The 57,384-nt window shown below is 53.8% G+C and carries 54 protein-coding genes (1 of these 54 running past the window's edge); 28 read left to right on the forward strand and 26 right to left on the reverse strand.

Annotated elements, in window-relative coordinates; genetic code table 11:
- Window positions 1-15: 15 nt before the first annotated feature.
- A complete protein-coding gene (locus ACLJZ5_RS05565; RefSeq protein WP_024798358.1) occupies window positions 16-804 on the reverse strand; it encodes a deaminated glutathione amidase in 789 nt (262 codons plus the stop codon).
- A 90-nt stretch (window positions 805-894) separates the two neighbouring features.
- Here ACLJZ5_RS05565 and crcB point away from each other — a divergent pair, with 90 nt between their 5' ends.
- Window positions 895-1,278, forward strand: coding sequence for a fluoride efflux transporter CrcB (gene crcB / locus ACLJZ5_RS05570; RefSeq protein WP_000939753.1), 384 nt, complete (start codon window positions 895-897; stop codon window positions 1,276-1,278).
- 57 nt (window positions 1,279-1,335) lie between these two features.
- Here crcB and cspE read toward each other — a convergent pair whose 3' ends face one another.
- Together cspE and pagP are read right to left on the reverse strand one after the other, a co-directional pair.
- Window positions 1,336-1,545, reverse strand: a complete 210-nt coding sequence (gene cspE / locus ACLJZ5_RS05575; protein WP_000034826.1) for a transcription antiterminator/RNA stability regulator CspE — start codon at window positions 1,543-1,545, stop codon at window positions 1,336-1,338.
- 187 nt (window positions 1,546-1,732) lie between these two features.
- Window positions 1,733-2,305 carry a lipid IV(A) palmitoyltransferase PagP gene (gene pagP, locus ACLJZ5_RS05580; protein WP_001623090.1) on the reverse strand — a complete coding sequence of 191 codons (573 nt, stop codon included), beginning with the start codon at window positions 2,303-2,305 and terminating at the stop codon, window positions 1,733-1,735.
- 378 nt (window positions 2,306-2,683) lie between these two features.
- On the opposite strand from pagP, the gene dcuC reads away from it, so the two are divergent.
- Window positions 2,684-4,069, forward strand: a complete 1,386-nt coding sequence (gene dcuC / locus ACLJZ5_RS05585) for an anaerobic C4-dicarboxylate transporter DcuC (RefSeq protein WP_024798359.1) — start codon at window positions 2,684-2,686, stop codon at window positions 4,067-4,069.
- Window positions 4,070-4,122: 53 nt separating this feature from the next.
- Here the strand turns inward: dcuC and dpiA are convergent, their stop codons facing one another.
- Together dpiA and dpiB are read right to left on the reverse strand one after the other, a co-directional pair.
- Complete coding sequence (gene dpiA / locus ACLJZ5_RS05590) at window positions 4,123-4,803, reverse strand: two-component response regulator DpiA (protein WP_000138784.1); 681 nt, start codon at window positions 4,801-4,803, stop codon at window positions 4,123-4,125.
- Window positions 4,772-6,433 (reverse strand): sensor histidine kinase DpiB, encoded by a 1,662-nt coding sequence (dpiB, locus tag ACLJZ5_RS05595; RefSeq protein ID WP_024798505.1) that lies wholly within the window; start codon window positions 6,431-6,433, stop codon window positions 4,772-4,774. The genes dpiA and dpiB overlap by 32 nt, the downstream gene beginning before the upstream one ends.
- 385 nt (window positions 6,434-6,818) lie before the next feature.
- On the opposite strand from dpiB, the gene citC reads away from it, so the two are divergent.
- From citC to rnk, 9 genes are all read left to right on the forward strand, one after another.
- Window positions 6,819-7,895 carry a [citrate (pro-3S)-lyase] ligase gene (citC, locus tag ACLJZ5_RS05600; RefSeq protein ID WP_024798462.1) on the forward strand — a complete coding sequence of 359 codons (1,077 nt, stop codon included), beginning with the start codon at window positions 6,819-6,821 and terminating at the stop codon, window positions 7,893-7,895.
- Complete coding sequence (gene citD / locus ACLJZ5_RS05605; protein ID WP_000700679.1) at window positions 7,892-8,188, forward strand: citrate lyase acyl carrier protein; 297 nt, start codon at window positions 7,892-7,894, stop codon at window positions 8,186-8,188. Before citC ends, citD begins: the two co-directional genes overlap by 4 nt.
- Complete coding sequence (locus ACLJZ5_RS05610) at window positions 8,185-9,093, forward strand: aldolase/citrate lyase family protein (RefSeq protein WP_024798506.1); 909 nt, start codon at window positions 8,185-8,187, stop codon at window positions 9,091-9,093. Before citD ends, ACLJZ5_RS05610 begins: the two co-directional genes overlap by 4 nt.
- Before the next feature lie 9 nt (window positions 9,094-9,102).
- Window positions 9,103-10,632: a citrate lyase subunit alpha gene (gene citF, locus ACLJZ5_RS05615; RefSeq protein ID WP_000192323.1), complete on the forward strand. Its 1,530-nt coding sequence runs from the start codon at window positions 9,103-9,105 to the stop codon at window positions 10,630-10,632.
- Between the two features lie 3 nt (window positions 10,633-10,635).
- Window positions 10,636-11,187: a citrate lyase holo-[acyl-carrier protein] synthase gene (gene citX / locus ACLJZ5_RS05620; RefSeq protein ID WP_001236063.1), complete on the forward strand. Its 552-nt coding sequence runs from the start codon at window positions 10,636-10,638 to the stop codon at window positions 11,185-11,187.
- Window positions 11,159-12,055 (forward strand): triphosphoribosyl-dephospho-CoA synthase CitG, encoded by an 897-nt coding sequence (gene citG / locus ACLJZ5_RS05625; protein ID WP_024797981.1) that lies wholly within the window; start codon window positions 11,159-11,161, stop codon window positions 12,053-12,055. Before citX ends, citG begins: the two co-directional genes overlap by 29 nt.
- Before the next feature lie 37 nt (window positions 12,056-12,092).
- The gene (citT, locus tag ACLJZ5_RS05630; protein ID WP_000059039.1) at window positions 12,093-13,556 is read left to right on the forward strand and encodes a citrate/succinate antiporter CitT; all 1,464 of its coding nucleotides are present in this window, start codon (window positions 12,093-12,095) and stop codon (window positions 13,554-13,556) included.
- Window positions 13,557-13,665: 109 nt separating this feature from the next.
- A complete protein-coding gene (gene rna / locus ACLJZ5_RS05635; RefSeq protein WP_001092569.1) occupies window positions 13,666-14,472 on the forward strand; it encodes a ribonuclease I in 807 nt (268 codons plus the stop codon).
- Window positions 14,473-14,706: 234 nt separating this feature from the next.
- Complete coding sequence (gene rnk, locus ACLJZ5_RS05640) at window positions 14,707-15,117, forward strand: nucleoside diphosphate kinase regulator (protein WP_000089748.1); 411 nt, start codon at window positions 14,707-14,709, stop codon at window positions 15,115-15,117.
- Between the two features lie 84 nt (window positions 15,118-15,201).
- On the opposite strand, the gene ACLJZ5_RS05645 is transcribed toward rnk, so the two are convergent.
- Window positions 15,202-16,440: a zinc-dependent alcohol dehydrogenase gene (locus ACLJZ5_RS05645; protein ID WP_410958887.1), complete on the reverse strand. Its 1,239-nt coding sequence runs from the start codon at window positions 16,438-16,440 to the stop codon at window positions 15,202-15,204.
- Between the two features lie 222 nt (window positions 16,441-16,662).
- Here ACLJZ5_RS05645 and uspG point away from each other — a divergent pair, with 222 nt between their 5' ends.
- Window positions 16,663-17,091, forward strand: coding sequence for a universal stress protein UspG (gene uspG / locus ACLJZ5_RS05650; RefSeq protein ID WP_000278499.1), 429 nt, complete (start codon window positions 16,663-16,665; stop codon window positions 17,089-17,091).
- 67 nt (window positions 17,092-17,158) lie between these two features.
- Here uspG and ACLJZ5_RS05655 read toward each other — a convergent pair whose 3' ends face one another.
- From ACLJZ5_RS05655 to ahpC, 6 genes are all read right to left on the reverse strand, one after another.
- Window positions 17,159-17,926, reverse strand: coding sequence for a dimethyl sulfoxide reductase anchor subunit family protein (locus ACLJZ5_RS05655; protein ID WP_024797982.1), 768 nt, complete (start codon window positions 17,924-17,926; stop codon window positions 17,159-17,161).
- The gene (locus ACLJZ5_RS05660; RefSeq protein ID WP_024797983.1) at window positions 17,926-18,483 is read right to left on the reverse strand and encodes a 4Fe-4S dicluster domain-containing protein; all 558 of its coding nucleotides are present in this window, start codon (window positions 18,481-18,483) and stop codon (window positions 17,926-17,928) included. Before ACLJZ5_RS05660 ends, ACLJZ5_RS05655 begins: the two co-directional genes overlap by 1 nt.
- Complete coding sequence (locus ACLJZ5_RS05665; protein ID WP_410958888.1) at window positions 18,480-20,759, reverse strand: molybdopterin-dependent oxidoreductase; 2,280 nt, start codon at window positions 20,757-20,759, stop codon at window positions 18,480-18,482. The genes ACLJZ5_RS05660 and ACLJZ5_RS05665 overlap by 4 nt, the downstream gene beginning before the upstream one ends.
- On the reverse strand, window positions 20,752-21,312 hold the full coding sequence (locus ACLJZ5_RS05670) for a molecular chaperone (RefSeq protein ID WP_024797984.1): 561 nt from the start codon (window positions 21,310-21,312) through the stop codon (window positions 20,752-20,754). Before ACLJZ5_RS05670 ends, ACLJZ5_RS05665 begins: the two co-directional genes overlap by 8 nt.
- A 332-nt stretch (window positions 21,313-21,644) precedes the next feature.
- Window positions 21,645-23,210, reverse strand: a complete 1,566-nt coding sequence (gene ahpF / locus ACLJZ5_RS05675) for an alkyl hydroperoxide reductase subunit F (RefSeq protein WP_023220093.1) — start codon at window positions 23,208-23,210, stop codon at window positions 21,645-21,647.
- A gap of 241 nt (window positions 23,211-23,451) precedes the next feature.
- Window positions 23,452-24,015 (reverse strand): alkyl hydroperoxide reductase subunit C, encoded by a 564-nt coding sequence (gene ahpC, locus ACLJZ5_RS05680; protein WP_000052802.1) that lies wholly within the window; start codon window positions 24,013-24,015, stop codon window positions 23,452-23,454.
- A 440-nt stretch (window positions 24,016-24,455) separates the two neighbouring features.
- On the opposite strand from ahpC, the gene dsbG reads away from it, so the two are divergent.
- From dsbG to ACLJZ5_RS05700, 4 genes are all read left to right on the forward strand, one after another.
- A complete protein-coding gene (gene dsbG / locus ACLJZ5_RS05685; RefSeq protein ID WP_000597129.1) occupies window positions 24,456-25,202 on the forward strand; it encodes a thiol:disulfide interchange protein DsbG in 747 nt (248 codons plus the stop codon).
- 316 nt (window positions 25,203-25,518) lie between these two features.
- Window positions 25,519-26,421: a DNA-binding transcriptional repressor CitR gene (citR, locus tag ACLJZ5_RS05690; protein WP_024797985.1), complete on the forward strand. Its 903-nt coding sequence runs from the start codon at window positions 25,519-25,521 to the stop codon at window positions 26,419-26,421.
- Between the two features lie 165 nt (window positions 26,422-26,586).
- A complete protein-coding gene (locus tag ACLJZ5_RS05695) occupies window positions 26,587-27,822 on the forward strand; it encodes a phosphoadenosine phosphosulfate reductase (protein ID WP_000118134.1) in 1,236 nt (411 codons plus the stop codon).
- Entirely contained in the window at window positions 27,795-28,412 is a 618-nt protein-coding gene (locus ACLJZ5_RS05700; protein ID WP_031618510.1) for an IbrB-like domain-containing protein, read from the forward strand. Before ACLJZ5_RS05695 ends, ACLJZ5_RS05700 begins: the two co-directional genes overlap by 28 nt.
- On the opposite strand, the gene ACLJZ5_RS05705 is transcribed toward ACLJZ5_RS05700, so the two are convergent.
- Entirely contained in the window at window positions 28,413-29,573 is a 1,161-nt protein-coding gene (locus ACLJZ5_RS05705; RefSeq protein ID WP_024797988.1) for a pyridoxal phosphate-dependent aminotransferase, read from the reverse strand.
- Window positions 29,574-29,699: 126 nt separating this feature from the next.
- Between ACLJZ5_RS05705 and ACLJZ5_RS05710 the strand changes: the two genes are divergently transcribed.
- The gene (locus ACLJZ5_RS05710; protein ID WP_024797989.1) at window positions 29,700-30,788 is read left to right on the forward strand and encodes an oxidoreductase; all 1,089 of its coding nucleotides are present in this window, start codon (window positions 29,700-29,702) and stop codon (window positions 30,786-30,788) included.
- A gap of 35 nt (window positions 30,789-30,823) precedes the next feature.
- On the opposite strand, the gene ACLJZ5_RS05715 is transcribed toward ACLJZ5_RS05710, so the two are convergent.
- From ACLJZ5_RS05715 to entC, 7 genes are all read right to left on the reverse strand, one after another.
- Window positions 30,824-31,021 (reverse strand): YbdD/YjiX family protein, encoded by a 198-nt coding sequence (locus tag ACLJZ5_RS05715; RefSeq protein ID WP_023206868.1) that lies wholly within the window; start codon window positions 31,019-31,021, stop codon window positions 30,824-30,826.
- A gap of 63 nt (window positions 31,022-31,084) precedes the next feature.
- On the reverse strand, window positions 31,085-33,190 hold the full coding sequence (cstA, locus tag ACLJZ5_RS05720) for a pyruvate/proton symporter CstA (protein WP_001043108.1): 2,106 nt from the start codon (window positions 33,188-33,190) through the stop codon (window positions 31,085-31,087).
- Between the two features lie 181 nt (window positions 33,191-33,371).
- On the reverse strand, window positions 33,372-33,785 hold the full coding sequence (gene entH, locus ACLJZ5_RS05725) for a proofreading thioesterase EntH (RefSeq protein ID WP_024797990.1): 414 nt from the start codon (window positions 33,783-33,785) through the stop codon (window positions 33,372-33,374).
- A gap of 2 nt (window positions 33,786-33,787) precedes the next feature.
- On the reverse strand, window positions 33,788-34,543 hold the full coding sequence (gene entA / locus ACLJZ5_RS05730) for a 2,3-dihydro-2,3-dihydroxybenzoate dehydrogenase EntA (protein WP_023227381.1): 756 nt from the start codon (window positions 34,541-34,543) through the stop codon (window positions 33,788-33,790).
- Complete coding sequence (locus ACLJZ5_RS05735) at window positions 34,543-35,400, reverse strand: isochorismatase (protein ID WP_001577997.1); 858 nt, start codon at window positions 35,398-35,400, stop codon at window positions 34,543-34,545. Before ACLJZ5_RS05735 ends, entA begins: the two co-directional genes overlap by 1 nt.
- A gap of 13 nt (window positions 35,401-35,413) precedes the next feature.
- Window positions 35,414-37,024, reverse strand: a complete 1,611-nt coding sequence (entE, locus tag ACLJZ5_RS05740) for a (2,3-dihydroxybenzoyl)adenylate synthase EntE (RefSeq protein WP_024797991.1) — start codon at window positions 37,022-37,024, stop codon at window positions 35,414-35,416.
- Window positions 37,025-37,033: 9 nt separating this feature from the next.
- Window positions 37,034-38,209, reverse strand: a complete 1,176-nt coding sequence (gene entC / locus ACLJZ5_RS05745; RefSeq protein WP_024797992.1) for an isochorismate synthase EntC — start codon at window positions 38,207-38,209, stop codon at window positions 37,034-37,036.
- Window positions 38,210-38,517: 308 nt separating this feature from the next.
- Between entC and fepB the strand changes: the two genes are divergently transcribed.
- Window positions 38,518-39,474: a Fe2+-enterobactin ABC transporter substrate-binding protein gene (fepB, locus tag ACLJZ5_RS05750; RefSeq protein WP_001238994.1), complete on the forward strand. Its 957-nt coding sequence runs from the start codon at window positions 38,518-38,520 to the stop codon at window positions 39,472-39,474.
- Window positions 39,475-39,536: 62 nt separating this feature from the next.
- Here fepB and entS read toward each other — a convergent pair whose 3' ends face one another.
- On the reverse strand, window positions 39,537-40,781 hold the full coding sequence (gene entS / locus ACLJZ5_RS05755; protein WP_001081668.1) for an enterobactin transporter EntS: 1,245 nt from the start codon (window positions 40,779-40,781) through the stop codon (window positions 39,537-39,539).
- 110 nt (window positions 40,782-40,891) lie between these two features.
- Between entS and fepD the strand changes: the two genes are divergently transcribed.
- Genes fepD through fepC form a run of 3 tightly spaced genes read left to right on the forward strand, consistent with a single transcriptional unit; the run spans window position 40,892 to window position 43,679 of the window.
- Entirely contained in the window at window positions 40,892-41,899 is a 1,008-nt protein-coding gene (gene fepD, locus ACLJZ5_RS05760; protein ID WP_024797993.1) for a Fe(3+)-siderophore ABC transporter permease, read from the forward strand.
- A complete protein-coding gene (gene fepG / locus ACLJZ5_RS05765) occupies window positions 41,899-42,888 on the forward strand; it encodes an iron-enterobactin ABC transporter permease (RefSeq protein WP_000480053.1) in 990 nt (329 codons plus the stop codon). The genes fepD and fepG overlap by 1 nt, the downstream gene beginning before the upstream one ends.
- Complete coding sequence (gene fepC, locus ACLJZ5_RS05770) at window positions 42,885-43,679, forward strand: iron-enterobactin ABC transporter ATP-binding protein (protein ID WP_000140623.1); 795 nt, start codon at window positions 42,885-42,887, stop codon at window positions 43,677-43,679. The genes fepG and fepC overlap by 4 nt, the downstream gene beginning before the upstream one ends.
- 53 nt (window positions 43,680-43,732) lie before the next feature.
- On the opposite strand, the gene wzz(fepE) is transcribed toward fepC, so the two are convergent.
- The 4 genes from wzz(fepE) to fes form a co-directional block, all read right to left on the reverse strand.
- Complete coding sequence (gene wzz(fepE) / locus ACLJZ5_RS05775) at window positions 43,733-44,869, reverse strand: LPS O-antigen length regulator Wzz(fepE) (protein ID WP_001529067.1); 1,137 nt, start codon at window positions 44,867-44,869, stop codon at window positions 43,733-43,735.
- A gap of 249 nt (window positions 44,870-45,118) precedes the next feature.
- On the reverse strand, window positions 45,119-49,003 hold the full coding sequence (entF, locus tag ACLJZ5_RS05780; RefSeq protein ID WP_024797994.1) for an enterobactin non-ribosomal peptide synthetase EntF: 3,885 nt from the start codon (window positions 49,001-49,003) through the stop codon (window positions 45,119-45,121).
- Window positions 49,000-49,218 (reverse strand): MbtH family protein, encoded by a 219-nt coding sequence (locus ACLJZ5_RS05785; RefSeq protein ID WP_001529054.1) that lies wholly within the window; start codon window positions 49,216-49,218, stop codon window positions 49,000-49,002. Before ACLJZ5_RS05785 ends, entF begins: the two co-directional genes overlap by 4 nt.
- A gap of 30 nt (window positions 49,219-49,248) precedes the next feature.
- Window positions 49,249-50,463: an enterochelin esterase gene (gene fes, locus ACLJZ5_RS05790; protein WP_024797995.1), complete on the reverse strand. Its 1,215-nt coding sequence runs from the start codon at window positions 50,461-50,463 to the stop codon at window positions 49,249-49,251.
- Between the two features lie 188 nt (window positions 50,464-50,651).
- Here fes and ACLJZ5_RS05795 point away from each other — a divergent pair, with 188 nt between their 5' ends.
- The 4 genes from ACLJZ5_RS05795 (at window position 50,652) to ACLJZ5_RS05810 (ending at window position 55,104) form a co-directional block, all read left to right on the forward strand.
- Entirely contained in the window at window positions 50,652-52,907 is a 2,256-nt protein-coding gene (locus tag ACLJZ5_RS05795; RefSeq protein WP_023206874.1) for a TonB-dependent siderophore receptor, read from the forward strand.
- Between the two features lie 47 nt (window positions 52,908-52,954).
- A complete protein-coding gene (entD, locus tag ACLJZ5_RS05800; protein ID WP_024797996.1) occupies window positions 52,955-53,659 on the forward strand; it encodes an enterobactin synthase subunit EntD in 705 nt (234 codons plus the stop codon).
- A gap of 11 nt (window positions 53,660-53,670) precedes the next feature.
- Window positions 53,671-54,789, forward strand: a complete 1,119-nt coding sequence (locus tag ACLJZ5_RS05805) for a YbdK family carboxylate-amine ligase (protein WP_024797997.1) — start codon at window positions 53,671-53,673, stop codon at window positions 54,787-54,789.
- A 66-nt stretch (window positions 54,790-54,855) separates the two neighbouring features.
- Entirely contained in the window at window positions 54,856-55,104 is a 249-nt protein-coding gene (locus ACLJZ5_RS05810; protein ID WP_000682497.1) for a DUF1158 family protein, read from the forward strand.
- Between the two features lie 5 nt (window positions 55,105-55,109).
- On the opposite strand, the gene ACLJZ5_RS05815 is transcribed toward ACLJZ5_RS05810, so the two are convergent.
- Window positions 55,110-55,451, reverse strand: coding sequence for a RamA family antibiotic efflux transcriptional regulator (locus ACLJZ5_RS05815; RefSeq protein WP_000155633.1), 342 nt, complete (start codon window positions 55,449-55,451; stop codon window positions 55,110-55,112).
- A 288-nt stretch (window positions 55,452-55,739) separates the two neighbouring features.
- Between ACLJZ5_RS05815 and ACLJZ5_RS05820 the strand changes: the two genes are divergently transcribed.
- The 3 genes from ACLJZ5_RS05820 to nfsB form a co-directional block, all read left to right on the forward strand.
- Complete coding sequence (locus tag ACLJZ5_RS05820; protein WP_000113609.1) at window positions 55,740-56,321, forward strand: TetR/AcrR family transcriptional regulator; 582 nt, start codon at window positions 55,740-55,742, stop codon at window positions 56,319-56,321.
- On the forward strand, window positions 56,321-56,689 hold the full coding sequence (locus tag ACLJZ5_RS05825; RefSeq protein ID WP_024797998.1) for an MmcQ/YjbR family DNA-binding protein: 369 nt from the start codon (window positions 56,321-56,323) through the stop codon (window positions 56,687-56,689). The genes ACLJZ5_RS05820 and ACLJZ5_RS05825 overlap by 1 nt, the downstream gene beginning before the upstream one ends.
- A 96-nt stretch (window positions 56,690-56,785) precedes the next feature.
- Window positions 56,786-57,384, forward strand: partial view of an oxygen-insensitive NAD(P)H nitroreductase gene (gene nfsB / locus ACLJZ5_RS05830; protein ID WP_024797999.1) — the 5' portion only. 55 nt of this gene lie beyond the right edge of the window; the window shows 599 of its 654 coding nt (coding positions 1-599); it begins with the start codon at window positions 56,786-56,788; its stop codon lies off the right edge, out of view.

A 57,384-nucleotide genomic window follows, 5' to 3' on the forward strand; every position in this document is an offset into this window, starting at 1 on the left:
TTGCGTAAAAAAACATCATAATAATTGCGGTGGCGCAAATCGTCGTTGCTGCAAAAGAGGAAGTTGCTCCCGCACCTGGTCTATTCGTTCTCTGAATATTTCCGCGACGATCAGCGCCGGACGATCGGCTGCCGCAGCTATCGTTACCCCCAACGGATCGATAATACGACTTTGACCAATATTACGATTACCACACTCCCCGGCCGCAATCATATAGCAGGTGGTATCCAGCGCTCTCGCCGCCAGCAGCGTCGACCACTGCTGCTCTTTCAGCGGGCCGCGAACCCAGCCCGTCGGCAGCGCCAATACGTCAGCCCCCTGTAAAGCCAGCGCTAGCGCCATGTCAGGAAAGCGCAGGTCATAACAGGTCATAAGCCCCACCTTAACCCCCTCCACGACCAGCACAGGCGCGATAACAGTTCCGGCATCAATACTTTGGGATTCTTGCATCGAAAACGCATCATAGAGATGCAGCTTCGCGTAACGCGCGACAATGTGACCTGCCCGTAGCGCCACCAGCATATTAACTGCCCGTCCAGGCGTTGACGGGACAAGGATAGTGAATATCGTCGTCATATTATTATGAGCGCTTTCTTCCTGAAGCCGCGTCATAAACGCGCCATCCAGCGGCTGCGCGGCGCGAATCGACAGGTCAAGGTCGATGTCATCTCGCGCTAATATCCCCTCAGGCAGCACCAGAAGCGATACGCCGCGTCCCGCCGCCTGAGCCATTAACGAAACGCAAACTTGCGCATTCTTTTCCCATACAGAACTCACCACAAACTGCCCGGCTGCAACGAACATATCCCCTCCCACACCTCTGTCAGGACTCGCCAATTATGCTTGTTCGGCGTTACACTCCTCCTGTATAGCAATTAAATAAAGGATTCGGCAGTGTTACAGCTTCTTTTAGCAGTTTTTATTGGCGGTGGAACGGGGAGCGTAGCCCGGTGGATGCTAAGTATGCGTTTTAATCCGCTTCATCAGGCGATTCCCATCGGTACGCTAACAGCAAATTTGCTTGGCGCGTTTATTATCGGCATGGGGTTCGCCTGGTTTAACCGCATGACACATATCGATCCGATGTGGAAAGTGCTCATCACAACCGGCTTTTGCGGCGGCCTGACGACCTTTTCTACTTTTTCTGCTGAAGTGGTATTCTTGCTGCAAGAGGGGCGCTTTGGCTGGGCGCTGCTGAATGTGCTGATTAACCTGTTGGGTTCGTTTGCCATGACGGCGCTGGCATTCTGGCTATTTTCCGCCGCAGCGGCGCGTTAAGCGCAAAAAAAACCCGCCGAAAGGGCGGGTTTTGAAATCTTGCTGTCGGACGTATGCTTACAGAGCAGTTACGTTTGCAGCGGAAGGGCCTTTGGCACCGTTAGTGATTTCGAACTCTACGCGCTGACCTTCAGCCAGAGTTTTAAAACCATTGGTCTGGATTGCAGAGAAGTGTACGAACACGTCTTTGCTGCCATCTTCCGGAGTAATGAAACCGAATCCTTTGGATTCATTAAACCACTTAACGTTACCTTTAATCTTAGACATCAAAATTACCTTTACATGAAAAATAGACACAAATGCTGTGTCGGATACCAGTACAACAATTGTGATGCATTTTGTCCAGTCGAACTTTGCGAAAAAGTGATAAATATCGCGTTAATTTTTAGCTAACTCTAGCTACTTATTGTTTTTTAAGACTTTTTAATTCACAACTGAAGCATGCCCTTCCCCATCAAAACTGGAAACGCATCCAGGCGAAATAGACGTTTCCGTTGTTATACGAACCCGGAATGTAGGTCATCTGAAAGGTAGCGGGACCATAGCCTATCGACGCTAAAGGCAACAGCACAGGGATGGGAATATAATTCCAGTTGTCGCGCGCGGTAACGCCTGCGGTAAAGCCCAGTCCAAGGCGAAAATTATCGTCTTCCAGCGGTCGCCAGGTTTTTTCCCAGCCATAACCGCCTATGGGTTCCCATTTGTTAAATGAATCTTTAAAGGCCATCATATAAAGGCCATGCCAGTTGCCTTTGTCGTCCCAGCGGGACTGACCAAAACCAACGCCCCACGGCCGCTCGTTATAGCGATCCGTTTTCTCTTTATCGTAGGCAAAGCGCGCATGCCAGGTAATGGCGGGGACATACAAATCATAATGCTCAGGCTGTCGCCACGTTTCTGCGACGTTATCGGTAAACGTGTTAAACCACCCTTTATCCGCCGCAGAGACTGAAGGAATAGCCAGCCATGGCATAACAAGGAGAGCAATAATAAGAAAATACTTTCTGATAATCATCACAACAGCCATACCGTTCAAAAATTCGACTGTGATAATAACAACATTAACCTGAATAAAATCTTAACAAACTATAAACAGAGAATAATCTGAGAGAGTATCGGGTTAACGGCGTTTGATTTAGCACTCAGAACCGTCGCGCGCTCCTTAATAAGTTTTCACAAAAAACATAAAACAAAGCACAACAAATAAAACAATAAAATAACAATAAATTAATACTTATAGCGCTACAGAAAATTCGTATAAGCATATTTCATCTTTAGTGATGACATGAAAAAATAACCGCGCCGTGATTTTAATCAGTAAGGCGCCATCCTTTATTCGGTACATTTTTATACCACTTTTGTGGCTCTTATTTTTACTCTGGGTGTCGATAAGACAGGGGAAACAATGCTAACAGTTATAGAGCTCCTTATCGGAGTCATCGTTATTGTGGGTGTAGCGCGCTACATCATTAAGGGATATTCCGCCACTGGCGTTTTATTTGTCGGCGGTCTGGTTCTGCTTATTATCAGCGCGCTGATGGGGCATAAGGTATTACCTGCCAGCGAAACCAGTACCGGCTATACCGCAACAGATATTGTTGAATACATCAAAATTTTGCTTATGAGTCGCGGCGGCGATCTTGGCATGATGATCATGATGCTGTGCGGCTTTGCCGCCTATATGACGCATATCGGCGCGAATGATATGGTCGTGAAGCTGGCGTCGAAACCTTTACAGTACATAAACTCGCCCTACCTGTTGATGATTGCCGCCTATTTTGTCGCCTGCCTGATGTCGCTGGCCGTCTCTTCCGCGACGGGGCTTGGCGTACTGCTCATGGCTACTCTCTTCCCGGTGATGGTCAACGTCGGCATTAGCCGCGGCGCGGCGGCGGCTATTTGCGCCTCTCCGGCCGCCATCATCCTCTCGCCAACGTCTGGCGATGTGGTTTTAGCCGCAAAGGCGGCGGAGATGCCGTTAATCGATTTCGCGTTCAAAACCACGCTGCCGATTTCCATCGCCGCCATTATCGGTATGGCGATTGCACACTTTTTCTGGCAACGCTATCTGGATAAAAAAGAGAACATTTCACATGAGATGCTGGACGTGGCGGAGATTACCACCACGGCCCCGGCGTTTTATGCCCTTTTGCCGTTCACGCCCATTATCGGCGTACTGATTTTTGACGGTAAATGGGGGCCGCAGTTGCACATTATTACCATTCTGGTGATCTGTATGCTGCTGGCCGCCGTGCTGGAATTCGTGCGCGGCTTCAACACGCAAAATGTGTTTTCCGGCCTGGAAGTGGCTTATCGCGGCATGGCGGATGCGTTTGCCGGCGTTGTGATGCTGCTGGTCGCGGCGGGCGTTTTCGCCCAGGGGCTGAGCACCATTGGCTTTATCCAAAGTCTGATCTCGATTGCCACTTCTTTTGGCTCCGCCAGCATTATTCTGATGCTGGTCTTAGTGATTTTAACCATGCTGGCCGCGATGACCACCGGTTCAGGCAATGCGCCTTTTTACGCCTTTGTTGAGATGATCCCTAAACTGGCGCACTCCTCCGGCATCAACCCAGCCTATTTATCCATCCCAATGCTGCAAGCCTCAAACCTGGGGCGCACGATTTCGCCGGTCTCCGGCGTCGTGGTCGCTGTCGCCGGGATGGCTAAAATATCACCGTTTGAAGTGGTGAAGCGCACGTCCGTTCCGGTCATCGTCGGTCTGTTGATCGTCATTATCGCCACGGAAATTATGGTGCCAGGCGCCTCTTCCGCCGTTACCGGCGGCTGATAGCCGGTAAGCCGGGGCGAGGGAAAACATCGTCCCGGCATCTTAAACCAGGCTTAGCCGCCGTGGTAAATACGCTGCGGCCTGCCCACTTTGCCATGAATAATCTCTGCGACAATCAGGTGCTGACTCGCGCAATATTCCAGGTAGCGTCGGGATGTGGTGCGGCTTATCGTTAAGGCCTGCGCGACCGTTTCAGCCGTATGGCGTACGGTTGGATCGGCAAACAGCTTCATCACCGCATTAAGGGTTAAGGCATCAATACCGGTCGGCAAATCCCCTTTCGGTTCGCCGCGCGCATAGGCGTTGAACATTTCATCTATCTGCTTCTGGCTTGCGCTATCCGCGCTCGCCAGCATACGTCTGCGCTGTTGATAGCGGGTCAGCGTCTGTCCCAAACGTTCATAAGCAATAGGTTTCACCAGATAATCAAACGCGCCGCTACGTACCGCTTCCGCTACCGTCTCCATGTCACTGGCGGCGGTCGTAAACACGACGCCGCCGGGATAGCGCGACTGCATTAATTCATGCAGCAGCGTAATCCCCTTCCCATCCGGCAGATAATTATCTAACAGAATTAATCCAGGTTTGAACCGGTCAATCATCATTCTCGCCTGCGCCAGATTGCCCGCCAGCCATATCTGGTTAAAGCCAGGAATATGGCGGATATATTCTGCGTGCATTTCCGCCAGCAGCGTTTCATCCTCAACGATCAATAGGGTTAATGGTTCTGTCATCGTTTTTTTTCACTTTCGGAAGGAATAAAGAAAATAAGGTGCCACAAGGATCATTGTCTTCCAGCGTAATGACCCCGCCACAGCGCCCCACATAACTTGCAATCAGATATAACCCGATACCATGTTCACCGGGTTCGTCGGTGCGGGTACTTACGCCCTGTTCAAAAATTTTTTCCCGCAGCGCTTCAGGAACGCCGCAGCCCTGGTCGGCGACCTCTATCACCACCTCGTCGCCCTCGTCGCTCAGGAAAAGTTCGATGGTATTGTCGCCTTCCTGTGTACGCAAACTCGCCTCAAACGCGTTATCCAGCAGATTCCCGACGATGGCGGCGAACTCCGTACTATCCAGCCCCTCCGGCAGTTGATGTAGCTGGCTGCCGGGAACAATCACCATCTTGAGCCCCAGTTCACGCGCGCGCTGAACTTTGCCAAACAGCAAACCGGCCACCTGGCGATCGGCGAAGGCGCCGCGTAAACTATCAATAAGTTGCTGCTGCGCCTGCGACTCACCCTGCACCATCTCTCTGACCCGATCATACTCTTTCATTTGCAGCAGGCCGTTCAGAGTCGACATCCAGTTCAGGTGCTCATGGCGTAGCGTGCGCAGGCTCTCAACATACTGTTTAATCTGGGTTAGCTGCGCGTTCAACGTCGCGATTTCATCCTTGCTGCGAAAACTAATAATAGCGCCCAGCAGCTCCTCGCCGGAACGGATAGCCTCACGATTGGCGATGACGCTCAGGCCATTGAAGTTGGCCATCACGTCCTGGCGTCTTTCTGCGATCTGGTAGGTAAAAAAGTCTGCCGGATTGACGACTTCCGCGATCAGCTTGCCCAGCCACTGACGCCCCGGCGACGGCAGCCCCAACATTTTTCTCGCATTGCGGTTAATCGCGGTGATATGTCCCTCCGGATCAACGGCGATCAGCCCTTCATAAACCGAGCTAAACAACGCCTCCTGCTGGCGTACCACGCGCGCAATCTGTTTCGGCTCCATGCCCAGCATTTGTCGGCGGATATGCGCGGCGAAAAACCAGGAAAGCAGCATTAAGACCACCAGCAACAGGACAAAAACCCCCGCCATCGGTAATAAGAAGTCCAGCCGCCAGGAGTCGATTTTACTGACCAGATAGCCAATTGAAACAACGCCGATCACGTTGCCTTCGTTGTCAAAGATAGGCGTTTTGGCGCGCATCGCCATCCCTATTGAGCCCTTACCGGTAATGAAATAACTTTCTCCTCTTTCCAGCGCGCCGGGTTTCGTAAACTGCATGGGATAGCCGATTTTTTCCGGATTCGGATGGTAAAGCCGGATCGAGTGGCGATCGCCTATCACCACATAGTCAAAATCCGTCCCGCGCTGCAGTTTATTCGCAATTATCGCCAGGCGTTTATAGTCCCGGTTTTTTACGGCAGCGATAATGCTGTCGTTAGAAGCAATAATTTTTGCCTGATTCATCGCCATATCACGAACATGGGACGCCAGATAATCTTCGAAACTGGCAGACAAATATTGTGCTAACGCTGCCACGATGAAAACAGAAACCACCAGAATGAGCAGAAAAATACGTAACGGAAACGCGAGTTGCCGAAAAAAAGGAAACAGCTTTTTATTTTTCTGATAGGACATTAAGGTTCCTTATGGGCATTTCTCTTCAGATTTATCGCAAATGTAATAAAAATGTTTTGAGTATCTTGAAGCATATAAAAACCAATCGTTACAGATTCCCCACATTAAATCAATTAAACAACTAAAACCCACCGCCGGAATGGCGATTAAATTAATTAAAAAACTTAAAACCATAAAACACTTAAAAACCATCTAACGCTTTGTGAAATAAATCAAAATTTACCACCAAAATACTCCTTACGATGTATACGTCAGTGAGAAAAAATAAATAACTCGTCATAAAAATACTCCCACTCTGACTGAAAAGAAAAAGTTATCAAGTTGCAACACAGCGCAACATATACAGAAAAGTGGCAACAAGCATATCACCAGGATATTTCTTACTATGTTTGGCAATAATGTATTCACTCGGGTAAAACGCTCTGAAAATAAAAAAATGGCGGAGATCGCTCACTTTCTCAAAGAGAATGATTTAAGCGTCGATACCACTGTAGAAGTGTTTATTACCGTCAGCCGTGATGACCGTCTTATTGCCTGCGGCGGTATTGCCGGAAATATCATTAAATGCGTGGCCATTAGCGAATCAGTACGCGGCGAAGGCTTAGCGTTAACGCTGGCGACGGAATTGATTAATCTCGCCTGGGAACGGCACTGCACCCATCTTTTTATTTATACCAAAACGGAATACGAAGCGCTGTTTAAACAGTGCAGCTTTTCGACGATAGCCAGCGTCCCTGGCGTGATGGTCTTAATGGAAAATAGCGCGACCCGGTTGAAACGGTATGCGGAATCGCTGGCGACATTGCATCATGAGGGAAAGAAAATTGGCTGTATTGTGATGAACGCCAATCCTTTCACGAACGGCCATCGCTATCTGATCCAACAGGCGGCGGCACAGTGCGACTGGCTGCATCTGTTCCTGGTCAAAGAAGATACGTCACGCTTTCCCTATGAAGACCGACTCGATCTGGTCCTTAAAGGGACTACCGATATCCCGCGCTTAACCGTTCACCGCGGCTCCGAATACATTATTTCTCGTGCGACGTTCCCCTGCTATTTCATTAAAGAGCAGAGCGTTATTAATCACTGTTATACCGAAATCGACCTGAAGATTTTCCGCCAGTATCTGGCGCCCGCGCTTGGCATCACACACCGCTTTGTCGGTACGGAGCCGTTTTGTACCGTTACCGCCCAGTACAACCTTGATATGCGTTTCTGGCTGGAGACGCCAACGCTTCCCGCCCCACCCATTACGCTGGTGGAAATAGAGCGGCTTTGCTTCCAGGAGACGCCGATATCCGCCTCCTGGGTACGCAAGCTGCTGGTTAAACACGATCTCACGGCTATCGCGCCGCTGGTTCCCGACGCCACCCTGCGCTATTTGCAGGGCATGGTCGAACGCCATCCGGGCAGCGCGGCAGCCCGTCAAAAGTCCCCCGTATTAGCAACAGGTGAAAAATGAAAATAAACCAGCTAGCCGTCGCAGGCACGCTTGAGTCCGGCGATGTGATGATACGCATTGCGCCGCTCGATACGCAGGATATTGACCTGCAAATCAACAGTAGCGTTGAAAAACAGTTTGGCGAGGCCATTCGCGCCACCATCCTGGAGGTGCTTTCTCGCTACGACGTGCGCGGCGTACAACTGAACGTTGATGATAAAGGCGCTCTGGACTGCATTTTGCGCGCCCGACTGGAAACGCTATTGGCGCGCGCCAGCGGTATTGCCGCTCTGCCCTGGGAGGATCGCCAATGATTTCCGCCTCTCTGCAACAACGTAAAACCCGCACCCGCCGCAGTATGTTATTCGTACCGGGCGCCAACGCGGCGATGGTGAGCAATTCGTTTATCTACCCGGCCGACGCGCTGATGTTCGATCTGGAAGACTCCGTTGCATTACGCGAAAAAGACGCGGCGCGCCGTCTGGTATATCACGCGCTGCAACACCCGCTTTACCGTGACGTCGAAACCATCGTCCGCGTGAATGCGCTGGATTCCGAATGGGGCGTCAACGATCTGGAAGCGGTCGTGCGCGGCGGCGCGGACGTGGTGCGTTTACCGAAAACCGACACCGCGCAGGACGTCATTGATATCGAAAACGAAATTCTGCGCATTGAAAACGCCTGCGGTCGCGAACCGGGCAGTACCGGCCTGTTAGCCGCCGTGGAATCGCCGCTGGGTATTACCCGCGCGGTAGAAATCGCCCACGCCTCTGAACGGTTGATCGGGATTGCGCTGGGCGCGGAAGACTATGTTCGCAACCTGCGCACCGAACGCTCTCCGGAAGGCACCGAACTGCTGTTCGCCCGCTGCGCCATTTTGCAGGGTGCGCGTTCCGCCGGCATTCAGGCCTTCGATACCGTCTATTCCGACGCCAACAACGAAGCCGGTTTCCTGCAAGAAGCCGCCCACATTAAACAGTTGGGCTTTGACGGTAAGTCACTGATCAACCCCCGCCAGATAGAGCTGCTGCACAACCTTTATGCGCCGACGCGTAAAGAGGTCGCCCATGCGCGTCTGGTCGTTGAAGCCGCAGAAGCCGCCGCCCGCGAAGGTCTTGGCGTCGTTTCCCTTAACGGCAAGATGGTCGACAGTCCGGTGATTGAACGCGCCCGTCTGGTGCTCTCCCGTGCAGAACTTTCCGGTATTCGCGAAGAATAAGGCAAAACAATGACGCAGAAAAATGAATCTCAACGCCAGGATCGCGTAGCCGCCTGGAGCCGCCACGCTGAAAGCGAACTGAGCGCTTACCAAAGTGCGGCAAAATTGGATCTACAAGCGCAAAAACCGCGCGACCACAAACTGTGCGCCAGCCTGGAAGAGGCCATCCGCCGTTCCGGTTTACGCGACGGCATGACGCTCTCTTTTCACCACGCGTTTCGCGGCGGCGATCTGACGATTAACCTGGTGATGGAAACCATCGCGAAGATGGGCTTCAAAAACCTGACCCTGGCCTCCAGCTCGCTGAGCGACTGCCACGCGCCGCTGGTTGAACACATTCGTAACGGGGTGGTCAGCCGCATCTACACGTCAGGCCTGCGCGGCCCGCTGGCGGAAGAAATTTCTCGCGGCCTGCTGGCTGAGCCGGTTCAGATTCACTCCCACGGCGGTCGTGTGCATCTGGTACAAAGCGGCGAACTCAATATTGATGTTGCGTTTCTTGGCGTGCCCTCCTGCGATGAATTCGGTAATGCTAACGGTTATACCGGCAAGGCCTGCTGCGGTTCACTGGGCTACGCGATGGTGGATGCCGACAGCGCGAAACAGGTCGTGATGCTGACGGAGCAACTGCTGCCGTATCCGCATAACCCGGCAAGCATCGCTCAGGATCAGGTTGATCTGATCGTGCAAATCGAAGAAGTCGGTGATGCAAACAAAATCGGCGCTGGCGCGACCCGCATGACCACTAATCCGCGTGAACTGCTGATCGCCCGCAGCGCGGCGGAAGTCATTGCTCACTCCGGCTACTTCAACGAAGGTTTCTCCCTACAAACCGGCACCGGCGGCGCATCGCTGGCGGTCACCCGCTTCCTGGAAGACAAAATGCGTAGCCGCAACATTGTGGCTAATTTCGCGCTGGGCGGTATCACCGCCACCATGGTCGACCTGCATGAAAAGGGCTTAATCCGCAAACTGCTTGACGTGCAGAGCTTCGATCGTAACGCTGCGCAATCTTTGGCCCGCAACCCGAACCATATCGAAATCAGCGCTAACCAGTACGCCAACTGGGGCTCTAAAGGCGCTTCCGTCGACCGTCTGGACGTGGTGGTACTGAGCGCGCTGGAAGTCGACACCCACTTCAATGTTAACGTGCTGACCGGCTCCGACGGCGTTCTACGCGGCGCGTCCGGCGGCCACTGCGATACCGCCGTCGCGGCGGCGTTGTCCATCATCGTCGCGCCGCTGGTGCGCGGTCGCATCCCAACGCTGGTTGATAACGTCACCACCTGCGTCACACCGGGCTCCAGCGTTGACATTCTGGTCACCGATCACGGTATCGCCGTCAATCCGGCGCGTCCGGAGTTGGCTGAACGCCTGAAAGCAGCGGGAATGAAAGTGGTATCGATTGAGTGGCTGCGCGAACGCGCGCAACTGCTTACCGGTCAGCCCCGCCCTATCGAATTCACCGACCGCGTGATTGCTGTCGTGCGTTATCGCGACGGTTCAGTGATCGATGTGGTGCATCAGGTGAAGGAATAAGCCATGCGCCTGTTTCCTGAACTCGCCACCTGTCACGACGTTTCTATTCCTGAGCTGCTCGCCAGCCGGGATGAAAGACAAGCAAGACAGCGCGCCTGGCTAACGCGCCACGCCACTCCACTGGTCTCCTTTACCGTGGTGGCGCCAGGCCCGATAAAAGACAGCGCGTTAACCCGCCGGATCTTTAATCACGGCGTGACTGCCCTGCACACGCTGGCAGAAGAGTATGGCTGGACCATCCGGGAGCAGGCTGCACTGGCTTCCGCCAGCGGGCCGGAAGGGCTGCTGGCGATTGACGCGCCCGCTCAGGCGCTCAAACAGGCGACCATCGCGCTTGAACAGCGTTATCCACTGGGGCGCCTGTGGGATATCGATGTCCTGACGGCGGAAGGCGAAATACTCTCCCGCCGCCATTTCGCGCTTCCCGCCCGCCGCTGTCTGCTGTGCGGGCAAAGCGCGGCTGAATGCGCGCGGGGTAAAACCCACGCGCTGACTGATTTACTGATTCATATGGAGGCGCTGCTGCATGATGCCGATTCCCGCCAACCCGACTAACGCCTCCATTCAGCCTCAGTCGCTGTACGACGCCTGGGCCGATTTGGCCTGGCGCGCCATGCTGACCGAGGTAAATTTATCGCCAAAACCCGGTCTGGTAGACCGACTAAACTGCGGCGCACACAAAGATATGGCGCTGGTGGATTTTCACCGCAGCGCGGAGGCGATTCGACACTGGCTGCCGCGCTTTATGGAATATGGCGCCAGCTGCACGCGCCTGCCACCAGAGTCAGTTCTGGCGGGCCTGCGTCCATTGGGGATGGCCTGTGAAGCAGCGATGTTTCGCGCAACGGCGGGCGTCAATACCCATAAAGGCAGCATTTTCTCGCTGGGGTTACTGTGCGCCGCCATTGGCCGCCTGTATCAGCTACGCCAGCCGATCGCCGCAGAAACACTCTGCGCTACCGCCGCCGATTTTTGCCGCGGCCTGACCACGCGCGAACTGCGCCAGAACAACCTACAGCTCACCGCAGGTCAGCGGTTGTATCAGCAACTGGGATTAACCGGCGCGCGCGGCGAAGCGGAAGCAGGCTATCCGCTGGTCATCCGCCACGCGTTGCCGCACTACCGCGCATTGCTGGCGCAGGGGCGCGATCCCGAACTGGCGCTGCTTGATACCTTACTGCTGCTGATGTCGCTTAACGGCGATACCAACGTCGCGTCGCGCGGCGGGGCGGACGGTCTGCGCTGGTTACAGCAGCAGGCGGCTTTCTTATTACATCAGGGCGGCATACGGACGCCTGACGATCTCGTTTATCTCCACCGGTTCGATCAGCAATGCGTTGAACGCAATCTCAGCCCAGGCGGTAGCGCCGATCTGCTGATCGTGACCTGGTTTTTAGCGCAAATTTCGCAAGTTAATCATTAACACAATTATAGAAAATATCCTTTCCGGAGAGTCATTTATGTCTTTATCTAAAGATAATATATGGAAGTTGTTGGCCCCATTAGTGGTGATGGGCGTCATGTTGCTAATTCCTGTTCCAGATGGTATGCCGCCGCAGGCCTGGCACTATTTTGCGGTTTTTGTCGCGATGATTGTCGGTATGATCCTGGAGCCGATCCCGGCGACAGCGATCAGTTTTATCGCCGTAACCATTTGCGTTATCGGCAGCAATTACCTGCTATTTGACGCTTCGGAACTGGCCGATCCGGCGTTTAACGCCAGTAAACAGGCACTGAAATGGGGGCTTGCCGGTTTCTCCAGCACCACGGTCTGGCTGGTTTTCGGCGCGTTTATTTTCGCGCTGGGCTACGAAGTGACCGGGCTGGGGCGCCGCATTGCGCTGTTTTTGGTAAAATTCATGGGTAAACGCACGCTGACGCTCGGCTATGCGATTGTCATTATCGATATTTTGCTGGCGCCGTTTACTCCCTCCAATACGGCTCGTACCGGCGGTACTGTCTTCCCGGTCATCAAGAACCTGCCGCCGCTGTTTAAATCGTTTCCAAACGATCCTTCCGCACGCCGCATCGGCGGTTATTTGATGTGGATGATGGTGATCAGTACCAGCCTGAGCTCTTCGATGTTTGTCACTGGCGCGGCGCCAAACGTGTTAGGTCTGGAGTTCGTCAGCAAGATCGCCGGCGTCCAGATTAGCTGGCTGCAGTGGTTTCTCAGCTTTCTGCCGGTAGGGATTATTTTACTGATCGTTGCGCCGTGGCTCTCCTATGTGCTTTATAAACCTGAAGTGACCCACAGTGCAGAAGTCGCGGCCTGGGCTGGCGGCGAGTTAAAAAACATGGGGCGTCTGTCCCGCAAAGAGTGGACGCTGATTGGCCTGGTGCTGCTTAGCTTAGGATTGTGGGTTTTTGGTGGAAAAATCATCAACGCCACTGCCGTGGGTCTGCTGGCCGTCTCGCTGATGCTGGCGCTGCATGTTGTGCCGTGGAAAGACATTACGCGCTACAACAGCGCCTGGAACACCCTGGTGAACCTCGCTACGCTGGTGGTCATGGCCAATGGCTTAACCCGCTCCGGCTTTATTGACTGGTTCGCCAATACCATGAGTACGCATCTGGAAGGTTTCTCGCCGGATGCAACCGTCATTGTACTGGTACTGGTGTTCTATTTCGCGCACTATCTGTTCGCCAGTCTTTCCGCTCACACCGCGACCATGCTGCCGGTTATTCTGGCGGTGGGTAAAGGCATTCCGGGCGTTCCGATGGAACAACTTTGTATTCTGCTGGTGCTGTCTATCGGTATCATGGGCTGTCTGACGCCGTATGCCACCGGCCCTGGTGTGATTATCTACGGCTGCGGTTACGTGAAATCCAAAGACTACTGGCGGCTTGGCGCAATCTTTGGCGTTATCTATATCGCAATGCTGTTGCTGGTGGGCTGGCCGATTCTGGCAATGTGGAATTAAACATTACGCCAACGTAGGTTAAAAATGATGCCGTTCAGGTTCACCTGAGCGGCATTTTTTATGATTAAATGGGTAACATTCATAATGTGTATAAATTATCGAATTCACCATGAACACAATATGGCATTACAGCCCGCTGCTGGCTGCCCTCTTAACCCCGATTTTTGCCGCCAACGCCGACGAACTTCAGGCGCAACAGTACGGTGATTTCACTGACTATGTGCTGGCGCTTTCCTGGCAAACCGGTTTTTGTCAAAGCCAGCATGAACGCCGCCATCGGGAGCCCGATGAGTGCCGTCTGCAAAAAGAGCCAGCCAACAAAGCAGACTTTCTGACCGTCCACGGCCTGTGGCCTGGATTACCCAAATCTATCGCCGCACGCGGTGTTGACCAGCGACGCTGGCAGCGCTTTGGTTGTGCGACGCGGCCAATCCCGAATCTGCCTGAAGTCAAGGCCAGCCGGAAATGCTCCGCCCCCGCCCCCGGACTTTCGCCTGACATCGCGGCAGCGCTTAAGGAAGTGATGCCCGGCGCGGGGGGGAATTCCTGTCTGGAGCGCTACGAATATGCCAAACATGGCGCCTGTTTCGGGTTTGATCCCAATGCCTATTTCGGCACCATGATACGGCTGGATAAGGCGATAAAAGACAGCGCACTGGGGCAGTTTCTGGCGGATAATTACGGCAAGACCGTTAGCCGCGCTGAGTTTGATAGCGTCGTCGCACAAATGTGGGGCCAGGATAATGTCAAAGCCGTTAAAGTAAACTGCCATGGCAATCCCGCCTATTTAACAGAGATTCAGTTTTCATTAAAGGCGTCGATGATTAACGCCCCGCTCTCCTCTGCCTCATTCCTGCCGCAACCGCATCCCGGCAACTGCGGGAAACAGTTTATTATCGATAAAGCCGGCTATTGACGAAGCAGAGGTTTAAAACCGTAGCCACATTTGAGAACACGCCCGAATGTAGACTAAAATTCACTCAGGGCTATGACGTTTGAGGATTTACCCGAATGTGAACTAAATCACTTCAAAGACGGGGTAAGTCTCAGTATCATCATGAGAGTTAAACCCTCGCCGCCAGACGGTGAGGGTTTTCTTTTGGGACCATTTACCTGCACTACTCGCAGTATCGATGACATGGAGTAAGAAATGTCCAGACCCACTATTATCATTAACGACCTTGACGCCGAACGTATTGATCGTCTTCTGGAACAGCCTGCGTATGCGGATCTGCCGATTGCCGACGCGCTCAACGCCGAACTGGATCGCGCGCAAATGTGTTCGCCACAAGAGATGCCGAACGATGTCGTCACCATGAACAGCCGCGTTAAATTCCGCAATTTGAGCGATGGTGAAACACGCGTGCGGACGCTGGTGTATCCCGCCAATATGACGGACAGCAGTACCCAGCTTTCGGTAATGGCGCCCGTCGGCGCGGCGTTGCTGGGACTGCGCGTCGGCGACACCATTCACTGGGAACTGCCGGGCGGCGCCTCCACCCATCTCGAAGTGCTGGAACTCGAATATCAGCCTGAAGCCGCGGGCGACTTCCTGCGTTAAACCCCATCTGCATAAGCGTTAATGCGTTTACACAGAGGATGCCTGCGCATCCTCTTTCCGTTAGTCCTTTCATTTCTGCCTGCTTCAGACAACGCCGCCTGGCATCGGGTTGATTACTCCCGTCGCCTGTTTCTGCGCCGCTTGTGCCGACGTCGCTCCCGGCACCAGGATAACCTTCCGGCACTCTTCTTCGCGTTTTTCGAAAATTTCGTAGCCGCGCGCCGCCTCTTCAAACGGCATATAGTGCGTGACAATCTCCTCCGGCTTCAGCAACCCTTTTTCAATAAGCGGTAATAATTCCCCCAGCCACGCGTGAACATGGGTTTGACCCATTTTAAAAGTTAGCCCCTTATCAAAGGCGTCGCCGAATAAAAAGCCGTGAATAAAACCGGCATACACGCCGGGCACGCTGACCACGCCGCCGCGTCTGACCGCCGCGATACATTGTCGCAGCGCTTTGCCGCTGCTGCCTTCCAGTTTAAGGTTCGTCAGCACCGTCTCCGTCATGCTGCCTTTCGCTTCAAAGCCTACGGCATCAATTACCGCGTCCACGCCGCGGTGGCCTGCCGTCTGCTCGATGATTTTTTCCGCCGGATCGTTCTCATCATCGAAGTTGATCGGTATCGCGCCATAACGTTCTTCGGCGAAACGCAGGCGCCAGGCGTGGTGATCAACGACGAAGATCTGCTCCGAGCCCAGCAGTCGCGCACAGGCGATAGTCAGTAATCCTACCGGCCCTGCGCCAAAAACCGCCACGCTGGAACCTTGCTGAATCTGGGCATTTTTTGCCGCCTGCCAGGCGGTAGGCAAAATATCAGAAAGAAACAGCGCCTTATCGTCAGATAACAGCGGCGGCACCTTAAATGGACCGACATTACCTTTTGGCACGCGAACATATTCGGCCTGTCCGCCGGGAACGCCGCCATACAGATGGCTATACCCAAACAGCGCCGCCGGTGGCGGGATCTGTTTTTTATTCATCGCCGCGCCGTGTCCGTCGTTAGTGTTTTCACACGCTGAATATTGCTGTAGCCGACAGAAAAAGCAGTCACCACAGGCAATGACAAACGGGATAACGACCCGATCCCCTTTCCGAATATTCTTCACATCATGTCCGGTTTCCACCACTTCGCCCATAAATTCATGGCCGAAAATATCGCCATGTTTTACCTGTGGGATCTTGCCGCGATAGAGATGCAAATCAGATCCGCAAATCGCGGTGGCGGTAACACGCAAAATGATATCGTCAGGCTGCTCAATGCCGGGATCGGGTACGTTTTCAACCTTTACGTGATGTGGACCGTGATACGTCAATGCTTTCATGCAGCCTCCGGGGTAACGGTGAATGTTGCGTTCGACTATAAAAGGGTAGCTATCCCGGAGAGACTGCCGGCAAAACAGGCGGCTTTAGGATTTTTCCTGGAAAATACACGGCTTTTTTAGCACCAGGTTGCCGCAATATTTAAAATTGCCAGACAAATAGCAGAAAGAAACATTATTATATGCTTGAATAAATTCAGTATTGATTAACAGGGAGTAACGGGTATGTATAAGACAATCATTATGCCGGTTGATGTTTTTGAAATGGAACTTAGCGATAAAGCTATTCGCCACGCTGAGTTTCTGGCGCAACAGGATGGCGTCATTCATCTGTTGCATGTACTGCCTGGGTCCGCGAGCATGAGTCTGCACCGCTTTGCCGCCGACGTGCGTCGCTTTGAAGAACATTTACAGCATGAGGCGGAAACGCGTCTGCAAACGATGGTGGGACACTTCAGTATCGATCCTTCACGAATTAAAACGCATGTTCGCTTTGGTAGCGTACGCGATGTCGTCAATGAGATGGGCGAAGAACTGGATGCGGATGTCGTGGTAATCGGTTCGCGTAATCCGTCCATCACGACACACCTGTTGGGGTCTAACGCCTCAAGCGTGGTGCGCCATGCGACGCTGCCAGTATTGGTTGTGCGTTAACCCTGGTGGCTAAAAACTGACACGCCCTGCCAGGTCACGCCTGGCAGGGCTTTTTACTGCATCATCGTTAGTACAAATGCCCGATATTCACAATAGTACTCACCGTGTCGCCAAAAAAGACCAGCCGACTCAGAAATACGCCAACGAATAACAAGACGAACAGGCGTTTCGGGCGCGAATCACCGTGACGGCTGGCGACAAAAGCGAGCGCAAGGCAGACCAGGCTTGCCAGATAAAACGGTGAAGCCAGCCATGAATGCGCCGTCATCTGCATTATCGTTCCCCCGCTTAACCACACCAGCGGCGCCGCGATAAGTACCGCGATACACACCACAATTCCCTGGCGCAACGCAGGAACAGCAGGCCTGAGTTTTAACAGCGGAATCGCCGCGCAACCCATGACCCATACCGTAATAAAAAATAACAGCATGGTAAACCCATTAGCGATAGCTACCATCGCTGGCGCGGCGTAGGTCATCCCCTGCACCGCCACCAGTAACACGCCGAACACGGAGGCGATAAGAGCCATCGCTTTATGTCCCTTTGCCAGGAACGTTACGCCGACCGCTGCGCCAAACAACGTGGCGCCAAGGATTTCCCGGCTTAACCAGGCATGTCGCAGGTTAATCAGCGCATTATAAGCGCGATCGGGATGCGCCAGATGCAGAATCGCGGCAATAGACGCCAGTGCCAGCACCAGCCCAGTGACCAACCAATAGAAACGCTGGCCTTCCACTTCACCACGCAGCGTACGCCATGTCAGTACCAAAGCCATCCCGACAGACATCTGGCTTAATACCGTAAAAAACACCAGCGGCAGTTCATATTTTTCCATTACTTGTCCTCCGGCTGCTTAGGCTGGCGCGCCAGAATAAAGCGCGTTCCTGGATTGAGCTGTGGCATATGCGGGAACCCTGGCGGATACTGCACCGCATTATCGGGCACAAGATCGGCATCCAAATCGATAATCGACAAGGCGCCCACCGGACAGGCGTTTACGCACGCCGGATTCATACCGATATCAAGACGCTCGTAGCACATACTGCATTTTTCCGCTTTACGCGTCTCTTCATTAAAACGCGGCGCGCCATAAGGACAGTTACGAATACAGTTTTTGCAGCCAATGCAGCGCTCAGGGTTATGCACCACCACGCCATCTTCACGTTTGGTATAGGCTTCGACCGGACAGGCGGCGACGCAGGCCGGATGTTCGCAGTGGTTACAGGCCAGCGAGTAAAACGCCCGCTCTTCATGTGGATAGATGTCTTTATCCAACGGATAAACGTAGCGCCAGAAGCGATCCGGCTCCAGTTGGTTAAAGCTTTTACACGCCATAGCACAGCCGCGGCAGCCAATGCACTTATCGCTATTCACTAAAAACGCACGTTTCATGCTACGGATTCCCCTTTACCGATCAATACAACGTCAGCAAACTGACTGTGGATAGCGGCGCCCGGCGCGCCAGTTTTCATCAGCCCCATATCAGCAGGCGTATCGGCCACGACGTTTTGCACGTTGTACTGCCGTTTCGGGAACCACGCTTCATACATCACCAGAAAATCTTCCGGCACGTTGGTGGTGACTTTTGCCCGCAGCTCAACTTCACCGGTGCCATTGAAAACTTTGACCAGATCGTTCTCGCTGATGCCTTTTTTCTGTGCGGAAGAAGGATGGATATAAACGAACGGTTCCGGGTAGAACACCTGCATCCAGTCCAGGTTGATAAACTGCGAGTGCAGGCCAAACTGCACGTGCGGCGTAAACAGATGGAACGGCAGTTTGCTCTCGGCTTCCGGTTTGTATTCCGGCAGCGCGGTGTGGCCGTTTTTCTCCGCCAGTTCAGATTTAAATTCATACTTGCCTGACGGCGTTTTGAACTTGCGATCGTACCAGGCGGCTGAACTTGGCAGAATCGCTTTTTTCGGCCCGTCCAGCAGATCGTCCCAGGAAGAGATGCCGAACATTTTCGCCATACCGTCGTTGAACTCCTGATCCAGCCAGCGCTTGTGATCGAACTCTTGCGGGAAGGTACAGGAACCCGGCGCCATCTTATTAATGGTGCGCGACAGCATGGTAGCGATTTCAAGGTCGCATTTTGCTTCATACATCGGCTTAATCGCCGGCTGATTAATGGAAAGCCAGTAGTGCCAGTAAGAAGCATCCACGTTCCACTCTTCAAACGCGGTGGTAACGGGCAGCACGATATCAGCGTGTTGCACCGTTTCGTTGAAGAACTGATCGGCGCAGACCACCATTTCCAGTTTTTCAAACGCTTTTTTCATCTTGCTGCGATCGAAATCCTGGGCAAACGGGTTTTTACAGGCGACCCACAGCATACGAACCGGCGGATCGTTGGCCTCCAGAATCCCCTGCGCCGTCTGGTTAATATTCAGGGAGCGATCGGAGTACTGCACGGCGTCGCTGCCAGCGGCAGCCCCGAATTCACTGGTGGTGCCCGCCGCTCCCGGTATACCAATAGCGCCCACCGGCGGCTTCTGCAGCATGGCGTTATAGTTAAAGCCCCAGGTATGCAGATGACCATAACGCGCGCCGCCGCCTTCGACACCGATGTTGCCGGACATAGCGACAAAGGCATCGATAGCGCGAACGTTGGCGCCGCCGTTGACATGACGCTGCATCCCGTAACCAATCCAGACCGTGGCCGGCTTAACCGCCGTAAACTCTTCCGCCAGCTGGCGAATGACATCCGCAGACAGGCCGCAGATTTCTGCCGCCCATTCCACGGTGACGTTATTGCGCAGATAGGCTTCAAATTCCGGATAGCCGTGAGCATCATTGTTGACAAAATCCTGATCCACCAGGCCTTTATCCACCAGATGACGCGCCATCCCCAGCGCCAGCGCGCCGTCTGAGCCAGGCCGCACGCGCAGGTAGAGATCGGCTTTGGCGGCAGTCTGCGACAGCAGCGGGTCGATAACCACGACCTTCGCCCCTTTCTCGCGCGCCTGATAGATGTACTTCATGCTGTGCATTGAGCACCAGGCCGGGTTGGCGCCCCAGATAATGATGTATTTCGCTTTCACCATATCTTCCGGGTCGTTACACCACATGTCGCCCATGTCGTAGTTTTGCGCGTCGATACCGGCAGGCCAGCACGGCGTACCGGCAAAACGGGTGGTGTAGCCAAGCGAGGACATCATCCCTTCAACGGCATAGTTCAGCACGCCAAACTTACCGGAATATTTGGTCAGCGCCAGACCGAGCATAGAACCGTCTTTTTTCTTAATCTCCAGCATCTTGGCGGCAATGCGCTGCATCGCCTCTTCCCATGAGATGCGACGCCAGTTGCCGCTACCGCGAACGTCCTGCGCCATGGGATATTTAATACGATCGGGGCTATAAACCCGGCGCGGATAGCTTAACCCTTTGACGCAAGGCGTACCGTGAGTAAATGTTGATTCCGGCGCGCCTTCCACGAAAGTAATGACCCCGTCCTTTACCCATGTCTTGAGGCTACAGGTGTCATAGCAGTTACGCGGACACGCGTTACGATAAATTTTGTACGTTCTAGGGTTAAAGGGAACAGGCGGCTGCGCAAGCGCGCATCGGGAGGTCAGTAATCCTCCGGGTAAAGCCGCAACGGCGCCCAGTGCCACTATCCCCTTTAAAAAAGAACGTCTGTTCAGATGTCCTGTCTCATTACTCATATTGATACTCTCGTTTTAATTCATCAAGCCAATAAAATAAGATGTCCGCCACCGTATATAACGTGGTCGTTTGTGCATGAGTTTTTATTTTTTCGATATATAATGGCACCCACTTTGTTAAATAGTTATTGATATATTGAGTGAGAGTAGAGCGGTATTGTGACGTTTGCCGAGTGTTAGCCAGTAATAGTGTGGTCAATTCCAGCACGCAGGAAATATGATCGTCAGGGATATTGCTCTCCTGATTAACCGATAATCCCAACGCTGCCATAAAATCCCGTATCTCCAGCGTCGCCTTTCCCATCACCAGCGCATCATCTTCCAGATACACTGAAGCGAAAGGCGCAGCCAGCAGCTTGCCAGGACCGACGAATAGCGCATTAAAGTCATACTCCGCCTCCAGCCACGCCCGATCGGTAAGGTTTACCGCAGCAGTGGGATTTAATCCCACGTAGGCAGATTTCAGTGAACGACTATCATGAGAATTAAAAAAATCACGCAATGTAAGCCCTGTTCTTTCTAATTCCGTCAGTGATTCATAGATTGAATCCATGAATAAATAACCTCACATACAAATGCAATATAAATCAAGAAAAAAGAATGGGCATGTTAACGGAAGCGCTTAATCTTTCTTTGATAAAAAAACAGAAAAATTCCCGTTAAATCCGTAGAAGAGGTTTTTATTGTTTCAAAGTTTAAAAACAGAAGACCGTTGAAATAAAAAACCGTCTGTTATTAACAGACGGTTTCAGAGTATTGATAATGAAGAACGTGTTTTACCCGGCGGCGTTCCCCTGGCATAAACACCGCAGGCCCGAATAGCTTACACTATCGGGCCATTTACGATGGCCAGTTAACTGACCTTGCAGGTGTGCTTACTTCTTTTTATGAGATTTTGGTGCGAATCAGATAATCAAAGGCGCTCAACGAGGCTTTCGCCCCTTCGCCTGTGGCGATGATAATCTGTTTGTAAGGAACGGTGGTACAATCGCCTGCGGCGAAGACGCCCTTAACGCTGGTTTCACATTTGGCGTCAATAATGATCTCGCCCATGCGGTTACGCTCAAGCGCACCTTCCAGCCAGTGGGTATTCGGCAACAGACCAATCTGCACAAAAATGCCTGCCAGCGCGACGCTATGAATATCGCCGCTGACACGGTCACGATACTCCAGCCCCACCACTTTCGAACCGTCGCCCTTCACTTCTGTCGTTTGCGCATTCAAAATGATATCGACATTTTTCAGACTACGCACTTTGTCCTGTAGCACCTGATCCGCCTTCATCTCCGGCGCGAACTCCAGCAACGTAACATGTTCTACAATACCTGCCAGATCGATAGCCGCTTCAACGCCAGAGTTGCCGCCGCCGATGACCGCCACACGCTTCCCTTTAAATAACGGACCGTCGCAGTGCGGGCAATAGGTGACGCCTTTGGTGCGATACTGATCCTCGCCCGGCACATTCATATTGCGCCATTTCGCGCCGGTGGCGATGATGATACTGCGCGCTTTCAAGACTGCGCCGGACGCCGTTTCAATCTGATGCAGGCCGCCTTCTGTCGCGGCCGGAACCAGTTTACTTGCGCTCTGGCTGTCGATAACGTCAACGTCATAATCGCTGACATGCGCTTTCAGCGCGCCCGCCAGTTTCTGGCCTTCGGTTTTCGGCACTGAGATATAGTTTTCGATATCCACGGTATCCAGCACCTGACCGCCGAAGCGCTCGCCCATCAGACCGGTACGGATGCCTTTGCGCGCCGAGTAGACCGCTGCCGCCGCGCCCGCCGGGCCGGAGCCGACAATCAGTACGTCATACGCATCGCGTTTGTTCAGCGCTTCCGCCGCGCGTTTTTCTGCGCCAGTATCCACTTTAGCGACAATCTCGGTCAGAGTCATACGTCCCTGGCCGAACTCTTTACCGTTAACAAATACCGCCGGAACACCCATCACGTTACGTTCGGTGATTTCGTTCTGGAAGGTGCCGCCATCAATTGCCGTATGTTTAATACGCGGGTTCAGCACCGCCATCAGGTTCAGCGCCTGCACTACGTCCGGGCAGTTATGGCAGGAGAGTGAATAATAAGTTTCGAATTCAAAATCGCCGTCAATATCGCGAATCTGCTCCAGCAGCGACTGCGCTTCTTTTGACGGATGACCGCCGGTCCACAGCAGCGCCAAAACCAGCGAGGTAAATTCGTGGCCCAGCGGAGAACCGGCAAAGCGCGGCCCCTGCTGAGAACCTGGATTCGTAATCAGGAAAGACGGCTTGCGCACCGGCAGAGTATTGTCTTCTTTAAACGTGACTTTGTCGGACAGCTCGGCGATTTCAGCCAGCAGTTCCTTGATTTCCGCCGATTTAGCGCTGTCATCCAGCGTGGCAATCAGCTCAACAGGTTTGGTCAGTTTCTCAAGGTAAGCCCTGAGCTGGGTTTTCATATTTGTGTCGAGCATTCTTCTTCCCTCTCTGAAAACATCATCATGCAAGCCGACTTCGCGGGACTGCATTAATGCAACTTGCGTCATGGTGCTGAAATGAAATGGGCGCGGGTGCGCCCATGACTGAAACAATTTCCAAAGTATTTCACGTCAGAGTAAGGCGGCTAGCCTGAGAATCCCCGGGAGCTTACTGAAGTAAGTGACCGGGGTGAGCAGGCGACGCCAACGCAGCTATGGCGTGAAAGACGACGGAAATTTAAATTTTACCGACCAGGTCTAAAGATGGAGCCAGAGTCGCTTCACCTTCTTTCCATTTCGCCGGGCATACTTCGCCTGGGTGAGCGGCAACGTACTGTGCTGCTTTAATTTTACGCAGCAGGTCAGACGCGTCACGGCCGATACCTTCAGCGGTAACTTCGATCGCCTGGATGATACCCTGCGGGTCAACAACAAAGGTCGCACGGTCTGCCAGACCTTCATCTTCACGCATGTTGTCGAAGTTACGGGTCAGGGCGCCAGTCGGGTCGCCGATCATCGCATATTTGATTTTTGCGATAGTTTCAGAGCTGCTGTGCCATGCTTTGTGCGTGAAGTGAGTATCGGTTGAGACGGAATAAACGTCTACGCCCAGCTTCTGCAGTTCTTCGTAATGGTCGGCAACATCACCCAGTTCAGTCGGGCAAACAAAGGTAAAATCGGCCGGGTAGAAGAAGAAGACGCTCCAACGGCCTTCGGTATCTTTCTCGGTGACTTCAATGAATTCACCGTTTTTGAACGCCTGGTTTTTGAAAGGTTTGATTTTGGTGTTAATTAAGGACATCTATACTTCCTCCGTGTTTTCGTTGAGGAGTAAGTTAACGAAATTTTGCTGATTCGGCTAATGCGTTTCCATTATCAAATCAATAAGCGTTAACTAACAACCCGATTCGGGCGACATTGTGAACACTGCGCCCTGTCAGCCATCTAAAGTAAAAAGGCCGCCTGACAGGCGGCCCCATTACCTGAACTACCCGCAGGTAACTTCAGAGCCAGTACGACTCGTCTTGCAAATTACAGACGTATTGTCTGCAACTCGAAATCCATAGCGTATATGCTGGCTAAGTGTTGCGCTCTACATTACCTTAACAAAGGCTGTAACAGCGAAAAGGATTACATCACCCCAGCATAGAAAGGGCAATCCCGGCACGCCAGCTCTTACCTATGTCTGTGATAGGCATCATCATTAATACTCTTTTCGCTTTGATCTTAAAAGGAAAAAATATGATTAAACGTACATTGCTGCTTGCTATGCTGCCCATTCTCGCCCACGCGGAAGAACTGCCTGCGCCGGTTAAAGCCATTGAAAAACAGGGCATAACAATCCTGAAATCCTTCGAGGCGCCGGGGGGCATGAAGGGCTATCTCGGAAAGTATCAGGATATGGGCGTCACGATTTACCTGACGCCGGACGGTAAACACGCGATTTCCGGCTATATGTATAATGAAAAAGGCGAAAATCTTAGCAACGCCCTGATAGAAAAAGAGATCTATGCACCGGCCGGACGTGAAATGTGGCAGAAAATGGAAAAGGCGTCATGGATACTCGACGGTAAAAAAGACGCGCCGGTGGTGCTGTATGTCTTCGCCGACCCTTTCTGCCCCTATTGTAAGCAGTTTTGGCAGCAAGCTCGCCCGTGGGTCGAATCCGGCAAGGTACAATTACGTACGTTACTGGTCGGCGTGATTAAACCGGAAAGCCCGGCCACAGCCGCAGCGATTTTAGGCGCGAAAGACCCGGCGAAAACATGGCATGACTATGAAGCCTCCGCAGGAAAGATGAAGCTGGAGGTTCCGGCGTCCATCCCCCCGGCGCAGATGAAAGTCATTAATCAGAATCAGCAGTTAATGGACGATCTTGGCGCTAACGCGACGCCAGCAATTTATTACATGAATAAAGATAAGACGTTGCAACAGGTTGTGGGTTTACCGGAAAAAGCGCAACTGGACGCCATGATGGGGCAGCCTTAACGCATAAATTAGCAAGGCAGGAGCTTAACCGTACCACGCCCGATAGCGCTGCGTTTGTCGGGCCAACCTCTTCCTGGCATTAACGCGACGCCAGACCAGCATGTCATCCGGCACAGCCTTTTTAGACTAACGGCGTGATTATAAAAGTGTACGTTATGTCCGCCTTTACTGTGATTATTTACTCGCTAAAATATTCATAACTGTGGTATTTTAGTTTAAATAAACTCTACATTAAGTTTAATAAACATAACTCTGGTAAATTATTGAGATTAAGTCATAATCATGAAAGATACCATGATTATGCCAGGAAGATACTATGGCTAACCTTTACGACCTTAAAAAATTTGATCTTAACTTGTTGGTTATATTTGAATGTATTTATCAACATTTAAGCATTAGCAAAGCGGCAGAAACTCTCTATATTACACCTTCTGCCGTAAGCCAGTCATTGCAACGCCTGCGCACGCAATTCAATGACCCTTTATTTATTCGTTCAGGTAAAGGAATTACGCCTACCGTAACAGGCATTAATTTACATTATCATTTAGAAAATAACCTTAACAGTCTGGAACAAACTATTAATATAATGAATCAGTCCAGTCTGAAGAAAAAGTTTATTATCTATAGCCCACAGCTGTTGATCACCCAATATGTGATGAAATTAGTTGAATATATTCGCAAAGATTCACAGGTTGAAATTGAACATCACGACATTTTGACCACTGACGAACAGCCTGAAGATCTTCTTGCCTACCGCAAAGCAGATATTGTGGTTTCAATGGCCCCACTCAATAATCGTTCTATTGTTTGTACTCACTTTAATAAGGTGGAATGTATCCTGGCTTGCAGTGAAAACCATCCCCGGCTAGGTGAAACCGCAACTATCGACGAAATTCTACAAGAGTCATTTACGCAATTCATCGCCCGGAAAAACGATATAAAAGAGCATCATTCAGTTATCCATAATGTACTGGGGGAAAGAATAATTGGTTTCAGAAGCAAATCGCTGATAACCATCGCCAACGCCATCAGCGCCACGGAGCTTATTGGTTTTTTACCAAAATCACTTGTTGACTATTACTCATCCACTATCAAACTTAAAAAAGTCTCCATACCTTTTACCATTGCTCCCATACAACTCTATCTTATGTATAATAGAGCTTCGATGAATAATAGCGGATTTACTGAGCTCATTGAACAAATAACAAAAAAGCATTAATAAGAAGGCCAAATAACGGATATTAACATAAATTTAATGTATATATTTATGGAATATATTTATTTGGCAAATATAATAAATCATTGCAAGTTCATCTAATCTGCTTATCCTTTATGTTAATTATTTCGAATATACTGTAGTTAACACATCGGAGACTATCCAGAGATGTCGGTTTATAAAGTTCCGCTTGAGCAAAATGTTCTGGAAGCGGCTCAAGAGCGTATAATGTGGACCCTGGAAACCTTACCCCGGGTCTGCGTCTCATTTTCTGGTGGTAAAGATTCAGGACTTATGCTGCACCTGACGGCAACGTTGGCGCGCAAAATGAATAAAAAGATCCACGTTCTCTTCATTGACTGGGAAGCGCAATTCTCCTGTACCATCGCCTATATTGAATCATTACGTGAATACTACGCGGACGTTATCGAGCGTTTTTATTGGGTCGCATTACCCTTAACCACACAAAATTCCCTTTCACAATACCAGCCGGAGTGGCAGTGTTGGCAGCCGGGTGCCGACTGGGTACGACAACCGCCAGAAGATGCGATTACCGATCCGGCCTTTTTTTCCTTTTATCAACACGGCATGACCTTTGAACAGTTCGTTCGCGATTTTGCCGACTGGTTTTCAGAAAAGCGTCCTGCCGCTATGCTGGTCGGTATTCGTTCCGACGAATCCTATAACCGATTTGCCGCTATCGCTAACTCGCATAAGCTGCGCTTTGCCGACGACAAGCCCTGGACCACGTTAGCCCCTAAGGGTCACACCTGGTATATCTACCCCATCTATGACTGGAAAACCGCAGATATCTGGACCTGGTTCGCCAAAACAGGTAAACCATGTAACCCTTTGTATAATTTGATGTATCAGGCTGGCGTACCGCCCCGTTACATGCGTATTTGCGAACCGTTCGGCCCGGAACAACGACAGGGGTTATGGCTGTATCATGTTATCGAACCTGAGCGCTGGGCAGCCATGTGCGCCAGAGTCAGCGGCGTGCTCAGCGGAGGTATTTACGCCGGACAAGACAACCATTTTTATGGCCACCGGAAAATTTTAAAACCCGATCACCTTAACTGGGAAGAGTACGCGCTGCTCCTGCTACACAGTATGCCTGAAGTCACTGCCGAACATTACCGTAATAAAATCGCCGTTTATTTGCAGTGGTATAAGAAAAAAGGCATGAACACCATCCCACAGACGCAGCAGGGCGATATCGGATCGCGCGATATTCCGTCGTGGCGACGGATCTGCAAAGTTTTACTGAACAATGATTACTGGTGCCGGGCGCTGTCATTCAGTCCGACAAAACCTAAGAATTACCAGCGTTATAACGAACGTATGAAAGCTAAACGCCAGGAATGGGGGATCTTATGCAACACCGACTCACAACCGAAATAACTCACTTTCTCTCTGAACTGCCTGAAGAAGAGAGAATCGCCGCCATTAATGAATTTAGAATGGCGATACATAACGTTAGTCCTTTTCGCGATGAGCCTGTCGATTGTGTCCTGTGGGTGAAAAACGATCATATTTCGCCTAATGACTACAACCCGAATAACGTTGCGCCGCCGGAGAAAAAACTGCTGCTTAAATCGATTGAACAAGATGGATTTACTCAGCCGATAGTGGTGGTAAAGGCCGATGCCGAGGAGTACGAGATTGTGGACGGTTTTCACCGTCATGAGCTGGGCAAAGGAAAAGCGGCCCTGAAAAGGCGTCTGAAAGGCTACCTGCCGATAACATGTCTGGACAGAGAACGTCACGAACGCATGGCGGCAACCATTCGGCATAACCGCGCGCGCGGGCGCCACCAGATCCACGCCATGTCAGAAATCGTGCGCGAACTTTCTCTGCTAGGCTGGGACGAGAGCAAAATCGGCCAGGAGTTAGGTATGGACGCCGATGAAGTCCTGCGCCTGAAACAGATCAACGGCCTGCAGGAGCTTTTTGCAGACCGTCGATTCTCCAGAGCGTGGACGGTTAAATAACTACAGTTTACACAGGCGCTCTGCGGCGGCCAGCAGCGTTGATTCCTGTTTAGCGAAACATAAACGTATAAGCTGATGCGGGAAAGGGGCGGCGCAAAAGACAGAAAGCGGAATAGCGGCGACACCGACTTCTTCGGTTAGCCACTGACAAAACTCAATGTCATTTAGCGTCGACACTGCGCTGTAATCGATTAACAGAAAATAGGTACCTTCACAGGGCAGCACTTTTAATCGGCTTTGCGCCAGCGCGTTAACCAGCACATCGCGTTTTTTCCGGTAAAAATCGGGTAACGCGCGATAGTGTTCCGGCGCGGCGCGCAGCATATCCGCCAGAGCCAGTTGCGCCGGTGTATTGACGCAAAACGTCAGGTACTGATGAACTTTGCGTATTTCGGCGCTAATGGCCGCAGGCGCAACGCAGTAACCAATCTTCCATCCCGTCATATGAAAGGTTTTACCAAACGATGAAACGGCAACCGCCCGCTCTCGTAACTGAGGGTGCGCCAATACGCTGGCATGACCTTCGACGGCAAAACAAATATGTTCGTACACTTCATCGCTTAACACATAAATTTCCCGCTCGCCGATAGCCTGCCACAGCGCCTCGATATCCTCCTGACGCCAGACGGTAGCGGTGGGATTATGCGGCGTATTGAGGATCACCAGCCGCGTGCGCTCGCTAAGCAACGCCGAAAACGCCTGCCAGTCGACGCGAAAATGCGGCGGCGTAAGCGCTATGCGTTTTAACACGCCGCCGGAAAGCGCCACGGCCGGGGCATAGCTGTCGTAACTGGGATCGAAACAGATAACCTCATCCCCTGCCCGCACCAGCGCGGTAATCGCCGCGTACAACGCTTCTGTCGCGCCCGCCGTGACGGTGATATCACTGACGTCATCGGGTCGATAACCATATATTTCCGCCGTTTTATCGGCTATGGCCTCCCTCAGCGCCTGCGCGCCTGTCATCGGCGCATATTGATTCGCGCCCTGCGCGACATGATAAGCCAACCGCTCGTGCAAATAAGAAGGACCATCAAAATCAGGGAAGCCTTGCGATAAATTTATTGCCTGATGTTTCTGCGCCAGCGCGCTCATTTGCGTAAAAATCGTGGTGCCAAGATTGGGCAATTTGCTTTTTGGAATCAGTGGGTTATTTCTCATTATCTTCATACCCGCCAGTGATGTGGTTATTGACACACTATCACAGGGTGTTAGTATTTGGCAATCAAGACGTTTAGATGTCTAAATATAATAACAGCGGTAAGAAGACCCTAAGGACAACACAACATGAACCACACTGAAATCCGCGTCGTTACCGGCCCGGCGAATTATTATTCCCATGCCGGAAGTCTCGGAAGACTGACAGACTTTTTCACGCCGGAACAGCTTTCCCACGCCGTTTGGGTGTACGGCGAACGCGCGATTGCCGCCGCCCGGCCTTACCTGCCGGAAGCGTTTGAACGTGCTGGCGCAAAACATCTGCAGTTTACCGGCCATTGTAGCGAAAGCCATGTTGCCCAACTGGCGCACGCCTGCAACGACGATCGTCAGGTGGTAATAGGCGTCGGCGGCGGCGCGCTGCTCGATACCGCCAAAGCGCTCGCCCGCCGTCTGGCGCTGCCGTTTGTCGCTATCCCGACCATCGCGGCAACCTGCGCCGCCTGGACACCGCTTTCCGTCTGGTATAACGACGCGGGACAGGCGTTACAGTTCGAAATTTTTGATGATGCCAATTTTCTGGTGCTGGTCGAACCGCGCATTATTCTGCAGGCGCCCGATGACTATCTGTTAGCTGGCATTGGCGATACGCTGGCGAAATGGTATGAAGCCGTTGTGCTTGCGCCGCAGCCTGAAACGTTGCCATTGACCGTAAGACTGGGCATTAACAGCGCGTGCGCTATTCGCGATCTCCTGCTGACCAGCAGCGAACAAGCATTAGCGGATAAACAGCAGCGTCGGCTAACCCAGGCATTTTGCGACGTGGTGGATGCGATTATCGCTGGCGGCGGTATGGTCGGCGGCCTCGGGGAACGCTATACCCGTGTCGCCGCCGCCCATGCGGTACACAACGGTCTGACCGTCCTGCCACAAACGGAAAAATACCTGCACGGAACGAAAGTGGCTTATGGCATTCTGGTGCAAAGCGCGCTACTGGGACAAGATGACGTGCTGGCGCAATTGATTGCAGCGTACCGGCGATTTCATCTGCCGGCCCGACTTAGCGAACTGGACGTGGATATTCATAACACCGCCGAGATCGATAGGGTAATCGCACATACCCTGCGCCCGGTCGAATCCATCCACTATTTACCGGTGACGTTAACGCCTGACACCCTGCGTGCGGCGTTTGAAAAAGTTGAATTTTTCAGAATATAGCCTGGTGACGTTGCGTTTATCAGGCCTGGCAACCATCAGCAGCAACGCGCGCCGCCTTTTCCACCATAGCGCGCATCCTGCCGCTCGCGGAAAAATTCTTCGTAGGTCATCGGCGTCTGCTCCGGATGCGTTATGCGCATATGCTCCACATAGTTGTCGTAGTCTGGCACGCCAATCATCATTTTTGCGGCCTGTCCCAGATATTTTCCGGCTTTCGAAAGCGTATCGAACATCGTTGTCACCTGTCATCCAAATGCCCTCTCCTTATTCTGGAGAGGGCTATTGATGTAAAAAGATTAGTGCGCGCCTTTCGCCTGCGTCACGATCTCATCCACATTTTCCGGCATCGGCTCATACGGCGTTTCATTCGCCGTCGGTTTATCAATCTTCAGAGCGGCCAGCGCCGTCTTAATAGAGAAGACCGCCAGCACCACGACCACCACCATAAAGAAGATGGTTAGCCCGGCATCCAGACGGTTATTGAATACCAACTGCGCGAGCTGCGATTCGGTGTACTGCGGCGGAATATTGCCGCTGTCGATCATCGCCTGGAACTTATTGGCAATGGCCAGGAAGCCGATTTTCGCATCCGGACTAAACGCTTTCTGCCAGCCCGCCGTCAGCGTACAAATCAGCAGCCAGGCCGTTGGCACCAGCGCGACCCACGCATAACGCTGACGCTTCATTTTGAACAGTACCACGGCGCAAAGCATCAGCGCCATACCCGCCAGCATCTGGTTAGCGATGCCAAACAGCGGCCACAGGGTGTTAATACCGCCCAACGGATCGACCACGCCCTGATGGAGGAAATACCCCCACGCCAGCACGCACAATGCCGTAGCAAGCAGGTTCGCTGGCAGCGAATCGGTACGTTTCAGCCCTGGCGACACTACACCCAACAGATCCTGCAACATAAAGCGCGCCGCACGGGTACCCGCATCCACCGCCGTCAGAATAAACAGCGCTTCAAACAGAATGGCAAAGTGATACCAGAACGCCACATCCATCATGCCGCCCAACGCGCCATGTAAAATGTAGGCCATCCCTACCGCCAGCGTTGGCGCACCGCCTGCGCGGGAGATAATAGATTGTTCGCCGACTTCATTGGCAATCTGGTGTAACGTATCCGGCGTGATAGCGAAACCCCAACTACTGACCACCTGCGCGGCAGAAGCCACGACATCCGCTGTCCCCGCTGGCGCCAGTACCGCCATCGGGCTATTCATCGCAAAGTAAACGCCCGGATCGATAATACAGGCCGAGACCAGCGCCATAATGGCGACGAAAGATTCCATTAACATCCCGCCGTAGCCGATAAAGCAGGCCTGGCCTTCGTTGGCCAACATCTTCGGCGTCGTGCCGGAGGAGATGAGCGCATGGAAACCGGAGACCGCGCCGCAGGCGATGGTAATAAACAGGAACGGGAACAGGTCGCCCGTCCAGACCGGTCCGGTACCATCAACAAATTTGGTCAGCGCCGGCATAGTCAGCGTCGGACGCATAATCAGAATCCCGACCGCCAGACCGACAATCGTACCAATTTTCAGGAAGGTAGAGAGGTAATCACGCGGCGCGAGCAGCAGCCAGACCGGCAGTACCGCCGCGACAAAACCATAACCCACCAGCATCCAGGTAAGTTGCACGCCAGTAAAATCAAAGTACGGCGCCCAGGTTGGGCTTGCCGCCACCCATCCGCCGGAAATAATAGCGAAAATAAGAAATACCAGCCCAATGACCGACACCTCGCCGATGCGCCCCGGGCGCAGATAGCGCAGGTAGATGCCCATAAAAATCGCCAGTGGAATAGTGAACGCGACAGTGTACGTTCCCCACGGGCTATGGGTCAGCGCTTTCACCACGATCATCGCCAGGACGGCCAGAATGATCACCATGATCATAAAGCAGGCCACCAGCGCGATCACCCCGGCCGTCGCGCCCATCTCCTCTTTAACCAGCTCGCCAAGCGAACGCCCATCACGCCGGGTCGAGACGAACAGCACCATAAAGTCCTGCACCGCTCCCGCCAGCACAACGCCCGCCAGCAGCCAGATCATCCCCGGCAGATAGCCCATCTGCGCGGCCAGTACCGGCCCGACCAGCGGACCTGCGCCAGCAATGGCCGCAAAATGGTGACCAAAAAGCACTTTTTTATCGGTCGGGACATAATCCAGACCATCATTATGACGTACCGCGGGCGTCATACGCGTTGGGTCAACCGCCAGCACTTTTTTGGCGATATAGAGCCCATAAAAACGATACGCAATTAGATAGACACAGACCGACGCCACCACGATCCATAGCGCGTTGATCTGTTCCCCACGATTTAACGCAATATAGCCCAGGGCAAACGCACCCAATACTGAGAGCGCTGTCCAGACGAGGTATTTCCCTGATTTATTCATAGTTGTTGTCCGTTTGGGTGTTCCAGAGAGATGTTACATTTTGTTTCTATAACACCTTTACCGTAATTAACAACACAACAACATGATAAAACCGTATCGTTACCCATTTTTTACATTACAGTGTTAACCAGATCACTTCCTTTCTTCGTTGACGCTGCAATTGCATTTTACTTTGCCAGAACTATCCCATTACCGCCGTTCCCAGGCGACAGGTGCAGCAGCGCCTCCCCTGCTCGTCAAAGAGCATAATTTCCCAGCTTTGATTCTGCCGCCCCAGATGCAGCGGCAGGCAAACGCCGCGTACTTTCCCCTGCGAGACGGCGCGGTGGTGAGTGGCGTTTAACTCGGTCCCGACCACGCACTGCCCGTCGCGGGTCATCAGATAACCCGCCATTGATCCCAACGTCTCCGCCAGCGCTGCCGATGCGCCGCCGTGTAGCAGACCAAACGGTTGATGAGTGCGGGCATCGACGGGCATTTCCGCCTCCAGCACGTCATCGCCCAGACGGGTGTAAACAATACCCAGATGCGCCACCAGCGTGTTCTGACTGGTAGCGTTCAATTCATCCAGCGTTAAATGCCGTTTCCAGATCATCGTCAGGCTCCCAATGTTGAACCGCCGTCCACCACGATATCCTGCAAGGTAATGTGGCTGGCCAGATCGGAGGCAAGAAACAAAATGGTATTGGCTATCTCCTGCGGACGGGCGATTTTACCGAGCGGTATGCCGAGCTTAAACTGTTCGCCGAAACCGCGAATACGCTGCTGTTCGGCATCTTCACTCACCCATAACGTGCGCTGCATATCGGTGTCAGTCGAACCCGGCGACACCACATTACAGCGCACCCCGCAGCCCGCCAGCTCCAGCCCTACGGTTAGCGCCAGGCTTTTCAGCGCCGCTTTAGAGGCGCCGTAAGCGCTCATACCGATACGCGGCGTATGCGCCGCATCTGAGGCTACGGTGACAATCGCCCCTCCCTGCTGACGGCGAAACTGCGCCATCGTCTGGGAAAACAGGTTAAATGCCCCGCCCACATTGACCGCAAATGTCTGCTGCCAGTCGTCAACGCTAAGCGCATCGGTCGCTCCCATACGCAAAATACCGGCGGCGTTGACCAGCACATCCAGCCGCGGCGTTTTTTGCAACACACGCTGGCACACCTGCGCAACCTGCCCGGCATCCGCCACATCCATGACTTCGGTAGCAAAGGGATAATTCTCTTGCGTAAATTCGCGATCGAAGCCGATCACCCGCGCCCCGGCGTCAACAAACGCCAGCGCCGTCGCGTAACCGATCCCTTTCCCCGCCCCGGTCACCCATACCGTTTTGTCTGAAAAATCAATACAGGCCATTACCCTACCTCGCGAGAAAGCAGCGCCCACCAGGCGTCAATGGTCGGATTTTTCGCCAGCATCACGAAGTCGATATCGCCGTGTACTTTACGCCAGCGCGCCGCCAGCCCCATCATGCGTACTGAATCCAGGCCATAATCAATCAGGTTTTCATCATCCAGCGGCTCGTCAGTCTCATCCAGCAACGGCAGAATCAACGCCCGCAGCGCCGCTTTACTGGCAGGAACCGGCGTCGGCAGCAGCGATTCAGTCATGACGACGCGACCTGAACGCCCCGCCACATAGTTCAGCGCCATCAGATGCTCTTCCCGGCTGAAATCCGCCAGCGCATCCGCCACCATAAACGGCTTAATGTCGCGCATAAACGCATCGGTAGCGGTGGTCATACAGCCAATATGCGCATACACGCCGGTAATGATGAGCTGATTACGTCCGGTATCTTTTAACATCTGTTCCAGCGGCGAGCGGTGAAACGCGCTATAACGCCACTTCACCAGCACTGTATCTGCCTCATCCGGCGTTAAGGCTTCTACCACCTTCTGCTGTTCCGGAGAGCGCGTCAGTCCCGGCCCCCACATATCATTGAGTAACGCGCGATCTTCATCGCTTTGCTCTTTCGGCTGAGCGGTGTAATAGACCGGGATATGATGTTCCTTACAGTACTGGCGCAGAGCGGCGATATTGGCAATCACCTGGTCCATCATTGGGCAGTTGCGGCCCCAAAAGCTGACAAAGTAATCCTGCATATCGTGGATGAGCAGCGCCGCGCGCTCCGGCTCAAATGCCCAGTTCACTTTGTTGGTCGGGATATCCAGTGCGGTGGGCAGCGCGTAAGACTGTAGTTTCGGAATGGCCATCTCTCTTTCTCCTTCAGAGCGGTGAACGTGACGCCAACCGCTGGCGTAATTGTTTTTTATCGACTTTACCAACCGGCGTCAGCGGCAGTGACGCAACGCACTCCACGCGATCCGGTAATTTAAATTCCGCCACGCCCTGCTCTCGCAGGAAACGGCGTACCTGTACCGCTCGCAGCGGCTCTTTTACCACCAGATATGCGCAACTTTTTTCTCCCAGCAGTTCATCTTCCATGCTGACCAGCGCCGCATGGATCACCGCCGGGTGGCGCAGTAACAGGTTTTCTATCTCTTCGGCGGCTATCTTCTCGCCGCCCCGATTGATCTGATCTTTTTCACGCCCGTGAACGGTGATGTAGCCGTCTTGATCAATGGAGATCAGATCGCCGGAGCAGTAAAAACCGTTGGCGTCAAAGGCGCTGGCATTGTGTTGCGGACTGTTGAAATAGCCGCGAAAAGTATAGGGGCCGCGCGTCATCAGACGACCAATCTCGCCCGGCGGCAGTGGATTCCCGCCAGCATCCGCCACCCACACTTCGTCGTCCGGACACATGGGTCTTCCCTGGGTATTGATAATCCGTTCCGGACTATCGTCCAGCCGGGTATAGTTCACTAACCCTTCCGCCATGCCGAAGACCTGCTGCAACTGACAGCCAATTTCAGCCGGAATACGGGCGGCCAGCGTCGCAGAAAGCCGCGCGCCGCCGACCTGCAATAACCTTAATGACGCCAGCGGCGCATTGCCGCCCCACTCCTGGATAGCCTGTAGCCATAGACTGACCGCGGGCGGCACCAGCGCCGTGGCATTAATCTGGTGTTTTTCGATCAGCGGGAAACAGAGCGTGGCGCTGGGATCGGTCGCCAGCACTACCGTTCCTTTGGCGAGAAAAACGCCCAGCGCGCCCGGCGAACTCATGGCGTAGTTATGCGCGGCGGGAATCGCGCACAGAAAACGCGTCTCCTCGTTGAAACCGCAAATCTCATTGCTGCGACACACGCTGTAGTAATAGTCGTTATGGGTACGGGGAATAAGCTTTGGCGTGCCGGTAGTACCGCCGGAAAGCTGAAAGTAGGCCACTTCGTCAGCAGGTGATGGCGTGGCGGTGAAATCTTCCGCCGCCTGCCGCATCGCCGCGTCCAGGCTGTGATCGCCATCGTCGTTGCGCAATAACACCACCCGCACAGAGCGGTGTTCAGCCACAAACGTGTTGAGAAAGTCCTCCCCGGCGAACAGCGTATGTTGGCGATCGGCAATCACCAGCGTCGGCGCGATCTGCATCGCATAGGCGTTAAGTTCGGTACGTTGATGGCTAAACAGCGCCAGAACGGGCGCTACGCCAAGCTTCAACAGGGCGAAAAAGGTGATATACAGTTCCGGTACATTCCCCAGTTGTACCAGAGCGGTTTCGCCAGGTTTGATGCCCTGACGGCGTAAACTGCAGGCCAGATTATCTGCGGCCTGGTTGAGCTGGCGATAGCTGAATGCGCGCTCGCCTTCAATGACCGCCGTCTTGTCGCTGTCAGCGTGGCGGGTCAGAATATCGGTCAACGGCACGTCTTGCCAGTAGCCTTTTTCACGATAACGGCGGGCAAATTCATCCGGCCAACGGGTGAAAGGTATACGCATCATCGTTCCTTAATGCAGTCCAAAAACGTTCAACATCGTAGAGAGCTTGACGCCGGTTTCCCGCCACTCGCCGACTGGCGAAGAGGCAGGGACAATCCCGGCGCCGGCGAACAGGCGCACCTGATTACCGTGCAATTTCGCGCAACGAATCGTTACTACCCACTCGCCGTTTCCTTCGGCGTCGCACCAGCCGACAATGCCGCCAAACAGTTCACGATCGAACGGTTCCAGTTCAGCAATCAGCTTTTTCGCGACCTGATGGGGGAAACCGCTTAACGCAGGCGTTGGATGCAGCAGACAGGCCAGCGTCAGCGCGTTTTCTCCGGCGTTGGCCTTGCCCTCAAACGGCGTACCGAGATGCCATAGCGTCGGCGTGGTGATCAACTGTGGAGAGGAAGGTAATTGCAGTTCCGTGCTGCGATCGCGCAGGATCTGCTTCATCGCCTGCGTCACCAGCTCATGTTCATGGCGATCTTTTTGTGAAGCCAGCAGTCGGTTTCCCGCCTCGCGATCCAGAACGTCATCCGGCTGCCGGCGCGCTGAGCCTGCTAACGGCAGCGAACTAAACCTATCGCCCTCTTTGCGTAGCAGCAATTCGGGGCTGGCACCCAGCAGAACGCCGCCATCCGCCAGCGGCACATGGAAGTTGTAACTAACTGGATTCTGCGCAACCATCCGCTCCAGCAATGCTCCGCTATCCACCGCCATGTCAGTGGTGATATCTATCAGCCGGGAAAGCACCACTTTATCGACATCTGGCGTAGCGGTCAGCATAGCCGCGCGTGCGACCATCGCTTCAAAAGCATCCTGCTCCGGAATCGCCTTTCGCGCCGTCACCGTCAGCGATTGATGGTCGGTAAAATAACGCGCCGTGCGCTGCTTTTGCTGGCGGGAAAAGCACTGCCACTCCATCGGAATAAATAGCGACGACGGCTGGCGGGTATCAAAGGGGATCGCCCCCACCAGGATAGGGTTGGCGATGCCCTGCGATTTGGCCTCGGCAAACTGCTGGCGCAATTTCTGCTGGAAAGGGCTATCCGGCGAATCGCCGGCAACCGCAGGCTCGGTATAACGGGCGAAACACCCGGAAGTGGTAAAACTGCGATACGGCGACATGAAGAAAAAGCGATCGGGAGCAAGCGTTGCCATTGTCTCCTGAGCGTCCTCAGCCAGTGACATATCCATATCATCCTCCAATGATAAAGGCTTATATACACTTCATCTTTCAAGCTGCCTCTTTGTTGGCTGCGCTCAGAAACCCCGGTCACACAGTTATCTATGCTCGCGGGGATTTCTTCCCTTGCCGTTGCGATGCTTATTGAATGATTTTGTGTATAATAATGATTATTATTTCTATTTTTAGTGCGCTAACCTAAGAGTAAAACGTCGCTCTGTCAACTCTGGTCATGAGTTAAATGGCACTAAGGCTTGCATCTCGCTGCCGCTGACATGAAAATGAGAAGCATTAACTTTATTAATAACAGGACGCTATTGTGAGACTCCCCGCCTTTTATCGTTGGCTGCTTTTAGTGGTTGGTTTATCAATTTCAGGAATATCCTTAGCCCAGGACGCCGGTTGGCCCCGGCAAATCCAGGACAGCCGCGGCGTTCATACTCTGGACCACAAGCCCGCGCGTATCGTCTCTACCAGCGTGACGTTGACAGGCTCGCTGCTGGCGATTGATGCGCCCGTCGTCGCCAGCGGAGCCACTACGCCGAATAACCGCTTTGCCGACGATCAAGGGTTCATGCGCCAGTGGAGCGACGTAGCAAAGGCTCGCCATGTCGCCCGGCTGTATATCGGCGAACCGAATGCCGAAACGGTCGCCGCGCAAATGCCGGATCTCATTTTGATTAGCGCCACCGGCGGCGACTCCGCGCTGGCGCTTTATGATCAGCTCTCCGCTATCGCGCCGACGCTCGTCATCAATTATGACGATAAAAGCTGGCAGAGTTTGCTCACGCAGCTTGGCGAGATCACCGGCCAGGAGAAACAGGCCGCCGCGCGAATAGCGGAATTTGAGGCACAACTGACGACGGTTAAACAGCGAATCGCCCTGCCGCCGCAGCCGGTTAGCGCGCTGGTGTATACCCCTGCCGCGCATAGCGCCAATCTGTGGACGCCAGAATCAGCACAAGGCAAGCTATTGACGCAGTTAGGCTTTACGCTGGCGACATTGCCCCGAGGGCTGCAAACCAGCAAAAGCCAGGGTAAGCGCCACGATATCATTCAGCTTGGCGGTGAAAATCTGGCCGCCGGGTTAAACGGCCAATCTCTTTTCCTGTTTGCCGGCGACAACAAAGATGTCGCGGCCCTTTACGCCAATCCGCTGCTGGCGCACCTGCCAGCGGTGCAAAATAAGCGCGTCTATGCCCTGGGCACGGAGACGTTCCGTCTGGATTATTACAGCGCAACGTTGCTGCTTAACCGGCTGGCCGCCCTGTTTTAGCCTTATCGGAGTCTTATCCGACTGACCAGAACGATTTGGTCAGTCGGATAAACGCCTCTTTATCAGCCAGCATCGCTAACCGGCGGCGTCTGGCGAAAACGACGTAGCTCGCCCAGCACTAACAACAGCAGCAAACCGATAATCACCAGCCCGAATCCACTCACGCTTGCGGAAGCGACCGGCGTCATCATTGCGCCAAGACCGCCTAACAGCGCCGCGCCGATAGCGTCTCCCGTGACGTTTTGCGCGGTCCACAGGCCGTTCATTCGCCCCAGCATATTTTCCGGCGTCTGGGTTTGCAGCAGGGTATATTGTAATAACGAACTGATGGCGCTAAGCCAGCCAAACAGCGCCAGACAGATAACACCTGCGATCCAGACCGGCATGATGGCGAACAGCCCCACAGCCAGAAAAGAACCCACTGTCGAAACCAGCATAATGAGCCCCGGACGAACGCTATGCGCCAGTTGTCCGCTGGTCAGCGCGCCAATGGCCGCCCCCAGCGGAATTGCCGCATACAGCAAACCGATTTGCGCCGCCGACATCTGCCAGCTCATCGCCAGCGCTGGATAGAGGACGCGTACCGCGCTTGCCATCGTCACCAGGCCGCCAAGCAGCGCAATACCGCCGATAAGCGGACTGGCGAGCAAAAAACGAAATGCCGCCAGTAACGCGATAAATGGATTTTCCCGCGGCTGCGGAGGGACAGGCAGTCGCGGCAGCGTCAGTAACGGCAATAGCGTAATAAACGTCCCGGCGGCCGCCAGCCCATAGTTCCAGGCTACGCCGCCGCTGGCAAGCAATATGCCCCCCAACATCGGCGAAATAACCGATCCCAGACGTACCGTCAGCATGGTAATCGCGCCGGCCTGCATCAGATTTTCTCTTCCGACCAGCGCTGGCGTCGCCGCCAGTAACGCGGTCACGCCCAGAGACGCGAAAAAGCCGTCCCACAGGCCAAGGAGATATATCGCCAGCAATGACGGTTCCGGCAACATCGCGTTCACGCACAGGCCAATAAAGCCAATACCGCAAGTACCGCGCGCCAGCAGAATCACCTTCTTACGTTCGTAGCGATCGGCCAGTACACCACCCACCATTAAACCAATAAACATGGCGCCGCCGGTTAACGTTACCGACAGCCCTACCTGCCAGGTGGAGTGCGTCATCATTTGGATCTGTACCGGAACCGCCACGCCAAGCAGCCCCAGCGAGACAATAGAGATAAAACGGGCCAGAAATACTGCGCGAAATGCAGGGTGCGTCTTCAACAGGCTGAGATTGAGCAGCCAGGATTGTCGATTCATTACAACGCCTTAATGCGAGTTTTTTTAAATATCCATTCAATGGCTGCACATGCTAACATAACCAAATAAGATAGATAACGATAATTACTATCATTATCAGGGAAGTTACTATGTCATGCTCATTTTCCGTGACGCGCGCGTTTGCCGTGCCCGGATTGTTGTTATTACTGAGTCTCGCCGCGGTTTTAAGCCTGGTCATTGGCGCGAAACCGCTGCCCGCCGCCGTCGTGCTGGAGGCGTTCACCGGCGTGTGCCAAAGCGCCGATTGCACCATCGTCCTGGATGCGCGTTTGCCGCGTACGCTGGCCGGATTACTGGCAGGCGGCGCATTGGGTCTCGCCGGGGCGCTCATGCAAACACTCACTCGCAACCCGCTCGCCGACCCGGGGATTTTGGGCGTTAACAACGGCGCCAGCTTCGCCATTGTACTGGGCGCGGCGCTGTTTGGTTTCTCCACGCCGCTGGAACAGCTTTTCATGGCATTTAGCGGCGCGCTTATCGCATCGCTGATTGTCGCCTTCACCGGTAGTCAGGGCGGCGGCCAGTTAAGCCCGGTCCGCCTGACACTGGCGGGCGTGGCGCTTGGCGCGGTACTGGAGGGACTAACCAGCGGCATCGCGCTGTTAAATCCAGAGGTCTATGACCAGCTTCGCTTCTGGCAGGCGGGATCGCTGGATATTCGCAGCCTGCAAACGTTGAAAGTCGCGCTTGCGCCCGTGGTTATCGCTGGGATCGTGGCGCTATTTCTGAGCCGTGCGCTGAACAGCCTGAGCCTCGGCAGCGATACCGCGACGGCGCTGGGGAGTAAAGTGGCGCGCACCCAACTTATCGGTTTACTGGCGATTACCGTCTTGTGCGGCAGCGCAACGGCGCTGGTCGGCCCTATCGCCTTTATTGGTCTGATGATGCCGCATATGGCGCGTTGGCTGGTGGGCGCAGACCACTGCTGGTCGCTGCCAGTGACGCTACTGGCAACCCCTGCTCTGCTGCTTTTTGCCGATATTATTGGTCGTCTGTTGGTGCCGGGCGAACTTCGCGTATCGGTCGTCAGTGCGTTTATCGGCGCGCCGGTACTTATCTTTCTGGTACGCCGTAAATCGAGCGGAGGCGGCCTGTGATGTTTCTTTCTCGTCGGCTTATCGTAAGCTGCCTGATTCTGGCGGCTGGCTGCTTCGCCATTGGCTTATGGAGCCTGCAAAGCGGCGCCGTGCCTCTTGAGACCGGGCAGATTATTGCCGCGCTGCTGGGCGACGCGCCGCGTAACATCACCCTTGTCGTAACCGAATGGCGACTACCGCGCGTATTAATGGCGCTGCTGATTGGCGCTGCGCTTGGCGTCAGTGGCGCGATTTTTCAGTCGTTGATGCGTAACCCCCTAGGCAGCCCTGATGTGATGGGCTTTAATACCGGCGCCTGGAGCGGCGTACTGGTCGCAATGGTCCTGTTTGGCCAGCATCTTACCGCGATCGCGCTGGCGGCAATGGCGGGCGGTATCGTCACGTCATTGATTGTCTGGCTGCTCGCCTGGCGTAACGGGATTGAAACTTTCCGGCTGATTATCATCGGTATCGGCATCCGCGCGATGTTAGTCGCCTTTAATACCTGGCTTCTGTTGCAGGCGTCGCTGGAAACGGCGCTCACCGCCGGCTTATGGAACGCCGGGTCGCTCAACGGTCTGACATGGGCAAAAACCTGGCCTTCGGCGCCGCTGATTATTGTGATGCTGACAGGCGCCGCGCTACTGGTGCGTCGTATGCGGCTGCTGGAGATGGGCGATGACAGCGCCTGCGCGCTGGGTGTTAGCGTGGAGCGGTCACGCCTGATGCTGATGCTGGTGGCGGTGTCGCTCACCGCTGCGGCAACGGCACTGGCAGGCCCCATCTCGTTTATTGCCCTTGTCGCGCCGCACATCGCCCGCCGTCTTAGCGGCACAGCGCGCTGGGGATTAACCCAGTCGGCGCTGTGCGGCGCGTTGTTACTACTGGCCGCCGATGCATGCGCGCAGCAACTGTTTATGCCTTATCAGCTTCCAGTGGGCGTGGTCACCGTCAGCCTCGGCGGTATTTATCTTATCGTCTTGTTAATTCAGGAGTCCCGCAAAAAATGACCGAATCCGTAGCCCGTTTGCGCGGTGACCAGTTAACGCTGGGTTATGGCAGCTATACCGTCGCAAAAAACCTTAATGTTTCGATTCCGGACGGCCATTTTACCGCCATCATCGGCCCTAACGGCTGCGGCAAGTCAACGTTGCTACGCACGCTAAGCCGTCTGATGACGCCTGTTGATGGCCATGTCTGGCTGGATGGCGAACAAATACAGCGTTACGCCAGTAAAGAGGTGGCGCGGCGCATCGGATTGCTGGCGCAAAACGCCACTACGCCGGGCGATATCACCGTACAAGAACTGGTCGCCAGAGGGCGTTATCCGCATCAGCCGTTATTTACCCGCTGGCGCAAGGAAGATGCCGACGCCGTCGCCAGTGCCATGCGTGCAACAGGTATCACCTCACTGGCGACGCAAAGCGTAGATACTCTGTCCGGCGGCCAACGCCAGCGGGCGTGGATAGCCATGGTGCTGGCGCAGGAAACGTCCATCATGCTGCTGGATGAGCCGACAACGTGGCTGGATATTAGCCATCAAATTGATTTGCTGGAATTGTTAAGCGATCTCAACCGCGAAAAAGGTTATACGCTCGCCGCCGTCCTGCACGACCTGAATCAAGCCTGCCGATACGCCACGCATTTGATTGCATTACGCGAAGGTAGCATTGTCGCACAGGGCGCGCCGAAAGAGATTGTTACCGCTGAGCTTATCGAAAAAATCTATGGGCTGCGCTGTATGATTATCGACGATCCGGTTGCCGGGACGCCGCTGGTGGTACCGCTGGGGCGGCGATAGTCGTTCACACAGATGACAAAGCCGGATAATCGCTATCCGGCTTTTCGTTTAAATCAGACTAACCGTTCATCTATCGCCAGCGCGTTTTCCATTTTACGCGAGACCATCGCGTGACGCAGTAATACGCCGCCGCAGGCCATCATACCGCCAATCAACGCCGCCAGAATAATAATGATCGCTTTACCCGGGCCATCTTTTTTCACTGGCAGAGACGGCGACAGTTGATATTTAAACGGGGTAAACTTCACGTCGCTCACATTCATTGCCGCCAGTTGTTCAACATGGTATTGACGGTTACGCAAATCACCGTCGATCTCGGCCACGTCCGTTACCCCTTTTTCAATTTCCAGTTTGCGGGAAATACCATCCGCGCCGAGAGAAATAGAAAAATCCGGATCATCTTTTACCGCCTGACCATTACTGTAAACCGGTCTCTTAATGCCGGCGGCGTTGGCGATTTCCAGCGAATAATGGAGACGTTGAATATTGGCATCAAGCTGGTTTTTGAGACGCACCCGATCCATCGCCAGCTTTTCCTGCTCATAGCGGGTTTTGATTTCCAGCTGGTTACGAATATTTTCCAGCGTCTCTTTCACGACGATATCAGAGATGTACTGAATATAGCCAGCCAGCACTTTTTGCGCTTCTTCCCGCGTCGGCGCGGTAAAACTCAACGTCCACGACGTGAATAATGATGTTTCATTTTTCTTGCTGGCATTACTGTCCACTGCTTTCATTTTTTCGCTCAGCACGACAATCGCCCGGTGAAGATCCTGCTCGTCTATTTGCGCGCCTTTTAATTGATCCATGACATACGGAGAAGAACGAAGATATTCTTCCAGCAGCGAGGGCGAGCTAAACTTTTTAATAAACAGATTAAAGACGCTGGCCCGATCAACGCTTACCTCCATATCCAACACGCGCAGCGCGGTCAACGTTCTCTCCAGCCCCTGCCACTGTACCGACTCCGCCGGTGTGACAATCGCCTGGCTGGTCCATTTTTGCGGCAGCAAAAAGGACAGAAGTAACCCCACGCACGCAAAGGCGAAAACGGTAGCAAGAATACGACGTTTCGCCTGCCATAACACCTCTATAAGGCTAAACAAATCGATTTCATGACTGTTGGCGGGCGGCAGTGAGTAACCTGCAAGTGACTGATGTTTTTCTTGTTTTACATTAAGAGATGGCATGCCGTATGACCTGAAAACTTTATCCAATGAAAGAACACATTCCTGTCAGAGATTCTAACAGCAAGTCAGAATTATCCGAAACACTCTTTGCGCGCCAGTGCCCGAAAAGCTAAATATTCGGAATTAAACTTGCCTGTAGCATGTATCACTTATGTTAAAAGAATTAATCGTTGCAATAAAAAACCCATAATAATTAGTAATTATTATGGGTTTCAGGATTTAATTTGTTAAAGGCAGAAACAACGCCCGTTATTTATTAATGAGCTCGCTGATGATGGGCCCGATAGTTTCAAAAGCGGAGGGAGAAATAATATCTACATGCGCGCACGGCTGGTGATAAATAGCCAAAGACGCTATCCACGGCGACCAGCTCTGTTCAGGCGATACGCCTTCCGGCACCGTTTTATCCGCCACAAAGAGCGTAGCATGTCCATCAAACGGTACGCTATGCGCCGTCGTCAGCAAACGGACGGCATCCGCATAATTGCCTTCAATGGCGGTAAATAAGGCTTCGGAGGCATTTCCCTGCTGAGCGGCGACAAACGCTGCGCGTTCACGTTCAATTTCCGCCAATACGTCCGGATTGAGGCCATTCGCCTCTTTTTCCCGCCAGTTTTGCGTTTCCGGCGGCCAGGTGTCCAGTAACCCCAAAAACGCTACGGTTTCGCCGCGCGCGCGCAACCGGGCGGCGATCCCTTGCGCCAGCGTCCCGCCCAGCGAATAGCCTAATAAATAATAAGGGCCATGCGGCTGCCGGGCGAGCAAAGTCGCCAGATGATGTTCACATACCTCATCAAGGGTGGTTGCGGTTTGCATAGGGCCAGCGGGGCGCGGCGACTGAATCCCCATAATCGACCACGACGGGCTAAGATAGCGTGATAATACGCTAAATTGCCAGGCGAACCCCGACGCCGGATGGAAACAAAATAACGTTGGACCATCGCTTTCACGCAGCGGCAACAGCGGCCCGAACCCCAGATTGCGCGAGCGTTCGTCATCGTCAGTATCGAGCAGCTTACTCAACTGCGCCACGTCAGACGCCACCATCACCTGACCCGGCGTCACCTGACGGTTAAACGTCTGGCTTAGCTGCGCGGCCAGTTTCATCGCCAGCAGCGAGTGTCCGCCCAGCGCAAAGAAATCACTTTCAACGTCGTTAATCTCACAGCCCAGCAGGCGGGAAAACGCCGCGGCGACAGCAATCTCCGTTGCGGACTGCGGCGCACGCCCTTTCACGCGTGGCGTCAGGTCCGGCAGCGGCAGGGCTTTGCGATCCAGCTTGCCATTAGCGCTAAGCGGCAAGCTGGCCAGTTGCAACAGCACAACTGGCACCATATGCGCGGGAAGTTTTTGGCGTAATTTTTCCTGCAGCGCCGGTAAATCCAGCGGCAAACCGGAGTGCGACACCAGATAGCCGACCAGTTGCCGGGCATCCCCGCCCGTCGCCGCCGCCTGATTAAAGACGCAGGCATGTGCTACCGCCTGTTCAACATCCGGCAGCGTTTGCATGACGCGGTCAATCTCGCCCAGTTCAATACGTTGACCCCGAATTTTGAGCTGATCGTCGCTGCGCCCCAGGTACTCCACCGCGCCGGAATCCAGCCAGCGCGCCACATCTCCGGTACGGTACATCCGTTCGCCTGGCGCAAAAGGATCGGCGATAAAACGGCTGGCGGTAAGATCCGGACGCCCCAGATAGCCCTGCGCCAGTTGGATACCGGTAAGATAGAGATCGCCAGCCACGCCCGGCGGCACCGGCTGCATATGCGCATCGAGAATACGTAAACCGGTATTCCAGACGGGATAACCAATCGGGATGCTGTTGCCGTCAACAGCCGCCAGCTCATCGCCACAGGCCGGATACCAGCTCACATCCACCGCGGCCTCCGTTGGTCCGTACAGATTGTGTAGCGGCGCGTTGGTTAACGTCTCCCATTCGCGGCACAGCGCCGTCGGCAGGGCCTCGCCACTACAGAAAACGCGCTTTAAGGAAGCGCAGCTTTTCCCAGCCGACGCTGGCGTGAGCGAGGCAATAAAGGCCGCCAGCATCGACGGCACAAAATGGGTGGTCGTGACGCCGTATTGCGCAAAGAACCGTTGCATCGCGAGCGGGTCGCGGTGCGCTTCCGGTTCAGCCATCACCAGTTTCGCCCCGGCGATAAACGGCCAGAAAAACTCCCATACTGAGACGTCAAAACTGCACGGCGTTTTTTGCGCTACTACATCATCCGCCGTCAACGGATAGTGATCCTGCATCCACAGCAGCCGGTTGACTATCGCCGTTTGTCCCACCATCACCCCTTTCGGCCTGCCCGTCGAGCCAGAGGTGAAAATGATGTAAGCGGTATGATGCGGTAACGACAGCCCCAGCGGAGTGGCGTCACTGACCGGTAGCGGTTGGCTATAACACAAATATTCCATCCCCGGAATATCGTGAAAGCGCGCCAGCTGCGCCTGAGTCGTAATTAACAGTTTCGGCTGCGCATCTTCCAGCATCATTCGCAGCCGATCGTCAGGATAACCGGTATCCAGCGGCAGCCAGGCGGCGCCCGCCTCGACAATGCCATGCAGCGCTAAGGTCAGGAAAACCGACCGCGGCAACGCCACCGCCACGCTATCGCCAGGCTGAACGCCGCGTTCCCGCAGCGCGTATGCCAGCGCCACAACCTGTTCACGCATTTCACGGTAGGTAAAGTGATAATGCGCATCTGCCAACGCGGCAGCCTCTGGCGTTTTTTGCGCCTGCTGCGCCACCAAATCGCTAAGCGTGGCGGCGGGAATCGTTACCGCCGTATTATTAAGGTGTGTTAATTGCGTTTGTTCTTCCGCCAGCAGCATTTGCGCATCGCCGCAGCGCAGCGCCGGGTTATCCGCAAACTGCGTGATAAGCGCCATCAATCGTAAGGCATGGCGGGAGAGCGTGGCATCATCGTAACGCTGTGCATTCGCCAGCAATTCAATATCCAGACCGCCGTTTTCATCCGGAAAAAGCGCCAGTTCAAGATCGTTAACCGGCCCCGTCGCCAGGGTATGGGTTTGCGCCTGTATGCCAGGAAGATCCAGATGATAATCAAATACTTTTATGTTGAGCACCGGGCCAAATAGCGGCGTCTCCCCTGCGGCTCGCCCGCTATCGCGTACAATCTGTTCGGCGTCGTAACGCTGGTGGCGGCGCATCTTCTTTAACTGCGCCGCAAGACGCTTCGCCAGCGTTGGCAGATCTTCCGTCGCATGAAGGTTAACCGCCAGCGGCAACACATTAAGGACAGGCCCGGTCGCCGTTAACGCCGCCGAGCCCATCCGCCGCATAAAGATAAATCCGGCGGCATAATCCATACGCCCGCATAATCGTCCCAGCCACAACGTCACCAGCGCCAGGGCAAGATCCGCTCGCGGTATCTCAGGCATGTGCGCCGCCAGTTGGCGAAACGCCCCCTCCGGCGCGCTCAATTTCATACGCAGAATATCCGCGCTCGCCGACCGCCCCGGCAGCGGCGCGGCAGACATTGACGCCGGCGGCGGCAGCTCGCGGCGCTGCTGCGCCCAGAAGGCGCCGTCACGCTGCCAGGCCTCGCTCTGGCGATAGCGCTGATATTCCTCGACCACATCCGCAAAGGGGGTAAAAGGCGACTCCGGTGTAGGGGCCTCGCTCTGCCAGGCGCGATAAATCGCCGCAATCTGGCGGGTTATCGCCGGGAAGCTAAAGCCATCCACCAGCAAATGGTGATAGCGCTGATACCAATACCAGCGGGTATCATCAATGCGGATTAACTGGTGAAAAGCCAGCGGCTTACCGCTATCTGCGCGCAGGTTTTGCCGTAAATCCGCCTGCATTAACGTCAGCGCCGCGTGATGCGGATCGGGCTGGTCGCGTAAATCGGCAATCGGGGGCTCGCCGAAGGTGCGCTCAGGATCTATCCATTGCCAGACCTCGCCGTTCTCTTCGGTAAAACGCATCCGTAGCGTATCCGCCTGTTGCATCCCTACCGCTACCGCTTTTGCCAGCAAGGGGGCATCCAGCTCGCCATTCAGTTCCACGTAGTGCGCCACGCTCCAGGCGGAGGGTAAATCAGAGAGTTTTTCCGCCATCCAGATCCCCGGCTGAGCGGCGACTAATGGTAAACGCTGCGTCATTTCGCCTCCTGCTTATCGGCATAATGCGCCGGATTCAGTGTTGTCCAGCGCGTATTAAGCCACTGCTGGCACGCGTCCTGCGATTGCGGTTCGCATACCACGTCCCAGCCTGCGGGAAGCGCGCACGCCGCTGGCCAAAGGCTGAATTGACGCTGCGTATTTTGCAGGATGTAAAACTGTCCCTGCGGATTATCGAAGGGATTACTGAATTCCATACTCAACTCCTGTCATGGACATGTGCCCGGTTAAAGCGTGTCGATAAGCGGCTGCCAAAGCAGCATCAGCCCTTGCGTTAGCCCGCCGCGCCAGCAAAGCGCATCGTGTCCGCCGTCAACCTGACGCCAGAAAATGGACTGCTGCGAGGTATTCAGTTGGGCATAAAGCGCCTGATTCGCCTGAAACACGATCGGCTCACGCACGCCGGCTTCCAGTACGATACGCAGTCCGCGCGCGCATAATGCGCCGGTTTTCAGCCGGGTAATGACTTCCCCCTCCGGCGGGGTGATGCGATGGGGCCACCAGAACGATCCTGACTGGCTTAGTACACAGCCAAAACGCGTCGGCCAGTTCAGGCCGGCATACAGCGCCGACAGGCCGCCAAAACTCTGTCCGGCGACCACCGTTCGCCCGGCATCATCGCTAAAAGGCGTCACGGCTCTGACTTGCGGCAACAGTTCCTGCTGCACCGCCAGCCAGAAATCGGCATTGCAGGGCAACTCCTGGCTGCGGTGTTGAGTATCAATCGCGTCAATCAGCAGATAGACGGCACCGGGAAGCAGGCGTTGATGAGTCAGCGAGGCGAGAGCGGGCCAGACGGGCATATTTTCCGCCCAGAATTGACCGTCCAGCAGAATAGCCAACGGTCTTTCCTCCGGCGCCTCGTCTCCGGTCGTCAATATCCATACGCGGCGGGAGTTACCCAGACGTTCGCTATGCCACTGCATCATCAAAGGCGGCGAGTACGGCGTTTCAGGACGATCCCATCCCGGCTGAAGGGGCGCATCCGGCATTTCCAGCGCTGAAACCGCATGACCACGTCCTCCCCGCCAGCTTTGCGAATTAAGCGGGTCGGCAATCGCCTGCGGTAATAGCTGTCGCCAGCCTTCACGCAGTGCGTTCCGATCGGGCGTTTCGCCCGGCGCAAAAGCGGCAAAAACGTCATCGCGCTCGGTAGGAATAAAACAGTAGCTGCCGCGCCAGTTAGCGCTAAGCGCCGTGCTCCAGCGCCAGACATCCGTTCCGGCAATACGCGCCATCGTCTGAGGCTGCGCGTTTTGATGATGATCGGTTACGCCAGTGATATAGACCCAGACACGCCGTATCGGGGAGTGTGTTTCGTTTCCCTGCGGGTCGCGCCACCAAAAAGTGACCCGATAATTTCCGTCTTTTTCCCGTATCCATTCCGGCCCGGTTTTCGTCCTCCACCAGGCCTCACTTCCCGTTGCCAGCGCCTCTTTCATTATAACCCTGTGTTTATTATGAATTTTGTATATAAAAGGTGAAATATATTGATAATATTATTGATAACTATTTGCATTTGCAATAGCGTATTGTCGCGCTATGGGACGCGCGAACACAATTTCACCACCCGGCCAATGCCTTTGACGGGCGCTTTGGCTTATGTGGCTAAAGAAAAGCAGGATATACAATGAACAAGAAGATTCATTCCCTGACCTTACTGGTCAATTTAGGGATTTACGGGGCCGCTCTGCCCGTGATGGCGGAAGAAAAAACCGATAGCACTGCGCTCACCAATGAAGACACCATCGTGGTGACCGCTGCCCAGCAAAACCTACAGGCGCCAGGCGTATCCACCATCACCGCCGATGAGATCCGCAAAAATCCGCCCGCGCGCGACGTGTCAGAAATCATCCGCACCATGCCGGGCGTAAACCTGACCGGCAACTCCACCAGCGGTCAGCGCGGGAATAACCGCCAAATCGATATTCGCGGCATGGGGCCGGAAAACACCCTTATCCTGATTGATGGTAAACCCGTCACCAGCCGTAACTCGGTGCGCCTGGGCTGGCGCGGCGAACGCGATACCCGCGGCGATACCGCGTGGGTGCCACCGGAGATGATCGAACGCATTGAAGTGCTGCGTGGCCCTGCCGCCGCACGCTACGGCAACGGCGCGGCGGGTGGCGTGGTCAATATCATTACCAAAAAAGGCGGTAGCGAGTGGCACGGCTCCTGGAATACCTATTTCAACGCGCCGGAACATAAAGACGAAGGCGCGACCAAACGCACTAACTTTAGCCTGAATGGCCCGCTGGGCGGGGATTTCAGCTTCCGTCTGTATGGCAACCTCGACAAAACGCAGGCGGATGCGCGTAATATTAACCAGGGGCATCAGTCTGAACGTACCGGGAGTTACGCCGACACGCTACCGGCAGGACGCGAGGGGGTCATTAACAAAGATATCAACGGTGTGGTTCGTTGGGATTTTGCTCCGCTTCAGTCTCTGGAGCTGGAGGCCGGTTACAGTCGCCAGGGCAACCTCTATGCCGGTGATACTCAGAACACCAATACGAACCAACTGGTGAAAGATAATTACGGAAAAGAGACGAACCGCCTCTATCGGCAGAACTACTCTCTGACCTGGAACGGCGGCTGGGATAATGGCGTAACCACCAGTAACTGGGTGCAATACGAACATACCCGTAACTCCCGGATGCCGGAAGGCTTGGCAGGCGGCACAGAAGGAATTTTCGATCCCAAAGCATCGCAAAAATATGCCGATGCCGATTTGAATGACGTCACCCTACACAGCGAAGTGAGCCTTCCTTTCGATCTGCTGGTCAATCAAAACCTGACGCTGGGTACCGAATGGGCCCAACAGCGTATGAAAGACGAGCTCTCCAACTCGCAAACCTTTATGGGGGGAAATATCCCGGGTTACAGCAGTACCAATCGTAGCCCCTATTCAAAAGCGGAAATTTTCTCTCTGTTTGCTGAAAACAACATGGAACTGACCGACAGCACCATGCTGACGCCGGGGCTACGTTTCGATCATCACAGTATTGTGGGGGATAACTGGAGCCCATCGCTGAACCTGTCGCAAGGTCTGGGGGATGACTTTACCCTGAAAATGGGGATCGCCCGCGCTTATAAAGCCCCGAGTCTGTACCAGACTAACCCAAACTATATTTTGTATAGCAAAGGTCAGGGTTGCTACGCGACTGGCGCGGGTACCGGCATCGGCTGCTATATGATGGGTAACGATGATCTGAAAGCCGAGACCAGCATCAATAAAGAGATCGGTCTGGAATTTAAACGCGATGGCTGGCTGGCCGGCATCACCTGGTTCCGCAATGATTACCGCAATAAGATTGAAGCGGGTACAGTGCCGTTGCAGCGTATCAACAACGGCAAAACGGATGTCTATCAGTGGGAGAACGTACCGAAAGCGGTCGTTGAAGGTCTGGAAGGCACGTTAAACGTACCGGTTAGCGACACCGTCAACTGGACGAATAACGTTACGTATATGCTGCAGAGCAAAAACAAAGAGACCGGCGAACGCCTGTCGATTATTCCACAGTACACGCTTAACTCAACCCTGAGCTGGCAGGTACGTCAGGACGTTTCTCTGCAATCGACCTTCACCTGGTACGGCAAACAAGAGCCGAAGAAATATGATTATCAGGGTAACCCCGTTACCGGAACAGATAAGCAAGCGGTCAGCCCATACAGTATTGTTGGCCTGAGCGCGACCTGGGACGTGACCAAAAATGTCAGCCTGACCGGTGGCGTGGATAACCTCTTTGACAAACGTCTGTGGCGTGAAGGTAACGCGCAAACCGTCAGGGATACTCAAACTGGCGCTTATATGGCGGGTGCTGGCGCGTACACCTATAACGAACCGGGACGTACGTGGTATATGAGCATTAATACCCATTTCTGATGGCAACCTTCCCTCCCTCATTCGGGGGAGGGAATTAGCAAAAAACGATGCGGACATCTCATTTTCCCCTTCCCTTTGCCGGTCACAGGCTGCATATCGTCGACTTTGATGCGAGCAGCTTTCACGAACACGACCTGCTATGGCTTCCTCATCACGATCGGCTCCGGTCTGCCGGACGCAAGCGTAAAGCTGAACATCTGGCAGGCCGCATTGCCGCCGTTCACGCGCTACGCGAGGTGGGCGTCAGGACAGTGCCCGGTATTGGCGACAAGCGACAGCCGCTATGGCCGGACGGCCTATTTGGCAGCATCAGCCACTGTGCGTCAACGGCGCTGGCCGTCATATCCCGACAACGTGTCGGCGTTGATATAGAAAAAATCATGAGTCAGCACACGGCGACAGAGCTGGCGCCGTCCATTATCGATAGCGATGAGCACCAAATTCTCCAGGCGAGCTCGCTCCCTTTTCCGCTTGCCCTGACGCTGGCCTTCTCCGCCAAAGAGAGCGTTTATAAAGCCTTTTCAGACCGCGTCACGCTCCCGGGATTCGATAGCGCAAAAGTTACCTCGCTTACCGCCACGCACATCTCGTTACATCTGCTGCCAGCCTTTGCCGCCACGATGGCTGAACGTACCGTCCGTACAGAATGGTTTCAACGTGACAATAGCGTTATTACTCTTGTTTCTGCAATAACGCGCTTTCCCCACGACAGGAGCGCTCCCGCTTCTATACTTAGCGCAATACACCGATAAATGAGATCGCTATGGCGCTGAATGATTTTCACGTTTCTGAACCTTATACGCTTGGTATTGAGCTGGAGATGCAGGTGATCAATCCACCTGGCTACGATTTAAGTCAGGACTCTTCTACGCTGATTGACGCCGTTAAGCCCCAACTTACTGCGGGAGAAATTAAGCACGATATCACCGAAAGTATGCTGGAGATGGCCACGGGCGTCTGCCGCGATATTGACCAGGCGGCGGCCCAACTTTCTGCCATGCAGCACGTTATTTTACAGGCGGCGTCGGAACACCATCTCGGCATTTGCGGCGGCGGTACGCACCCTTTTCAAAAATGGCAGCGTCAGGAGGTCTGTGATAATGAGCGCTATCAACGCACGCTGGAAAATTTCGGCTATTTAATTCAACAGGCGACGGTTTTCGGTCAGCATGTCCACGTCGGCTGCGCGAACGGCGACGATGCGATTTATCTTTTACACGGGCTGTCGCATTTTGTGCCGCACTTTATTGCGCTCTCCGCCGCGTCTCCCTATATGCAAGGATCTGACACCCGTTTTGCCTGCGCGCGCCTGAATATTTTTTCCGCTTTTCCCGATAACGGTCCCATGCCGTGGGTCAGTAACTGGCAAGAGTTTGCCGGACTATTTCGCCGTCTGTCTTACACCACGATGATCGACAGCATCAAAGATTTGCACTGGGATATCCGCCCCAGCCCGGCCTTTGGCACGGTAGAAGTTCGGGTGATGGATACGCCGCTCACTCTTGATCATGCCATCAATATGGCAGGGTTGATTCAGGCGACCGCGCACTGGCTGCTGACCGAGCGTCCCTTTAAACCGCAGGAACAAGACTATCTGTTATATAAATTCAACCGTTTTCAGGCTTGCCGCTATGGTCTGGAGGGCGTGCTAACCGATGCCTATACCGGCGACCGCCGTCGCCTGGCAGATGATACGCTGCGTCTGCTGGACAACGTTACCCCCTCAGCGCGCAAGCTGGGCGCCGACAGCGCCATTGACGTGCTACGTCTGCAGGTGAAAAAAGGCGGTAACGAAGCGCAATATATGCGGGAGTTTATTGCCGACGGCGGATCGCTGATAGGCCTGGTACAAAAACATTGTGAAATCTGGGCGGGACAATAGACAGCATATTTGCCTTACCAGGCGATATCCCGGACAATGGCGTTTTAACTTACGTTTAACAAAGCCATGAAACACCCGCTTGAATCATTGATGACCGCTGCCGGTATTTTGCTGATGGCGTTGCTCTCCAGCCTGCTGCTGCCCGCCCCTTCGCTCGGCCTTGCGCTGGCGCAAAAACTGGTCGGGATCTTTCATCTTATGGATCTCAACCAGCTTTATACTTTGTTGTTTTGTTTATGGTTTCTGTTGCTCGGCGCGCTGGAATATTATGTTATTCGCTTTATCTGGCGGCGCTGGTTTTCGCTGGCCGATTAAACATTTCAATGCGTACGGCCATGCTTTTCTTTACGATAAGCGCCTGGCGGCAGGTTGAACGTGCGGGTAAAAATGCGCGTAAAGGTTTGCTGCGAATCAAAACCATACTTGAGACAAATATCATACACCTTCTGGTCGGTGTCGCGCAGGTCGCGCGCCGCCAGTTTTAGCTTCCGTTCACGCACGTAGCGCCCCAGACTCTCCCCTTTGTACTGCATAAAAAGGCGCTGCAGGTGCCACTTGGAATACCCCGCATGACGGGCAATATCATCAATACGTAACGGCTGATTCAAATTATCATCAATCCACTCGACAATCGTGTCGATAACCTGAGCGGAAATGGTCATCGTGCTCTCCCCTCTATCAAACTCGTCAGCGGCTCCCGCACCGCACATTTACGGCAACAGCAATAAGCATAGTAATAACCACACAAATTGTGAGACAGCTTATCGCATGGCCTGCAATATGCTTTTCTACCACTTCATGCGGCAGCCCTTGATTATGAGTGAGTAAGCACTCATTATAGAAAGCAAAGATACGCCGTCAAGGTACTTTTCAAAGGTTGACATTCACCGTTGCGACGCGACAACGGGCATGATTCAATCATGTTTTTACAGACATAAGGGTAACGTGTAGTGGCTCGTCCGAAGAGTGAAGACAAAAAACAAGCATTACTGGAAGCGGCAACCCAGGCGATAGCGCAATCCGGTATCGCCGCCTCAACGGCGGTGATTGCGCGTAACGCAGGTGTTGCAGAAGGAACATTGTTTCGCTATTTCGCGACCAAAGATGAGCTGATTAACACGTTGTATTTGCATTTAAAGCAGGATCTCTGCCAGTCAATGATAATGGAGCTGGATCGATCCATTACCGATGCCAAAATGATGACTCGTTTTATCTGGAACAGTTACATCAGTTGGGGTCTGAACCATCCCGCGCGCCATCGGGCGATCCGTCAACTGGCCGTCAGCGAAAAGCTCACCAAAGAGACGGAACAACGGGCCGACGATATGTTCCCCGAATTGCGCGATTTATGTCATCGTTCCGTTTTGATGGTGTTTATGTCGGATGAGTACCGCGCCTTCGGCGACGGCCTTTTTCTGGCGCTGGCTGAAACAACAATGGATTTCGCCGCGCGCGATCCCGCTCGCGCTGGCGAATATATTGCGCTGGGATTCGAAGCCATGTGGCGCGCGCTGACTCGCGAGGAGCAATAATGGACGGTCAAATACTGCACGCCTGTGCAAAACGCTTTGCGCTGGAACTGCCTTTTACCGAACACTGCTGGCCTTTCGGCCCACAGTACGATGTGTTTAAAGTCGGCGGCAAAATATTCATGCTTTTCACTGAACATCACTGTCGCCCAGTGGTGAACCTGAAGTCGGACCCCCAAAAATCCCTGGTAAATCAACAAATTTACCCCAGCATTGCGCCTGGCTATCACATGAATAAGAAACACTGGATTTCAGTCTATGCGGGCGAGGATATCACCGTCTCGCTACTCAACGATTTGATAAATGCCTCATGGAATCTGGTCGTAGACGGGCTGCCTAAAAGAGAGCAACTGCGCCTGCGGCCGCGCTGATGCAATAACCGTTTTCGCATTTTCCTCCCTTATCTTTTTACCGATAACCCGGTACCCTGCTGATACAAAAGGGTACTAAACCAACCAGGAGCATTTATGGATATCGTTTCTGTCGCCTTACAGCGCTACTCCACTAAGGCGTTCGATCCCAGCAAAAAACTGACCGCCGAAGAAGCGGATAAAATAAAAACACTACTACAGTACAGCCCCTCCAGCACCAATTCCCAGCCGTGGCACTTTATTGTCGCCAGTACGGAAGAGGGCAAAGCGCGCGTAGCAAAATCCGCCGCCGGAAACTACACGTTCAACGAACGCAAAATGCTGGACGCCTCCCATGTGGTGGTCTTCTGCGCGAAAACCGCGATGGACGACGCCTGGCTGCAACGGGTGGTCGATCAGGAAGATGCCGATGGCCGTTTCGCTACGCCGGAAGCTAAAGCGGCAAATGATAAAGGTCGCCGCTTTTTCGCCGATATGCACCGCGTCTCGCTGAAAGATGACCACCAGTGGATGGCGAGACAGGTCTATCTGAACGTCGGCAACTTTCTGCTGGGCGTCGCCGCGATGGGTCTCGACGCCGTCCCCATTGAAGGTTTCGACGCCGAGGTGCTTGACGCTGAATTTGGTCTGAAAGAAAAAGGCTATACCAGTCTGGTCGTGGTGCCAGTCGGCCATCATAGCGTCGAGGATTTCAA

The organism is Salmonella sp. 5800, from assembly GCF_046558195.1.
Taxonomy (GTDB): Bacteria; Pseudomonadota; Gammaproteobacteria; order Enterobacterales; family Enterobacteriaceae; genus Salmonella; species Salmonella enterica.

Excerpts from the sequence above, each read along its gene's own strand:
- entS (WP_001081668.1), bottom strand. The coding sequence starts at position 40,781 with ATGAATCGACAATCCTGGCTGCTCAATCTCAGCCTGTTGAAGACGCAC.
- citC (WP_024798462.1), top strand. The coding sequence starts at position 6,819 with ATGTTTGGCAATAATGTATTCACTCGGGTAAAACGCTCTGAAAATAAA.
- fepD (WP_024797993.1), top strand. The coding sequence starts at position 40,892 with ATGTCATGCTCATTTTCCGTGACGCGCGCGTTTGCCGTGCCCGGATTG.
- ACLJZ5_RS05670 (WP_024797984.1), bottom strand. The coding sequence starts at position 21,312 with ATGGATTCAATCTATGAATCACTGACGGAATTAGAAAGAACAGGGCTT.
- ACLJZ5_RS05815 (WP_000155633.1), bottom strand. The coding sequence starts at position 55,451 with ATGACCATTTCCGCTCAGGTTATCGACACGATTGTCGAGTGGATTGAT.
- ACLJZ5_RS05810 (WP_000682497.1), top strand. The coding sequence starts at position 54,856 with ATGAAACACCCGCTTGAATCATTGATGACCGCTGCCGGTATTTTGCTG.
- citT (WP_000059039.1), top strand. The coding sequence starts at position 12,093 with ATGTCTTTATCTAAAGATAATATATGGAAGTTGTTGGCCCCATTAGTG.
- ACLJZ5_RS05735 (WP_001577997.1), bottom strand. The coding sequence starts at position 35,400 with ATGGCCATTCCGAAACTACAGTCTTACGCGCTGCCCACCGCACTGGAT.
- ACLJZ5_RS05645 (WP_410958887.1), bottom strand. The coding sequence starts at position 16,440 with ATGAAAGCATTGACGTATCACGGTCCACATCACGTAAAGGTTGAAAAC.
- ACLJZ5_RS05715 (WP_023206868.1), bottom strand. The coding sequence starts at position 31,021 with ATGTTCGATACGCTTTCGAAAGCCGGAAAATATCTGGGACAGGCCGCA.
- entA (WP_023227381.1), bottom strand. The coding sequence starts at position 34,543 with ATGGCCTGTATTGATTTTTCAGACAAAACGGTATGGGTGACCGGGGCG.
- ACLJZ5_RS05660 (WP_024797983.1), bottom strand. The coding sequence starts at position 18,483 with ATGAAACGTGCGTTTTTAGTGAATAGCGATAAGTGCATTGGCTGCCGC.
- cstA (WP_001043108.1), bottom strand. The coding sequence starts at position 33,190 with ATGAATAAATCAGGGAAATACCTCGTCTGGACAGCGCTCTCAGTATTG.
- citF (WP_000192323.1), top strand. The coding sequence starts at position 9,103 with ATGACGCAGAAAAATGAATCTCAACGCCAGGATCGCGTAGCCGCCTGG.
- fepC (WP_000140623.1), top strand. The coding sequence starts at position 42,885 with ATGACCGAATCCGTAGCCCGTTTGCGCGGTGACCAGTTAACGCTGGGT.
- entD (WP_024797996.1), top strand. The coding sequence starts at position 52,955 with ATGCGGACATCTCATTTTCCCCTTCCCTTTGCCGGTCACAGGCTGCAT.
- dpiA (WP_000138784.1), bottom strand. The coding sequence starts at position 4,803 with ATGACAGAACCATTAACCCTATTGATCGTTGAGGATGAAACGCTGCTG.
- citX (WP_001236063.1), top strand. The coding sequence starts at position 10,636 with ATGCGCCTGTTTCCTGAACTCGCCACCTGTCACGACGTTTCTATTCCT.
- dpiB (WP_024798505.1), bottom strand. The coding sequence starts at position 6,433 with ATGTCCTATCAGAAAAATAAAAAGCTGTTTCCTTTTTTTCGGCAACTC.
- ACLJZ5_RS05565 (WP_024798358.1), bottom strand. The coding sequence starts at position 804 with ATGTTCGTTGCAGCCGGGCAGTTTGTGGTGAGTTCTGTATGGGAAAAG.
- ahpC (WP_000052802.1), bottom strand. The coding sequence starts at position 24,015 with ATGTCCTTAATTAACACCAAAATCAAACCTTTCAAAAACCAGGCGTTC.
- citG (WP_024797981.1), top strand. The coding sequence starts at position 11,159 with ATGATGCCGATTCCCGCCAACCCGACTAACGCCTCCATTCAGCCTCAG.
- fes (WP_024797995.1), bottom strand. The coding sequence starts at position 50,463 with ATGAAAGAGGCGCTGGCAACGGGAAGTGAGGCCTGGTGGAGGACGAAA.
- entF (WP_024797994.1), bottom strand. The coding sequence starts at position 49,003 with ATGACGCAGCGTTTACCATTAGTCGCCGCTCAGCCGGGGATCTGGATG.
- ahpF (WP_023220093.1), bottom strand. The coding sequence starts at position 23,210 with ATGCTCGACACAAATATGAAAACCCAGCTCAGGGCTTACCTTGAGAAA.
- ACLJZ5_RS05795 (WP_023206874.1), top strand. The coding sequence starts at position 50,652 with ATGAACAAGAAGATTCATTCCCTGACCTTACTGGTCAATTTAGGGATT.
- pagP (WP_001623090.1), bottom strand. The coding sequence starts at position 2,305 with ATGGCTGTTGTGATGATTATCAGAAAGTATTTTCTTATTATTGCTCTC.
- ACLJZ5_RS05805 (WP_024797997.1), top strand. The coding sequence starts at position 53,671 with ATGGCGCTGAATGATTTTCACGTTTCTGAACCTTATACGCTTGGTATT.
- fepG (WP_000480053.1), top strand. The coding sequence starts at position 41,899 with ATGTTTCTTTCTCGTCGGCTTATCGTAAGCTGCCTGATTCTGGCGGCT.
- dsbG (WP_000597129.1), top strand. The coding sequence starts at position 24,456 with ATGATTAAACGTACATTGCTGCTTGCTATGCTGCCCATTCTCGCCCAC.
- entC (WP_024797992.1), bottom strand. The coding sequence starts at position 38,209 with ATGGATATGTCACTGGCTGAGGACGCTCAGGAGACAATGGCAACGCTT.
- uspG (WP_000278499.1), top strand. The coding sequence starts at position 16,663 with ATGTATAAGACAATCATTATGCCGGTTGATGTTTTTGAAATGGAACTT.
- citD (WP_000700679.1), top strand. The coding sequence starts at position 7,892 with ATGAAAATAAACCAGCTAGCCGTCGCAGGCACGCTTGAGTCCGGCGAT.
- ACLJZ5_RS05655 (WP_024797982.1), bottom strand. The coding sequence starts at position 17,926 with ATGGAAAAATATGAACTGCCGCTGGTGTTTTTTACGGTATTAAGCCAG.
- ACLJZ5_RS05610 (WP_024798506.1), top strand. The coding sequence starts at position 8,185 with ATGATTTCCGCCTCTCTGCAACAACGTAAAACCCGCACCCGCCGCAGT.
- ACLJZ5_RS05705 (WP_024797988.1), bottom strand. The coding sequence starts at position 29,573 with ATGAGAAATAACCCACTGATTCCAAAAAGCAAATTGCCCAATCTTGGC.
- citR (WP_024797985.1), top strand. The coding sequence starts at position 25,519 with ATGGCTAACCTTTACGACCTTAAAAAATTTGATCTTAACTTGTTGGTT.
- ACLJZ5_RS05825 (WP_024797998.1), top strand. The coding sequence starts at position 56,321 with ATGGACGGTCAAATACTGCACGCCTGTGCAAAACGCTTTGCGCTGGAA.
- rnk (WP_000089748.1), top strand. The coding sequence starts at position 14,707 with ATGTCCAGACCCACTATTATCATTAACGACCTTGACGCCGAACGTATT.
- rna (WP_001092569.1), top strand. The coding sequence starts at position 13,666 with ATGAACACAATATGGCATTACAGCCCGCTGCTGGCTGCCCTCTTAACC.
- cspE (WP_000034826.1), bottom strand. The coding sequence starts at position 1,545 with ATGTCTAAGATTAAAGGTAACGTTAAGTGGTTTAATGAATCCAAAGGA.
- ACLJZ5_RS05700 (WP_031618510.1), top strand. The coding sequence starts at position 27,795 with ATGCAACACCGACTCACAACCGAAATAACTCACTTTCTCTCTGAACTG.
- ACLJZ5_RS05710 (WP_024797989.1), top strand. The coding sequence starts at position 29,700 with ATGAACCACACTGAAATCCGCGTCGTTACCGGCCCGGCGAATTATTAT.
- ACLJZ5_RS05695 (WP_000118134.1), top strand. The coding sequence starts at position 26,587 with ATGTCGGTTTATAAAGTTCCGCTTGAGCAAAATGTTCTGGAAGCGGCT.
- entH (WP_024797990.1), bottom strand. The coding sequence starts at position 33,785 with ATGATCTGGAAACGGCATTTAACGCTGGATGAATTGAACGCTACCAGT.
- entE (WP_024797991.1), bottom strand. The coding sequence starts at position 37,024 with ATGCGTATACCTTTCACCCGTTGGCCGGATGAATTTGCCCGCCGTTAT.
- ACLJZ5_RS05785 (WP_001529054.1), bottom strand. The coding sequence starts at position 49,218 with ATGGAATTCAGTAATCCCTTCGATAATCCGCAGGGACAGTTTTACATC.
- ACLJZ5_RS05665 (WP_410958888.1), bottom strand. The coding sequence starts at position 20,759 with ATGAGTAATGAGACAGGACATCTGAACAGACGTTCTTTTTTAAAGGGG.
- dcuC (WP_024798359.1), top strand. The coding sequence starts at position 2,684 with ATGCTAACAGTTATAGAGCTCCTTATCGGAGTCATCGTTATTGTGGGT.